The organism is Vagococcus entomophilus (assembly GCF_003987595.1).
Classification (GTDB): domain Bacteria; phylum Bacillota; class Bacilli; order Lactobacillales; family Vagococcaceae; genus Vagococcus_E; species Vagococcus_E entomophilus.
This window is the reverse complement of the sequence record NZ_NGJZ01000002.1, coordinates 57,672-115,342: the sequence shown is the minus strand read 5'-3', so window position 1 is coordinate 115,342 and position 57,671 is coordinate 57,672. Positions and strand designations below refer to the sequence as shown.

51 protein-coding genes are annotated in these 57,671 nt (G+C 36.0%); 15 read left to right on the top strand and 36 right to left on the bottom strand.

Annotated features, from left to right (window positions below):
- Positions 1–127: 127 nt before the first annotated feature.
- Together CBF30_RS06555 and CBF30_RS06550 are read left to right on the top strand one after the other, a co-directional pair.
- Positions 128–880: a hypothetical protein gene (locus tag CBF30_RS06555; protein ID WP_126824027.1), complete on the top strand. Its 753-nt coding sequence runs from the start codon at positions 128–130 to the stop codon at positions 878–880.
- A gap of 138 nt (positions 881–1,018) precedes the next feature.
- The gene (locus CBF30_RS06550) at positions 1,019–1,279 is read left to right on the top strand and encodes a SemiSWEET family transporter (protein WP_126824024.1); all 261 of its coding nucleotides are present in this window, start codon (positions 1,019–1,021) and stop codon (positions 1,277–1,279) included.
- A 125-nt stretch (positions 1,280–1,404) separates the two neighbouring features.
- On the opposite strand, the gene tuf is transcribed toward CBF30_RS06550, so the two are convergent.
- The 4 genes from tuf to rpsL all read right to left on the bottom strand — a co-directional run bounded on the left by tuf (position 1,405) and on the right by rpsL (position 5,844).
- On the bottom strand, positions 1,405–2,592 hold the full coding sequence (tuf, locus tag CBF30_RS06545) for an elongation factor Tu (RefSeq protein WP_126824020.1): 1,188 nt from the start codon (positions 2,590–2,592) through the stop codon (positions 1,405–1,407).
- A 120-nt stretch (positions 2,593–2,712) separates the two neighbouring features.
- Positions 2,713–4,797 carry an elongation factor G gene (fusA, locus tag CBF30_RS06540; protein WP_126824018.1) on the bottom strand — a complete coding sequence of 695 codons (2,085 nt, stop codon included), beginning with the start codon at positions 4,795–4,797 and terminating at the stop codon, positions 2,713–2,715.
- 120 nt (positions 4,798–4,917) lie between these two features.
- Positions 4,918–5,388, bottom strand: coding sequence for a 30S ribosomal protein S7 (rpsG, locus tag CBF30_RS06535; RefSeq protein ID WP_126824016.1), 471 nt, complete (start codon positions 5,386–5,388; stop codon positions 4,918–4,920).
- A gap of 42 nt (positions 5,389–5,430) precedes the next feature.
- Positions 5,431–5,844: a 30S ribosomal protein S12 gene (gene rpsL / locus CBF30_RS06530; RefSeq protein WP_126824014.1), complete on the bottom strand. Its 414-nt coding sequence runs from the start codon at positions 5,842–5,844 to the stop codon at positions 5,431–5,433.
- Positions 5,845–6,216: 372 nt separating this feature from the next.
- Between rpsL and add the strand changes: the two genes are divergently transcribed.
- Positions 6,217–7,239 (top strand): adenosine deaminase, encoded by a 1,023-nt coding sequence (gene add / locus CBF30_RS06525; protein WP_126824012.1) that lies wholly within the window; start codon positions 6,217–6,219, stop codon positions 7,237–7,239.
- 127 nt (positions 7,240–7,366) lie between these two features.
- On the opposite strand, the gene CBF30_RS06520 is transcribed toward add, so the two are convergent.
- Positions 7,367–8,596: a CPBP family intramembrane glutamic endopeptidase gene (locus CBF30_RS06520; RefSeq protein ID WP_170168964.1), complete on the bottom strand. Its 1,230-nt coding sequence runs from the start codon at positions 8,594–8,596 to the stop codon at positions 7,367–7,369.
- A gap of 1,088 nt (positions 8,597–9,684) precedes the next feature.
- Here CBF30_RS06520 and CBF30_RS06515 point away from each other — a divergent pair.
- The 5 genes from CBF30_RS06515 (at position 9,685) to CBF30_RS06495 (ending at position 15,438) form a co-directional block, all read left to right on the top strand.
- Positions 9,685–10,665: an ABC transporter substrate-binding protein gene (locus CBF30_RS06515; protein ID WP_126824008.1), complete on the top strand. Its 981-nt coding sequence runs from the start codon at positions 9,685–9,687 to the stop codon at positions 10,663–10,665.
- Positions 10,666–10,683: 18 nt separating this feature from the next.
- Entirely contained in the window at positions 10,684–11,607 is a 924-nt protein-coding gene (locus CBF30_RS06510; RefSeq protein WP_126824006.1) for an ABC transporter permease, read from the top strand.
- A complete protein-coding gene (locus CBF30_RS06505) occupies positions 11,607–12,410 on the top strand; it encodes an ABC transporter ATP-binding protein (RefSeq protein WP_126824004.1) in 804 nt (267 codons plus the stop codon). Before CBF30_RS06510 ends, CBF30_RS06505 begins: the two co-directional genes overlap by 1 nt.
- Positions 12,411–12,595: 185 nt before the next feature.
- The gene (locus CBF30_RS06500) at positions 12,596–13,585 is read left to right on the top strand and encodes a biotin--[acetyl-CoA-carboxylase] ligase (protein ID WP_126824002.1); all 990 of its coding nucleotides are present in this window, start codon (positions 12,596–12,598) and stop codon (positions 13,583–13,585) included.
- Between the two features lie 227 nt (positions 13,586–13,812).
- Positions 13,813–15,438, top strand: a complete 1,626-nt coding sequence (locus CBF30_RS06495; protein ID WP_126823999.1) for an ABC-F family ATP-binding cassette domain-containing protein — start codon at positions 13,813–13,815, stop codon at positions 15,436–15,438.
- Positions 15,439–15,582: 144 nt separating this feature from the next.
- Here CBF30_RS06495 and CBF30_RS06490 read toward each other — a convergent pair whose 3' ends face one another.
- From CBF30_RS06490 to CBF30_RS06425, 14 genes are all read right to left on the bottom strand, one after another.
- Positions 15,583–16,233 (bottom strand): hypothetical protein, encoded by a 651-nt coding sequence (locus tag CBF30_RS06490; protein ID WP_126823997.1) that lies wholly within the window; start codon positions 16,231–16,233, stop codon positions 15,583–15,585.
- 198 nt (positions 16,234–16,431) lie between these two features.
- The gene (locus CBF30_RS06485; RefSeq protein WP_126823995.1) at positions 16,432–17,922 is read right to left on the bottom strand and encodes a hypothetical protein; all 1,491 of its coding nucleotides are present in this window, start codon (positions 17,920–17,922) and stop codon (positions 16,432–16,434) included.
- Between the two features lie 110 nt (positions 17,923–18,032).
- Positions 18,033–19,307 carry a hypothetical protein gene (locus tag CBF30_RS06480; RefSeq protein WP_126823993.1) on the bottom strand — a complete coding sequence of 425 codons (1,275 nt, stop codon included), beginning with the start codon at positions 19,305–19,307 and terminating at the stop codon, positions 18,033–18,035.
- Between the two features lie 288 nt (positions 19,308–19,595).
- A complete protein-coding gene (locus CBF30_RS06475; RefSeq protein WP_126823991.1) occupies positions 19,596–24,137 on the bottom strand; it encodes a coiled-coil domain-containing protein in 4,542 nt (1,513 codons plus the stop codon).
- A gap of 16 nt (positions 24,138–24,153) precedes the next feature.
- Positions 24,154–26,109, bottom strand: coding sequence for a VirD4-like conjugal transfer protein, CD1115 family (locus tag CBF30_RS06470; protein WP_245975036.1), 1,956 nt, complete (start codon positions 26,107–26,109; stop codon positions 24,154–24,156).
- Positions 26,110–26,162: 53 nt separating this feature from the next.
- Positions 26,163–26,516 carry a hypothetical protein gene (locus CBF30_RS06465; protein WP_126823989.1) on the bottom strand — a complete coding sequence of 118 codons (354 nt, stop codon included), beginning with the start codon at positions 26,514–26,516 and terminating at the stop codon, positions 26,163–26,165.
- Entirely contained in the window at positions 26,506–26,742 is a 237-nt protein-coding gene (locus CBF30_RS06460) for a hypothetical protein (RefSeq protein WP_126823987.1), read from the bottom strand. Before CBF30_RS06460 ends, CBF30_RS06465 begins: the two co-directional genes overlap by 11 nt.
- A gap of 58 nt (positions 26,743–26,800) precedes the next feature.
- Entirely contained in the window at positions 26,801–27,298 is a 498-nt protein-coding gene (locus CBF30_RS06455) for a hypothetical protein (RefSeq protein WP_126823985.1), read from the bottom strand.
- A 90-nt stretch (positions 27,299–27,388) separates the two neighbouring features.
- On the bottom strand, positions 27,389–28,327 hold the full coding sequence (locus CBF30_RS06450; RefSeq protein WP_126823983.1) for a hypothetical protein: 939 nt from the start codon (positions 28,325–28,327) through the stop codon (positions 27,389–27,391).
- Positions 28,324–30,804, bottom strand: a complete 2,481-nt coding sequence (locus CBF30_RS06445) for a lysozyme family protein (protein ID WP_126823981.1) — start codon at positions 30,802–30,804, stop codon at positions 28,324–28,326. The genes CBF30_RS06450 and CBF30_RS06445 overlap by 4 nt, the downstream gene beginning before the upstream one ends.
- Positions 30,805–30,814: 10 nt before the next feature.
- On the bottom strand, positions 30,815–33,145 hold the full coding sequence (locus CBF30_RS06440) for a VirB4-like conjugal transfer ATPase, CD1110 family (RefSeq protein WP_126823979.1): 2,331 nt from the start codon (positions 33,143–33,145) through the stop codon (positions 30,815–30,817).
- Positions 33,138–33,446, bottom strand: a complete 309-nt coding sequence (locus tag CBF30_RS06435) for a PrgI family protein (protein WP_126823977.1) — start codon at positions 33,444–33,446, stop codon at positions 33,138–33,140. The genes CBF30_RS06440 and CBF30_RS06435 overlap by 8 nt, the downstream gene beginning before the upstream one ends.
- A gap of 19 nt (positions 33,447–33,465) precedes the next feature.
- The gene (locus CBF30_RS06430) at positions 33,466–34,293 is read right to left on the bottom strand and encodes a VirB6/TrbL-like conjugal transfer protein, CD1112 family (protein ID WP_126823975.1); all 828 of its coding nucleotides are present in this window, start codon (positions 34,291–34,293) and stop codon (positions 33,466–33,468) included.
- A 73-nt stretch (positions 34,294–34,366) separates the two neighbouring features.
- Complete coding sequence (locus CBF30_RS06425) at positions 34,367–34,594, bottom strand: hypothetical protein (RefSeq protein ID WP_126825517.1); 228 nt, start codon at positions 34,592–34,594, stop codon at positions 34,367–34,369.
- Between the two features lie 311 nt (positions 34,595–34,905).
- On the opposite strand from CBF30_RS06425, the gene CBF30_RS06420 reads away from it, so the two are divergent.
- On the top strand, positions 34,906–36,762 hold the full coding sequence (locus CBF30_RS06420) for a MucBP domain-containing protein (protein ID WP_126823973.1): 1,857 nt from the start codon (positions 34,906–34,908) through the stop codon (positions 36,760–36,762).
- A gap of 64 nt (positions 36,763–36,826) precedes the next feature.
- Positions 36,827–38,263 (top strand): helix-turn-helix domain-containing protein, encoded by a 1,437-nt coding sequence (locus tag CBF30_RS06415; RefSeq protein WP_126823971.1) that lies wholly within the window; start codon positions 36,827–36,829, stop codon positions 38,261–38,263.
- Positions 38,264–38,396: 133 nt separating this feature from the next.
- On the opposite strand, the gene CBF30_RS06410 is transcribed toward CBF30_RS06415, so the two are convergent.
- Positions 38,397–38,639: a hypothetical protein gene (locus tag CBF30_RS06410; RefSeq protein ID WP_126823969.1), complete on the bottom strand. Its 243-nt coding sequence runs from the start codon at positions 38,637–38,639 to the stop codon at positions 38,397–38,399.
- A 241-nt stretch (positions 38,640–38,880) separates the two neighbouring features.
- Between CBF30_RS06410 and CBF30_RS06405 the strand changes: the two genes are divergently transcribed.
- On the top strand, positions 38,881–39,789 hold the full coding sequence (locus CBF30_RS06405) for a coiled-coil domain-containing protein (RefSeq protein ID WP_126823967.1): 909 nt from the start codon (positions 38,881–38,883) through the stop codon (positions 39,787–39,789).
- 20 nt (positions 39,790–39,809) lie between these two features.
- Positions 39,810–40,637 (top strand): hypothetical protein, encoded by an 828-nt coding sequence (locus tag CBF30_RS06400; RefSeq protein WP_126823965.1) that lies wholly within the window; start codon positions 39,810–39,812, stop codon positions 40,635–40,637.
- A gap of 125 nt (positions 40,638–40,762) precedes the next feature.
- Here the strand turns inward: CBF30_RS06400 and CBF30_RS06395 are convergent, their stop codons facing one another.
- Positions 40,763–41,626 (bottom strand): DegV family protein, encoded by an 864-nt coding sequence (locus tag CBF30_RS06395; RefSeq protein ID WP_126823963.1) that lies wholly within the window; start codon positions 41,624–41,626, stop codon positions 40,763–40,765.
- A gap of 154 nt (positions 41,627–41,780) precedes the next feature.
- Between CBF30_RS06395 and CBF30_RS06390 the strand changes: the two genes are divergently transcribed.
- Together CBF30_RS06390 and CBF30_RS06385 are read left to right on the top strand one after the other, a co-directional pair.
- Positions 41,781–42,590: an AzlC family ABC transporter permease gene (locus tag CBF30_RS06390; protein WP_126823961.1), complete on the top strand. Its 810-nt coding sequence runs from the start codon at positions 41,781–41,783 to the stop codon at positions 42,588–42,590.
- Positions 42,583–42,906, top strand: a complete 324-nt coding sequence (locus CBF30_RS06385) for an AzlD domain-containing protein (protein ID WP_126823959.1) — start codon at positions 42,583–42,585, stop codon at positions 42,904–42,906. Before CBF30_RS06390 ends, CBF30_RS06385 begins: the two co-directional genes overlap by 8 nt.
- A 97-nt stretch (positions 42,907–43,003) precedes the next feature.
- Here CBF30_RS06385 and CBF30_RS06380 read toward each other — a convergent pair whose 3' ends face one another.
- The 6 genes from CBF30_RS06380 to CBF30_RS06355 all read right to left on the bottom strand — a co-directional run bounded on the left by CBF30_RS06380 (position 43,004) and on the right by CBF30_RS06355 (position 47,764).
- Entirely contained in the window at positions 43,004–43,549 is a 546-nt protein-coding gene (locus CBF30_RS06380; protein ID WP_126823957.1) for a biotin transporter BioY, read from the bottom strand.
- Positions 43,536–44,195 (bottom strand): dethiobiotin synthase, encoded by a 660-nt coding sequence (gene bioD / locus CBF30_RS06375; protein WP_126823955.1) that lies wholly within the window; start codon positions 44,193–44,195, stop codon positions 43,536–43,538. Before bioD ends, CBF30_RS06380 begins: the two co-directional genes overlap by 14 nt.
- Positions 44,188–45,153, bottom strand: coding sequence for a biotin synthase BioB (bioB, locus tag CBF30_RS06370; RefSeq protein ID WP_245975035.1), 966 nt, complete (start codon positions 45,151–45,153; stop codon positions 44,188–44,190). The genes bioD and bioB overlap by 8 nt, the downstream gene beginning before the upstream one ends.
- A 123-nt stretch (positions 45,154–45,276) precedes the next feature.
- A complete protein-coding gene (locus CBF30_RS06365) occupies positions 45,277–46,044 on the bottom strand; it encodes an ABC transporter permease (RefSeq protein WP_126823951.1) in 768 nt (255 codons plus the stop codon).
- On the bottom strand, positions 46,044–46,808 hold the full coding sequence (locus CBF30_RS06360; protein WP_126823949.1) for an ABC transporter permease: 765 nt from the start codon (positions 46,806–46,808) through the stop codon (positions 46,044–46,046). The genes CBF30_RS06365 and CBF30_RS06360 overlap by 1 nt, the downstream gene beginning before the upstream one ends.
- Positions 46,805–47,764 carry an ABC transporter ATP-binding protein gene (locus CBF30_RS06355; RefSeq protein ID WP_126823947.1) on the bottom strand — a complete coding sequence of 320 codons (960 nt, stop codon included), beginning with the start codon at positions 47,762–47,764 and terminating at the stop codon, positions 46,805–46,807. The genes CBF30_RS06360 and CBF30_RS06355 overlap by 4 nt, the downstream gene beginning before the upstream one ends.
- Before the next feature lie 396 nt (positions 47,765–48,160).
- Here CBF30_RS06355 and CBF30_RS06350 point away from each other — a divergent pair, with 396 nt between their 5' ends.
- Entirely contained in the window at positions 48,161–49,366 is a 1,206-nt protein-coding gene (locus CBF30_RS06350) for a hypothetical protein (protein ID WP_126823945.1), read from the top strand.
- Positions 49,367–49,398: 32 nt separating this feature from the next.
- Here CBF30_RS06350 and CBF30_RS06345 read toward each other — a convergent pair whose 3' ends face one another.
- The 9 genes from CBF30_RS06345 to CBF30_RS06305 form a co-directional block, all read right to left on the bottom strand.
- Positions 49,399–49,695 carry a DUF2087 domain-containing protein gene (locus CBF30_RS06345; RefSeq protein WP_245975034.1) on the bottom strand — a complete coding sequence of 99 codons (297 nt, stop codon included), beginning with the start codon at positions 49,693–49,695 and terminating at the stop codon, positions 49,399–49,401.
- A gap of 122 nt (positions 49,696–49,817) precedes the next feature.
- Positions 49,818–51,593, bottom strand: coding sequence for a sensor histidine kinase (locus tag CBF30_RS06340; RefSeq protein ID WP_126823943.1), 1,776 nt, complete (start codon positions 51,591–51,593; stop codon positions 49,818–49,820).
- The gene (locus tag CBF30_RS06335; protein ID WP_126823941.1) at positions 51,583–52,308 is read right to left on the bottom strand and encodes a response regulator transcription factor; all 726 of its coding nucleotides are present in this window, start codon (positions 52,306–52,308) and stop codon (positions 51,583–51,585) included. The genes CBF30_RS06340 and CBF30_RS06335 overlap by 11 nt, the downstream gene beginning before the upstream one ends.
- A 66-nt stretch (positions 52,309–52,374) precedes the next feature.
- Positions 52,375–53,031: a phosphate signaling complex protein PhoU gene (phoU, locus tag CBF30_RS06330; RefSeq protein WP_126823939.1), complete on the bottom strand. Its 657-nt coding sequence runs from the start codon at positions 53,029–53,031 to the stop codon at positions 52,375–52,377.
- A 19-nt stretch (positions 53,032–53,050) separates the two neighbouring features.
- Positions 53,051–53,830, bottom strand: a complete 780-nt coding sequence (gene pstB, locus CBF30_RS06325; protein ID WP_126823937.1) for a phosphate ABC transporter ATP-binding protein PstB — start codon at positions 53,828–53,830, stop codon at positions 53,051–53,053.
- A 12-nt stretch (positions 53,831–53,842) separates the two neighbouring features.
- Positions 53,843–54,646: a phosphate ABC transporter ATP-binding protein PstB gene (gene pstB, locus CBF30_RS06320; RefSeq protein WP_126823935.1), complete on the bottom strand. Its 804-nt coding sequence runs from the start codon at positions 54,644–54,646 to the stop codon at positions 53,843–53,845.
- An 18-nt stretch (positions 54,647–54,664) separates the two neighbouring features.
- Entirely contained in the window at positions 54,665–55,549 is an 885-nt protein-coding gene (gene pstA / locus CBF30_RS06315; protein WP_126823933.1) for a phosphate ABC transporter permease PstA, read from the bottom strand.
- Positions 55,549–56,475, bottom strand: a complete 927-nt coding sequence (gene pstC / locus CBF30_RS06310) for a phosphate ABC transporter permease subunit PstC (protein ID WP_126823931.1) — start codon at positions 56,473–56,475, stop codon at positions 55,549–55,551. The genes pstA and pstC overlap by 1 nt, the downstream gene beginning before the upstream one ends.
- A 92-nt stretch (positions 56,476–56,567) precedes the next feature.
- Positions 56,568–57,443: a phosphate ABC transporter substrate-binding protein PstS family protein gene (locus CBF30_RS06305; RefSeq protein ID WP_211340492.1), complete on the bottom strand. Its 876-nt coding sequence runs from the start codon at positions 57,441–57,443 to the stop codon at positions 56,568–56,570.
- Between the last annotated feature and the right edge of the window lie 228 nt (positions 57,444–57,671).

Sequence of the window (57,671 nt, the reverse complement as noted above, 5' to 3'; positions counted from 1 at the left end):
TGATTATTTGCCCCCATTTAGAAAATTAAGATAGATTTTTTGTTTGTTTACACAGAACCGCTTGACTCCGTCTTCAAAATTTACTACGATGAATTTATCAAATATACAAATAATGAGGATGAAGCAATTGGAAAACCAAAAAACAATTAATGTTTCTCTACCTTTCTTTCTACTGATGGCAGTCTTACAAACCGTTACCACCTTGATACCTGGAGTAATTTTACTAGATTCTAAAAAAGGGACAACTATTCCTATTTTTTCATTTATTGTCTATCTTTTACTCTGCGAATTGTTTCAGTACTTTGTACGCTTAGCAAATAAAAATGGGACATCAATTGCAACACCGGTATTTATAATTAAACTGATCATTTCCTGCTTCTTCATCTTTTCAATCAGCAGTAAAACAGTCGTTCCGTACGGTGTGATCCTTGCTTGTTACGAACTCTTCCAATTCCTTTGTTATTCACGAAAGTTCAACTATATGCACTCATTTTTATACCTTATTACAAATAGTTTTTTTAAAGGAATTGTTTTCAACCAACTATTTATTATCTACTATCCTTTCAACTTTACTCTGGACATGATGAAGCCTTTTATCTTTTCATTTTTAGTTATTTTACTTTATACTGCTTTACTTCAAGGCTTCTACTCTTCTTTAACCGGCTACTATCTTTTCTTAAGTACACTATTACTGCTCTCAACTTATGGTTTCTTGGTTTATAGTTTTCTTTCGAACCAAATAAACCTAATCCAGATTCTTTTAATTTTAGCTTGTAACTTATTTTTCTTTATTCAATTTGGAAAAACCAGCAATCCCAAGAAAAAAGAATTTATTCTTAGCTTGTTTATCTTAAGCATGTTGTGTATTTTTTATATTTAAGTTAATTTTAAACAGACTTTATGTTATATAAAGTCTGTTTTTCTACATAAAAAGAAAGAAAGAGTTATCATGATTCAAGTAGCTTTTCTCCAAATTTTCTATATAATAAGAGTATAGTTTAGAAAGAAGGAATGTTATTTGAAAAATATAATTAATAAAATTGTTGGCTCTATCGGTGCCTTTATCGGAATCTTTGTTTTTGTCGCCTACATTCCACAAATTATTGCTAATTTAGAGGGAACTAAAAGCCAGCCTTGGCAACCGCTGCTTGCTGCCTGCTCTTGCCTAATATGGGTCATTTACGGCGCTACCAAAGAACCAAAAAAAGACTATATTCTCATCATTCCAAATGTTTTTGGCGTCGTTCTTGGTTTTATCACCTTCGTCACATCTTTCTAGTGTCATCCTCTTATCCAATAAATGGTGTGGCGCCACTTACGCGATTCGTTTTTATACTTTCTACACAAAAAAAGCTAAAACAGAAATATCTGTTTTAGCTTTTTAAATACTATATGTTGATTAAATTAAGCAGTGATAACACTAACCACGCCTGAACCAACAGTACGTCCACCTTCACGAATAGAGAAACGAGTTCCGTCTTCGATCGCGATTGGGTGAATTAATTCAACATCAATTGTTACGTTATCTCCAGGCATAACCATTTCAGTACCTTCTGGTAACTCGATAACACCAGTTACGTCAGTTGTACGGAAATAGAATTGTGGACGATAGTTTGTGAAGAATGGAGTATGACGTCCACCTTCTTCTTTTGATAAAACATAAACTTCAGCTTTAAACTTAGTGTGTGGAGTGATTGTTCCTGGTTTAGAAAGAACTTGTCCACGTTCGATATCTTCACGAGCAACCCCACGAAGTAACGCACCAATGTTGTCTCCAGCTTCAGCGTAGTCTAACAATTTACGGAACATTTCTACTCCAGTAACTGTTGTTTTAGCTGTTGCTTCTTTAATACCAACGATTTCAATTTCATCACCAACACGAACTTGTCCACGTTCAACACGTCCTGTAGCAACTGTTCCACGTCCAGTGATTGAGAATACATCTTCGACTGGCATCATGAATGGTTTGTCAGTATCACGTTCTGGAGTTGGGATATATTCGTCAACTGCAGCCATTAATTCTAAGATTTTTTCTTCGTAAGCAGCATCGCCTTCTAAAGCTTTCAAAGCAGATCCAGCAACAACAGGAGTGTCATCACCTGGGAAATCGTATTCAGATAATAAATCACGAACTTCCATTTCTACTAATTCTAATAATTCTTCGTCATCAACCATATCAACTTTGTTTAAGAAAACAACGATGTATGGAACACCAACGTTACGAGATAATAGAATGTGTTCACGAGTTTGAGGCATAGGACCATCAGCAGCAGATACTACTAAGATAGCTCCATCCATTTGTGCAGCACCAGTGATCATGTTTTTAACATAGTCAGCATGGCCTGGGCAGTCAACGTGAGCGTAGTGACGAGTGTCAGTTTCGTACTCAACGTGAGCTGTTGAAATTGTGATTCCGCGTTCGCGTTCTTCTGGAGCACCATCAATTTGATCGTATGCCATAGCTTGTCCGCCACCGCGTTTTGATAATACAGTTGTAATTGCAGCTGTTAATGTAGTTTTACCATGGTCAACGTGTCCGATAGTACCAATGTTAACATGGGGTTTTGAACGGTCATATTTTTCTTTTGCCATTTTAAGTAAATCCTCCTAAGTTAGATAATTTTTATTTTGATGAGCGGCGCAAAAAGCGCCACTCTATCTTCTAATACATTTTACACGATAATCATCAAAAAACATAGTGAAACATTCTAATTAGCTAGCAGTTCCGCCGTTTTTCTTAATGATTTCTTCTTGTACTGATTTTGGTACATCTTCGTAATGGTCAAATACCATCATAAAGGTACCACGACCTTGTGTTGCAGAACGTAAAGTTGTTGCATATCCAAACATTTCTGCTAAAGGAATCATCGCATTTACGATTTGCGCATTACCATGTGCTTCCATTCCTTCAACGCGACCACGACGGCTGGTAACGTGTCCCATAATATCACCTAAGTAATCTTCTGGTACAGTAATAATTACTTTCATCATTGGTTCAAGAATCACTGGATTTGCTTTTTTAGAAGCAGCACGTAATGCCATAGAAGCGGCAACACGGAAGGCAGTTTCATTTGAATCGACATCATGGTAAGAACCATCATAAAGTTTTGCTTTGATATCTACTAATGGGTATCCAGCAAGAACACCATTATCCATAGCATCACGCAAACCTTTTTCAACAGCTGGAATGTATTCACGAGGAACAACCCCACCGACAATTGCGTTTTCAAATTCAAAGCCTTTTCCTTCTTCATTTGGTGTAAATTCAACCCAAACGTGTCCGTATTGACCTTTACCACCAGACTGACGTACAAACTTACCTTCTGCTTGTGTACCAGAACGGAATGTTTCACGGTAAGATACTTGAGGTGCACCAACGTTGGCATCAACCTTGAATTCACGTCTCATACGGTCAACTAAAACGTCTAAGTGAAGCTCACCCATACCAGAAATAACTGTTTCACCAGTTTCAACATTTGTTTCAACTCGGAATGAAGGATCTTCTTCCGCAAGTTTTTGCAAAGCAATTCCCATTTTATCTTGGTCAGCTTTTGATTTAGGTTCAACAGCAACTTGAATAACTGGTTCTGGGAACTCAATTGATTCAAGAATAACTGGTGAGTCTAACGCACACAAAGTATCACCTGTTGTTGTATCTTTAAGACCAACAGCCGCTGCGATATCTCCTGAATACACTTGGTCAATTTCTTTACGTGTATTTGCATGCATTTGTAGAATACGTCCGATACGTTCTTTTTTGTCTTTAGAAGCGTTCAATACATATGAACCACTTTCAAGGACACCAGAATAGACACGGAAGAAAGTTAGACGACCAACGAATGGATCTGTCATAACTTTAAATGCTAGAGAAGCAAACGGACCATTATCATCTGCAGGACGAGTTGTTTCTTCGTCTGTTTTGCTATCAATCCCTTTAATTGCTTCAATATCAAGAGGAGATGGTAAGTATGCAAGAACTGCATCTAACATCAATTGAACCCCTTTGTTTTTGAAAGCTGAACCGGCTAATACTGGGAAGAACTCAACGTTGATTGTTGCTTGACGAATGCCTGCAACTAGCTCCTCTTGAGTGATTTCTTCACCTTCAAGGTATTTCATCATTAAGTCTTCATCAGTTTCAGCAACTGCTTCAACTAATTTTTCGCGCCATTCATTTGCTTGATCTACATACTCTTCAGGAATTTCAGTTTCTTGAATATCCGTTCCTAAATCATTTGTATAGATTTCGGCTTTCATTGTTACCAAGTCAATGATCCCTGTGAAGTCATCTTCAGCACCAATTGGTAATTGAATTGGATGTGCATTTGCTTGCAAGCGGTCATGTAATGAATTTACTGAGTACAAGAAGTCTGCCCCAAGTTTATCCATCTTATTACAGAAAACAATACGTGGAACTTTGTATTCTGTTGCTTGACGCCAAACTGTTTCTGTTTGAGGCTCAACACCTGATTGCGAATCAAGAACTGTTACAGCACCATCTAGTACACGCAATGAACGTTGTACTTCAATTGTGAAGTCTACGTGTCCTGGTGTATCAATGATGTTTACACGGTACCCTTTCCATTGTGCAGTTGTTGCAGCAGATGTAATGGTAATACCACGTTCTTGCTCTTGTTCCATCCAGTCCATTTGTGAAGCACCTTCATGCGTTTCACCAATTTTATGGATTTTACCAGTATAGTACAAAATACGCTCTGTTGTTGTCGTTTTACCTGCATCAACGTGCGCCATGATACCGATATTACGAGTTTTTTCTAACGAAAATTCTCTAGCCATCTTTCTTTTTTCTCCTCTCTCATTTTAAATAAAGTTGTTTATGTTGAACTTAATTTGAAAAACTGCCTCTTAGTAGTAAGAATATGAACTATTCCTAATACCAAGAAAACAGAGAGGATTTTACCAACGATAGTGAGCGAATGCTCTGTTTGCATCAGCCATTTTATGTGTGTCTTCACGTTTTTTAACTGAAGCACCTGTATTGTTGGCTGCATCCATGATTTCTTTCGCTAAACGTTGTTCCATTGTGTGCTCTCCGCGTAAACGCGCATAGTTAACAATCCAACGAAGACCAAGAGTTGTACGACGTTCTGGACGAACTTCGACTGGTACTTGGTAGTTAGAACCACCCACACGACGGGCTTTTACTTCAAGAACAGGCATTACATTTTGCATTGCTTGTTCAAAAACTTCTAATGGATCATTTCCTGTAGATTCTTTAATGGTTTCAAACGCATTATAGATAATGCTAGCAGCAGTTCCACGCTTTCCATCAACCATAATACGGTTAATTAAACGAGTCACAATTTTTGAGTTATATATAGGATCTGGTAAAACATCACGTTTTGCAACAGGACCTTTACGAGGCATACGTAACTCCTCCTTCCGATTATATTTATTTTCTAGTTTTTATTAAGCTTTTGGTTTTTTAGTTCCGTATTTAGAGCGTCCTTGTTTACGATCAGTAACTCCTGCTGTATCAAGTGCTCCACGTACGATATGGTAACGTACCCCTGGTAAATCTTTTACACGTCCACCACGAATAAGAACAACACTATGTTCTTGTAAGTTGTGTCCGATACCTGGGATGTACGCTGTAACTTCGATTAAGTTTGACAAACGAACACGTGCGTATTTACGTAAAGCCGAGTTAGGTTTTTTAGGTGTCATTGTTCCTACACGAGTACATACACCACGTTTTTGTGGAGAGTTCAAGTTTGTTTGAGCTTTTTTGAAGCTGTTATATCCTTTATTCAATGCTGGTGAAGTTGATTTAGTCACCTTTGATTGACGAGATTTGCGTACTAATTGATTAATTGTTGGCATTCTTTTTCCTCCTCCCTTACATTGCTTTTCTAGTCCCACACATCCAGGTGGTTCTTTTTTTGCGATAAAAAAATTAGCAAGATAACTTGCAGATTCGCAATGCTTATGCTTTTTTTCGACAGACAGCACGTCTTTGAAAAGACCTGTACATAAAGCACCTTTGATATCGTACCACCTATATATTTTTTTGTCAATATTTTTTTCGATAATCCTCACAAAAAACCATTTTTTAACGACTACTGTTTCAAAAACATCGTAACCTAAATTGACAAACCTATATCCCCATGCTACATTACTATCTAAAATTAATTACTGTTTAGAAAACCTACTAGCCATTTAGACTTATATAACTATTGAAGGGATGAAAAATGTATGCAACGAAATATTGTGGAAAAACTGCCAAAAGTTGAGCTTCACTGCCACTTAGATGGATCGATACAGCCTCATACTTTGAAAAAATTGGCTGACGCTCAAGGAATTGATTTGCCTGATGATCCAAAAAAACTAAAAAAACTACTAACCGTCCCGAAAGATTGCCAAAGTTTGCTTGAATACTTAACCAAATTTGATCCGGTACTTCCATTACTTCAAACTGAGTCTGCACTAGAGATTGCTGCTTTTGACTTGATTGAGCAAGTAGCACGCGAAAATGTTCGCTACATAGAGGTTCGATTCGCTCCAAGTCTTTCCACAAGAAAAGGATTGACCCTGACACAAGTTGTCCAAGCGGTATTAAAAGGACTTAGTGAGGGGGAAAAACAATTTGGAGTAAAGAGTAATGCCTTGCTTTGTGGCATGCGCCACCATACCATTGAGAAGAACGTCGCAGTGGCTAAGACTGCTCATGATTTTGCCGAAAAAGGCGTTGCTGGCGTTGATTTAGCTGGCGACGAAGCACATTATCCACCCGAATTATTCGAGGAAATGTTAAAAAAGGCTTCAGAGTGGCATATTCCCATCACACTTCATGCTGGCGAATGTGGTTGTGCTCATAATATTCGTGAGTCTATCCGTTTAGGCGCTACAAGAATTGGACATGGGATTGCCTTAGAAAATGACCCTGAACTTCTTTCAAAGTGTGCCAAAGAGCAAATTCTTTTAGAGCTGTGCCCCACGAGTAACTTGCAAACAAAAGCTGTCAAACATCCGGAAGATTATCCTTTTTTAACCTTTTTAAAGGCCGGTGTTCCTATCTGCATTAATACAGATAATCGCACCGTTTCGGGAACAACCTTGACAGATGAGTATTTAAAATTAGGTGAGTGGTACGGACTAAACTATGCTACTTTAGAACAGCTCAATCATTATGCTGTAGATGGGGCTTTCCTCTTAGAAAGAGAAAAAGAATTGCTTCACCGAGAATTGGTAGCTGGTTATGAACCTTTTGTCAACTAATTTCAATAGCAGCCTCCCAACTAGTGTTTTTTTATTCTAAAATAACAAAGAGAGCCCCCATTATTCTGGAAGGCTCTCTTTGTTTACTATGTAGAATGTGGACGGATTTCGCTTAGCAATGTTTTAGTTAGTCCACATTGATTAATGTGTTCGCGTTATATGCTACTTGATCTTTATTACGAGAAAATAAAAAGTAGCTATAGCCTACACAAAGCAGACAAACTGTCAGTGAAATGGCAAATCCCGCAAGACCATTCACGCTCATATTCCCGTCTCCTGTCACGACGCTTTGAAGTAAATCCCAAATTGTATGGATTCCAACGATGAGCGTTAGATTTTTCGTAACCAGATATAGGACCGCAAACAAAACTCCTATCCCAAAAGCATCGATTGTAGAAGCAATAGTAGCAGATAAATCCGTTCCTGGAGAAAGTAGATTAATCAAATGCATACCCCCAAAAATGACTGCTTGAAAGACAACGGCATACTGCACACCATGTTGGTATTTTTTGAAAGCATACAGGCTGAAAGAAAAAACTAAAATACGAAAAATAAATTCTTCTCCAACACCGGAACGAACAGAGAAAAACAAATTAGTCAGATTGACTGATTTCCAAGTGTTCATGGGATGTAACCACACAGCAGAATCAATCATAAAAATGACAATAAAAAATACTGTGAGTATCGCAATGGACTTCAGCGAGAAGAAATTCCCTTTAGACAGCCAATTAGGTTTTGAAAACTTATTTTTTATCAAATTGGCATAGACTAGTGGAATGACAAAAAAGAATACGGAGATAACAGGCTCCTCACTAATCGTATCTGTTGGCACTCCCATATAAAAAATCAGCATGTCTACCATTGCCATAAAAGCAATCAAGTACATAGAGACTATACCAAGTGTTTCTAAAAATAATAAAACTACATTCTCAACTTTGGGTAAAGTTACCGTTAGATAGTAAGGTATTAGCAACAATCCTGCTACTAAGGCAGCTATGAAGTAATGAAAATAGGAAGTTCCACCAGAATTTACCGACAAGCCCAAAATGCTGGCGAACTTTTTAATCACAGGTGCTCCATAACCCAATAGGAAAACTAAATTCAGTGTTTGCAAAAACCAATTAAGGACATTCAAACTAGTCCATTTAAACTTTTTAGTTAAAATAGGAAGATATTTTCCTTGAAACGTGTCAAACTTCATTGAAAAAATTGCGATTCCTGTACACATTATACAATTCCCTAAAAATATTGCTTTGTCTGTGGTTACCCACATTGTTATCAACAAGACTACTACCTCTATAAGGTAAATCATTTGAAAGATACTTAACCATTTCGTATCTTTATTAGCTGTTTTCATTTTGGCACCTCTTACCTTCATTCTTTTTATTCATTCAAAAAATTGTCGAACTTCACTGTCTTCTTGCACATAAAATTTTCTGATACTCCAAACGTATTTGAGTTCAGCGATTAAATTCAATTGATCCCCCTTTTATAGCTCCATTTTTTGTTTCAATTCGTACAGCTGAATAAACTCTTCAAAAGACAATGTTATTCTTCAACCTGGCCTAAGAACTCATTTAAATAGGTCACTAATAAGCTTACCGTTGTTTTTTTCTTCAAATAAGCAAGGAAATACTCTAGAGTTTTTTAAGTCCACTCTAGAGTACACGCTACTCCTCACTATATTTTTTTATTCAGCTATACAATCCCAGACTCATTGTCAAAATACATAATAGACCTACTACACTCATTTGTAAATCTTTCTTGTTCATCTGTTTTTAGAAATTTGTTTGATAGTTGTTTCGTGTTCGTTGTATTTGAGACTTGTGTATAATTTGTAGCTACTTGATTTACTTTTTGGTCAGAAGACGGCGTGATATTGCGCCTTTTTTCGGGGAAGTGTTTGTGCCAACACAAGTATCGTAGCAGATGTACCGTTCGCATAATTTTTTCAGAAAAATCAGCGGTAGTTATACGAGGTGCCCCCACGATGTCAGTGCGAATCAAAAGCAATTTGAGCTTAGTTTTACAATTAAGGATTCCTGTCCTGAATAAGCTTCAGTAAACTGTGCAAATTTTTAGATTTTTCTATAAAAGGATTGACAAGAGCTTTCTGTTCAATTTATACTATGTTTAAGTTAAATTCTTGTGGAGGGTTTTATCTATGAAAACAACACGTCCAACACAACTGAATAAAGCCTACTTTAGCTATTTTAGATACTGCTTGTAAGCATGAATTTTCATGGATGCAAGCAAAACAATGCGTTGTATCTATGATGGCTGGAGAATTTTGTCATGAAAATGATAAAGCCACATGGATGAAAATCTAAGTGGCTACGATATAAAACAATACGTTTATAGACAGTAACCATTTAGAACTTAATTTCTAAATGGTTTTTTATTTACCATGAACACAAAAAAACAACAATTTTGGGGGAATGAAAGATGAAAAAAAGAAGATGGAAAACAGGATTAGCTTTATTAGCAGGGGTTGCACTATTTGGACTTAGCGCTTGTAAAAGCACATCTAATTCAAGTAGTAACAGCAAAGTAAAAACAATTGGGGTCTTACAATTAGTCGAACACGATTCTTTGGATGATGCTTATAAAGGCTTTGTTGCAGGGCTAAAGGAGAATGGCTACAAAGAAGGGGACAATCTAAAGCTCATTTTTCAAAATGCGCAAAACAATCAAGATAATCTAAAAAGTATGAGCGAAAAATTAGTCAAAGAAAAACCCGATTTACTGCTTGGAATTGCTACACCTTCTGCACAATCACTTTTAAATGAAACACAAACGACTCCAATCGTCGTGACAGCCGTAACCGACCTTAAAGCGGCAAAACTAGTTCAAAGTGATAAAAAACCAGGCGGAAATGTAACAGGGACAACCGATATGGTTCCCATTAAACAACAAATTGCACTATTAATGAGTATTGTACCCAAAGCAAAAAAAGTTGGAATTATGTATAACTCCGGTGAGGCTAATTCTAAAATCCAAGCGGCTCTGGCAAAAAAAGAACTTCAAAAAGCTGGTGTAACCGTCGTAGAAAAAACAGCTAGTACAACAAACGATGTCCAACAAGTCACGACAAGTTTGGCGAATAATACCGATGCTATTTATATTCCAACTGACAATACCTTTGCTAGCGCTGCGAGTGTTGTCGGTGAGATTGCTAAAGAAAAGAAAATCCCAGTGATTACTGGTTCTGTTGGTCAAACCAACGATGGCGGTTTAGCAACCTATGGTATTGACTACCGCTCACTTGGCAAACAAACTGCTAAAATGGCAGTAAAAATCCTAAAAGGAAAAGCTTCTCCTGCTACCATGCCGGTTGAAAGTTCTACCGATTTACAACTCGTTGTAAATAAAGAGATGGCAAAAGCTCTTGGGATTGATCCATCAAGTATCAAAGCACCAAAATAAAAACAAAGGATGTTTAACATGACAATTATTGAAAATCTCCCTTCATTATTCGTTTCTTCTGCTTCACAAGGGTTGCTTTGGTCTTTGCTTGCGATTGGTGTTTTCTTGACTTTTCGTATTTTAGATATTGCTGACTTAACCGCCGAGGGAACCTTTCCACTTGGAGGAGCCGTTGCTGCCACTGCCATTGTCAACGGTCTCTCCCCCATCTTGGCAACGCTTTTAGGCTTTATTAGTGGGATGATTGCTGGATTTATCTCAGGTATTCTACATACAAAATTAAAAATACCAGCTCTACTCGCCGGAATTATTACTATGACTGGCTTGTATTCGATTAATTCAAGAATTATGGGGGCTCCAAATATTCCCTTACTCGGACAAAAAAATATTTTTTCTTGGGTAAATGACTTTTTTGTTGTTGAAAAAGTCTGGGCAGTCGTCATTACTGGATGTATCGTGTTACTGCTTGTCATCTTATTACTCATTTTCTTTTTCAAGACAGAGATTGGTCTGGCTATTCGTGCTACAGGCGACAATCCAGACATGAGTGAAGCAAATGGGATTAATACAGATACGATGAAAATTATCGGCTACATGATTTCAAATGGCTGTATCGCACTTGCTGGCTCGTTGTTAGCCCAGAATAATGGTTTTGCTGACTTGAACTCCGGTGTGGGGACAATTGTTATTGGTCTTGCTTCCATTATTATTGCAGAGGTACTTTTCGCCAACAAATCTTTTGGCATTCGTCTTTTAACCATCGTGTTAGGGGCTATTATTTACCGTTTTATTATTGCCATTATCCTAGAGTTTCCAATTGATCAAAATGATTTAAAACTCTATTCTGCTATCATTTTAGTCCTTTGCTTGACATCTCCACTCCTAAAAAACAAACTCGGACGCAAACGAAAAAAAGCACACACTACTGGAGGTGCTAAATAATGAAAACCATTCTAACGATTCAGGACTTACATCAACACTTTGAGCGTGGAACTGCGAATGAAAACCATGTACTAAAAGGGATTAACCTTGAGATGAAAGAAAAAGAATTCATTACCATTATTGGTGGTAACGGAGCTGGAAAATCTACTCTTCTTAATAGTATCGCAGGCGCTCTTCCTATAGAAGAAGGAAAAATCATCTTAGATCATCAAGATATAACCAAACAAAAAGTGTCGCAACGTGCCCAGCATATCAGTCGTGTCTTCCAAGATCCTAAGATGGGGACTGCTGTACGTTTGACTGTAGAAGAAAATCTCGCTCTCGCTATGAAACGCGGAAAAAAACGGAGCCTAAGTAGCGGAGTTAAAGAGAAAGACCGAGCATTTTTCAGGGAACAGCTTGCCATGCTTGATTTAGGGTTAGAAGATCGATTGCAAGCAGAAATTGGTTTATTATCAGGTGGACAACGTCAAGCTATTACCCTACTCATGGCGACGCTCATCAAACCAAAACTACTGCTCCTAGATGAACATACGGCCGCACTGGATCCTAAAACCTCCGTAGTTGTTATGGAATTAACAAAAAAACTAATTGATAACTTAGAATTAACAGCCTTTATGGTCACACACAATATGGAAGATGCCATTCGTTATGGCAATCGTCTTATCATGCTCCATCAAGGAACAATTGCCGTCGATATTTCTGGAAAAGAAAAAGAAAACTTGACCGTACCAGACTTGTTAGCCCTTTTCCAAAAAAATAGTGGAGAATCTATTAAAGACGACGCGCTACTTCTAAGCTAACCAAAAAAACGATAAAAACCAAAAAAAGGTTTTTATCGTTTTTTGTTTTTTCTGTCACTCGTTTTGACAAATCAGTCTCTTTCCTAACAAGTTTACCTAGCAATTTCTGAACAGAGTATGACACTAAATAGTCTTAACGTTGACAAAGATTTTCTTTGGTTTACAATAAACTCGGAGGTGTCGCCATGTCAACTAAAAATAAAGTGCTAGACATTTTAATCCAGTCTTCCCCATCTTTCGTCTCAGGCGAGGAAATTGCACAACAGCTATCTCTTTCCAGAACTGCGATTTGGAAAGCCATGAACGAACTAAAAAAAGAAGGACATCAAATCAACAGCACCACGCACAAGGGATATCAATACATCCCCAACCACACACTATCTCAAGCAGGAATTCGTAGATGTTTAGTACAAAACCTGCTCCCATCTGATTTAACTATTTATACCGTAGAGACTACTGATTCGACAAATAAAGAGTTAAAAAAAAGAGCAATAGACGGAGATCTTACTCCCACATTACTAGCCGCTAGTACTCAAACAGAAACAAAAGGTCGTTTCGGGCGGCCGTATTTTTCTGCTGCAGACGGTCAAGGGATTTATTTTAGTTTTTCAATGCATCCTAGACGCGAACTGGAAGAAATCGCACAATACACGATTATCTCTGCCGTTGCTACTAGTCGAGCAATAGAGCGTTTGACCAATAAAAAGATCCAAATTAAATGGGTAAACGACTTGTATATGGATGGAAAAAAAGTTTGTGGTATTTTGTCAGAAGCTTTAACGGATATCGAAACACATACAATTTCTTCTATTATTATTGGAATTGGAATCAATCTTTCCATTCCCCAAGAATCCTTTCCGCTTGAGTTACAGGAAAAAGCAACTTCTCTTTTTCCAAATGGGAAAGCACTTGTTACACGTAATGAGTTAATCGCAGAAATCACGAATGAGTTCTTTTATATTTTAAATACAATTGAAACGAATCCCTATATGGAAGAATATCAAAAACGGTCTTTCGTACTTGGGAAAGCGGTCTCCTTTACTAGAGGAAATACCCACTACCAAGGAGTTGCGCAAAGTATTAACGAAAAAGGAGAGCTCGTCGTATTACTTTTAAGTGGTGAAGAAATGACGCTTTCCTCAGGTGAGATTAGCCTAGAGAAAATCGGTTACTAATTCCAAATGTCCACTCGCTTGTATCGTTCCCTTGAATAAACTTTTTCTTGGCCTTTGAGACTTGCAAATGCCCAACATTCTCTAGTTCCATTCTCTTTTGTTTTTTTTATAATCTTTTTTCACACATATCTGTACTGCATGAAGCCCTTGAAAATAAAGGAATTTTTCTTTATAATGCAGAGAGATTGACAAAACACTACTATAAAATGAAAGAATTGAGGAATCAAATGATCACTGTTACAAATATTAGCTTACAATTTTCTGATCGTAAGTTATTTGAAGATGTAAATATCAAGTTTACTCCTGGAAATTGTTATGGTCTAATTGGCGCAAACGGTGCTGGGAAATCAACTTTTTTAAAAGTATTAGAAGGTAGTGTACAGCCTACCACGGGATCTGTTACATTGGGTCCGAATGAACGTATGGCAACATTAAAACAGAATCACTTTGACTACGAAGATAACACCGTACTTGAAACGGTTATTATGGGTCATAAACGCTTATTTGAAATTATGCAAGAAAAAGATGCCATCTACATGAAAGCCGATTTTTCTGATGAAGACGGGGTTCGCGCTGCTGAGTTAGAAGGCGAATTTGCAGAATTAGATGGTTGGGAAGCCGAACCAGAAGCTGCAACGCTTTTGCAGGGGCTAAATGTTCCTGAGAGCTTACACGATACAAAGATGGGCGAGCTGACTGCTGGACAAAAAGTGAAAGTGCTGCTGGCACAAGCTCTATTCGGCAAACCCGATGTGCTGTTATTGGACGAACCAACAAATGGTTTAGACAGCCGCTCAATTGCTTGGTTAGAAGAATTTTTAATTAATTTTGAAAATACCGTGATTGTTGTTTCACATGACCGTCACTTCTTAAACAAAGTTTGTACGCATATGGCTGATTTAGATTTCAGCAAGATTCAATTGTATGTTGGAAACTATGATTTTTGGCTAGAATCAAGCCAGTTAGCTACCAAATTACAATCCGATCAAAATACCAAAAAAGAAGAAAAAATTAAAGAACTTCAAGACTTTATTGCTCGGTTTAGCGCCAATGCATCTAAGTCAAAACAAGCAACATCCCGTAAGAAAATGTTAGATAAAATTACATTGGATGATATTCAACCCTCTTCACGTCGCTATCCATTCGTTGGATTCCAGCCAGAACGTGAAATTGGAAATGACGTGTTACGCCTAGAAAATATCTCTAAAACAATTGATGGCAAAAAAATATTAGACAACATTTCTTTCTCACTAAATAAAGAAGATAAAGTAGCCTTTATTGCAAATAATGATATTACAACCACCACTTTATTCAAAATTATTATGGGAGAAATGGAACCAGATACCGGAACCGTTTCTTGGGGTATCACTACTTCTCAAGCATACTTGCCCAAAGATAGCTCGAGTGAATTTAGCCAAGATATGCCTATTCTTGATTGGTTACGTCAGTTTGCTTCAAAAGAAGAAGATGATAACACCTTCCTTCGTAGCTTCCTTGGACGCATGTTGTTTTCTGGTGAAGAAGTAATGAAACCTGTCAGTGTCCTTTCCGGAGGAGAAAAGGTCCGTTGTATGCTTTCCAAAATGATGCTTTCAAAAGCAAATGTACTCGTGCTAGATGATCCAACTAACCATTTGGATTTAGAGTCGATTACTTCTTTAAATAATGGATTGATGTCCTTTAAAGGGGCTATGCTATTCGCCTCACATGACCATCAGTTTATTCAGACACTAGCGAATCGAATTATTGCAGTGTCAAATAAAGGCTGCGTAGATCGCTCAGAAATTACCTATGATGATTTCTTGGAAAATAAAGACATTCAAAAACAATTAGACGGACTATTCTCTGAGTAAACATTCCATGAGCTTTTCAGCTATCAAAAAAATCTTAGTCGTGAGACACACCTAAGCTTTACGTGTGTCTCACGACTTTTTATAACAAGTATCCCCCATGACAAAATAAAAAAAGAGTGACGAATCACTCTCTAAAAATTTTGCCTATCTAGCTATTCCACTTTCTTTTTGTTTCTTTCTTGACTCATTGAGTTTGTCTGCAAGGTTGGAATCCATATGGTATATTTTCGGCGCTTTTTGATTTAATATTTCTTGAGATTCTTGAATATTTCGCTTTTTATATATTGGCGCTAACAATTTGCTTAACTCCATATGAGCTGGAGTTAAGTTTTTATCTTTTATAAAACTTTTTTTGCTCCAAATTTCCATTTTGTTAATTGCTACAAAAGAATGTGTGTACTCTTGTTTTACTTTATTTTCCACTTTTTCTGTTACATCAGTTAACACAATTTTTTGACTTTTTAATTGTTTGTTAAACACTTTGCTTTGAAATAATATACCACTTTCTTTAATACTCCTATCCAAAAAAACACCTGTTAATTTTTTTAAATACACATTCATATCTGCTACTGTGTTCTTATTTAGCTCAGTATTTTTATATTTCAAAAAAAAAGTTTGCTTCAAATAGTTATCTGCATACTTCATTGATTTGTCTCTTTGTCCAGTCGTAAAGCGGCACTCTATCTCTTTGTAATCAATCTTTTCTTTATTCCAGAATAAAAAATTCTTTTTTCTACTCTGTTGCTTTTTATTTTCTACATCTGTCACAAAATTAGTAAGAATTGCCTTTTTCATACATGTTTTTAGTACAGTTGCATACAAGTTTCGAATATTTTCTTCTAATAATCCTCTCAATGCAGCTTGCTCAGCATTTGTATACTCCCCGCGGCTTTGTTCTTTCCTATGATTGCTAAATTGTTGTCGGGTTTGAAACCTACGCATATATTACCCACCTTTTATTCTTGTACTATTTTCTAGCTTTGTTAGTCTGTGTTATCTCTCTATCTTATGATTTTTTTGAGTTTCACTTTTATCAGTCAAACGCTGTTCAAAAGTCGCTGATTCTCTATGTTTGTGTAAAGACTTCACTTGATTTATTCGAGTTGAGGTTTCTTTTAATTGCTCTATCTCTTTTTTTTGGTCTGGAACAATTGAATCGTCTTTTTGATAAATTTTACTGGAATTAGAAGTTTTCTTTAAACCTTTCCGCCAGTCAATTTCTTTTGCTTTGCCATTATTTACTGTTTTTGCATCAGCGACAACTGTTTTTAGTTTCACTTGACCAGTTTTTAATTGACTAATTAGTGCATCCATCGGACTCAACTGTTCAACGCTTTTCGTCTCTATAGCTGTTTGTTTTAAATTTGATTGCATGTTCTTCAATTGATCAGCTAACATCATTCCTAACTGACCGTTTGCTTGTACTCTAGTTGCTTTTAATGGTTTTAAAGATTCCCCTCTATCTGGAAGAGCCTCTATGGCGGGCATCATTGGTGGAGGTGGGGGAATTTTTCCTTCTTGTGCCACTCCTTGGACTGGTAGTCGAGGCGCGGGGGGGATTTTCCCTTCCTGCGCTACTCCTTGGACTGGTAACGAAGGCGCGGGGGGGATTTCCCCTTCCTGCGCTACTTCTTGGACTGGTAACGGAGGCGCGGGGGGGATCTTCCCTTCCTGCACTACTTCTTGGACTGGTAACGGAGGTACTTTACTATCAGCGAGAACTTTCTCTTCTATTATGGAGGGGGCTTGAGTGATTAATACCTTCTCATCACTCTGAGCTTTTAGTTGTCCCAATTCAATGCTTGAGTTTGATTCTAGTATCTCCTTTGAAAGCCCCTTATTTCTTTTTTTATACCCAAGACCCAACAAACTACTTAACGGCTTATTTTCTTGAAAACTTCTTCCATCAAAAATCCGCATATTTTGAATCGCATCAAAAGAATGTGTAAACTCCTGTGTCACCTTATTTTCCGCTTCTTTTATTAATTTTTTCAAGACAACTTGTTTTTTTTCAAGCCTTCTTCTAAAAATTTTACTTTTAAATATCTCAACATAAGACTTCGTTTGCTTTTTGATAAACTCATCCTTTGTTTTTTCAAAATACTTAGTAATTCCACTCATTTTTTGGGCATCTATTAACGTATTTTTATACTTTTCCCAAAAAAATTCTTTCACATATTGATCTGCGTACTCCCACGATTTATTTATTTGTTCATTCGTTAAACGACTTTTTATTTCCTGATAATTCGTTTCTTCTTTAGATGAAAATAAAAATTGTCTTTTACTATTCTGCTTTTTTTGACTCTTGATATCTTTCACAAAATTAGCATAAATAAACTTTTTCATTGTTCCTTTTAATACCATTAAATACAAATCTTTAATATTTTTTTCTAGTTCTTTTTGTAAATCTCCTTGATTCATACTTCGATTGTTTGTTGTGTCTTGCTTTTCTCTTTGTTCTAATTTTATTTTATTTTCTTTCATTTTGTATCCACCTTTTACTTTAAATGTTTACTGAAAAGATTTAAAAAATAAGCTCAACAAACCGATATAGCCTAGGATTTACATGAAAGGATTAAATTTTACAAAAAATTTTATTTATTATAGCTATCCATAATCCGTTGTTCATAGTCAAAGGGGGACTTCCTCGGTTTTAAAAAGTTCTGTTTTTTAATGGCCATAGCTTTGTCTTCCAATTCGCTGAATATTTTTTTCTGATGCTCTTTAATCCCTATGTCTCCCACATTGTGATTCGTTGGTTTTGCTAGCTGTCCATAACTAAAACCGGTGTTTTGACTTTTATTATCCATGCTTATCAATTGGCTGAATGTTTTTTTCTGAGCTTCTTGAAGCCCAATATCCCCAACATTTTGATTCATTGGTTTTGCTAGCTGTCCATAACTAAAACCGGTGTTTTGACCTTTGTTCTCCTTGCCTTTCAATTGGCTGAATATTTTTTTCTGAGCTTCTTGAAACCCAGTATCCCCAACATTTTGATTCGTTGGTATACGTTTCTTTAAAGTCGCTTTCCAATCATATTCTTGATTGCTATTTTTTTCTACAGATTTCCGTTCTACCTGTACTTTTCTTAAAATCTTCCGTATATCCATTGCTTCTTTTGCTAAGTTTTGTTGGATCTCTTTATCGCTTAGTTTCTGCTGCTGTTTTTCATTTTTTGATACTTTTTCTTTTTTACTATTATTTTGAGAGAACAATATTGGGGGCAGCATTGGGGCTGGGGGGACCAAACCATTCTCAATGAGCTCTTTTGCTTCCTTATTTACAAACAACTTCTCTTTTTTTACTTCTGCTTCTTTTTCCTTAACCCTGACCTTGCCGTATCCCTCTGATACATCATAAGTTCTTTCAACTGCTTTCCTTCTTAAATGAATTGCAGAAGTAAGTTGGTTATCCAGTTTTTGTTTCAACATACTTGCATCAACATGATTGAGTCCCGTCCCATCAGTAAGATTTCCTTTGTCTCTTACCTTTAATCGAACCTTATCATTAGACTCACTTAACCCAAATGACAGTGGTAATGGGGGCGGGGGCGGAGCTATACTATTTGCTTCCATTGCTCTACTTGGACTTTGTTCTTCTATTACGATAGAACCCCTTTCCTCAAACAGTGCTTTGCTCTCTAATACATCTAGCGGAGGTGCTGTTGTTGGTAATGGGGGAAGTATTTCTACGTCCTTATCTGATATCGGTTCATCTATACTTTGTTCTTCCAGTTCCCTTTTGATTCCATAATCCTCAATTATATTACTACCTAATAATTCAAATGGTGGCAATGTTTTGGGTAATGACGGACGCTGAATCTCCTCCGTCTGATTATCTGTGGATAGTTTCATTTCTTTCCTGGTCATATTGTTGCCAACTCCTTCTTTACTAGACTAATATTACCAGAGATACCCTCTTTCCTTTTGTCTTTTTTTTTTTGAAATAAAAATAAAAGATTGGTCCTAAGACTATCTGATTTCTATTATTCGAAGTTAACATTATTGATAGAAAAATTGACATGAATGTGTCTTTCTAGTTTTCATATCTGCCTTGGCAATTTACTAAAAAACATCTAAGACAAAAATTCATTCTGTCTTAGATGTCCTTTTAAATGACTATTTTTCCTTGATAAATATTTGTTTACACACCGGTTTTTATATACTGGTTCGTCTTTCCTGCTCTTTTTGTCCATGTTCCGGTCTTCGCAACTCACATACACTAGCAGATTTTGTTAAGGATTGACTACGTAAAGCTTCAAAGGGCGTGCTTCTATCTTTGGCCTGTTGGATTTGTTGTGTCATTTGAGCATCTTTTGTTTGCAAATTCATCTGTCTTTGCTCTTTTAAAGCAGGGGTGTTTTGAATTTGCTTTTCTGCCAGATAGTATAAATCTTGAAAGTTTCCTTGCTGTTTTTCAAAATGATTAATTCCCCGCTTTAAAAGTGTCTTATCTACAATACCAACACCGATGCCCGCTCCCGCACCAATTGCTACACTCGTTCCCATGTAAAATATTGGCCAAAGAGTTCCCGCAGTAATTTGAATTGCTGCTAAAGAATGAAATACTAGGAAAGGAGCAGCAAAGCTGCCTAAAGCCCCAATCACACAGGCACCAATTAGAAATGCAGCTAAGGCTTTCCAGTGCTTGCGTAAAAAGTTTCTTTTAGGTCCAGTTTTTTCTAATTTTGCCGCTTGATTTTTTTCCCATTCATCACGGGTTAATCCTTTGACTATTTGCTCTTTTAATCGATTAATTTTTTTATTTTTCTGGTATTTCCCAACAGAAAATTGAATCACTTTCGGGATGAAATATGCTAAAGCTGCGGCAGCACAAGTTCCCCAAATCATGGGTCCTAGCAAAGTTCCTGCTAAAACAGTTGGCATTAATCCGCCCAACAAAACTGGGAAATATGGGAGCACAGCCATCGGTGCTAACAGTAGCGGATAGCGCAACCAACGTAGCCAACGTATGCCTGGCTTTTTTACTTTTTCTTGACTTTTCAGCTGCTCTAACTCAGACGTCTTACGAGCAATCGTTTGATTTAATTTGGAAATCCCCTCATTCAAATTTTCTAGAGAACTTCCTCCATTACTTTTGGTTAAAGCTTTTTTCTTGTTTATTTGTTTCTCTTCTGGTGTTAAAGCTATTTGTAACTCACGTTTTTCGTTGATAATTGCTTTGCTTAGAGCTTGATCTTTTTTTAGAAGTGCTTGAAGCTGAGCTCCTAAAATCTCGCTCTCAAATTGATCAGCTTTTTTTAGTAGCTGAGCGTTTTGTTCCACTTGGCGCGCCATTATTTTTAAATCCTCGGCCACATTCATAGTCTTATCACTTACTACACGAGAAGCCACTTGGCCTGTAGCATTAGGAATCGTCCGATTTTTTAAATTTTCCAACTCTATTAAGTCTTGCTCAGAAAAATCAACGTTTTTTGCTTTTTTACTGTTTTCTTTAACCTTATCCGCTGAGAACGATTTTTCTTTCGCATGACTGACTTGCTGAATTAAGCTTTCTTGAAGTTCCACCTGCTTGTCATCAAGAGATTGACTCATTTTTCCGTAGTTATTTTTTAAAGTAACTAGTTCTTGCTGCCCTGCTTCAAGCTTTCCTTGGATATCTTTGATTTTTGAAAAATAGCTCTCTGGATTTCGTTGAACTTCTTCGATTTGATTGTTTACTTGTTGCTCAATCTGATTAGAGGTTGGCTGTATTCTTAACAAATCACCACATTTATCAACAGCTATACGCAACTCTTCTAGCATTTTTTTAAGAGACTGATCCTCATCTGGACTCTGCAGTTCCTTTAGATTCAGTTCTAACTGTGCATTTTGAAATTTTTGATTTGCTAATTCTTGGTTTTGTTTATATAAGTTTTTTAATTGATCAGCCAACCCTGAAAGATTGACATGAGAAGCTCTTAACGCTCCTTTAGCTCTGCTGTCTAACTCATCTAACTGATAATCCATCGGTATGATAGCTTTTTCTACACTGGCTAAGTATTCATCTACTAACTTAGGTTCATGTTGAAGCTTGGCGGTTGCTGTTTTTAACCTGTTTTCAAATTGTTGTAAGGGTTCCTTTGAGCTTAGTATTTTCTCTGCCTGTTTCAAAGAATCCTGCAACTCAAGCAGTTTTCCATTAGGTGTTTGGTTTTCACCTAGTATATTGTCATAAGTGGCTCTCGCACTCTTGACTCTTGCATCAGCAGAGACCAGTTGTTCGCTATATAAAGCATTCGTTTTATTGGCATATGAATCAGTTTGTTGGATAAAAACCTGTTGGTTCTTTTTCAGTTCACTTTTTACCTCAAGCATTTTGGCAATGATTGTTTCAGTAGGTTGTTGTGAAATTTGTTGTTCCAGTTGTTCCAATCGCTGTTGTTCAATTGCTAGTTGTTTTAACTGTTGCTTCTTATTGTCAGCAAACTGATGTGGACTAAGTGCTTGCTCTACTTTCAGCATCCCTATACTTAAAGTTTGCTGTTTTTTTAGAAGGTTCACGTATTCCTGACTGGCAGTTTTTTTATGTATGGCAATTTCTGCTTGAACACTTGCCAATTCTTGTTGCACAGTATCGGTTTGTTTTTCCAGCTCTTTTAGCTTACTTGTGCCATTATTTGTTCTGCCATTGGTTTCTTTTGAGAAATTATTTTCGGAAAAACGTGTTATTTTATAAGCTTTTTTCTGTTCTGGTTTATAAAATTGGGGCTCACTCAGACCATCAAGCATATCTACTAACTGTTCTCGTTCATTGTTAGCTTTTTCCAAATGAGACTTCAACTCTTCCAACACTTGCGCTTTACTCTGAACACGAAACTGCACGTGATTCTCTTGTTCGCTAATAAGTTGTTCTAACGCAGGTCTCTCATGGTTTAACTGCTCACTCAGCAATTGCAATTTTTGCGACTCATCATACTTATCTATAGTGATGATATTAGTAGGATACTGAACAAAAACATCCAGCAAACCAGCTTTTTGCATCTGAGCTAAATTAGGCAACTCATAGGGAGAACGATTTAAGTAGTCAGTTACCTTATTTAGTGTATTTTTCAAAGAATTTAAAAGATCTGGTAAGTCTATTTCTACTTTACTTTTGGATAGTTCCTGCGGATAGTTTAATTGATGAATCGTTGTTTTCATTCGCAAAGGAGCATTTTTCTGGATTTCTTCCAAAAATTGTCCTCTGGATTTTTGAATACCCGCAAGTAACTTCGCCTTAGCAGTTTGAGCTTCTTTTAATTTCTTTTGTTCCTGCTCAAAAATGGCAAATTTTAGCTGAACAAGCTGCTTTGCCTCTTGGGGAACGGGCGTGAACTGTCTTTCGTGATTTGGTGGTATGGACGGTTGAACAAATTGTTTTATTTCTAAGCGTCGAATTTCTGCTTGTACAAAGTCTTTCTTAGGCTCAACTACTCGTCTCAGTCTATCTGCTTTTTGCTCCGTCTTTTGAATCAGCTGTTTTAAATGATCTTGCTCACTAATCAGATCCAAAGCGTCGAACTGCGGAGTATTTGGATTTTCTACCAATCCATCTAAGATACCTTTTGGTTCTAACATCTTGTCTAAGGACGGAATTTTTTCAGGAGAACCCTCGATATAGACGTCTATTTGAGCCAATTGAGTAATTTCCGGCCTTATACTAGCATCAAAATCAACTTTTTTCGAATCTGTACTAGGCTGATAATTGAGCGCGTAGTCGTAGCCTTTATTTCGCAGCTGTAACTCTGCAATTTCTCTATTTCCTAAGAGTAATTTCTCACGGAGCTTTTGATTTTCAACAGACAAATCTTCTCGATCCATCCGCTCCGTTTGTGTTTCAATATCCTGTACCTTTTTTTTAAGAGTCATTGCTTTTTGCTCATATTCTTGACTGATTGGCTCGCTTTTATTCTTAAAAAGTGTTTGTATCTCTTGATCTTGTTGTATGAATGCTAATGCTAGCTTAGGATCACTATCGAGTTCCTTTTTTATCTGAGGTTCTGTTTTTAGATACTGTTGCAATTTATCGAGTCTTAACTTTAGTTCTGCAATATAACGCTGAATATCAGCTTCATTTAACTTAATGACCCCAATTATTTCAGTACTCCTTTTTAGCAGTGGCGTGGCCTTAGAAGGCTCTTTCAATTCTAAATAATGGTCAACTTGCGTATACAATGAATCTAATTCTTTTTTTAGTTCTTCATTATGTCGTTCTTTTGCTTGAATTTTTTCTTTAGTTTCTGCAATTTTTTTACTGCGATACCGTTTTATAATATCCCCAAACTCCGTATCAATTCCTAAGAGTTTATTATTTAGCCGTTCTCGTTCTTTGGCACATTTATTAACGAAACGATACAAATTAGGATAGATTTGAGTCCATTTCTCATTACGATCGCCACCTATGACCTCGGTATTACGTAAACTCTTGATTTCCTGTTGCGAAACTTTGAGTTGTTCCTCCAGGTTGCTTAATGCTTGTTTTTGATCGGTTGTTCCTTCCACTTTGACAAGAAAATTTTGATTTTTCTGCTGTGCTTCCAAAATTTTTAATTTTAAGGTTTCGAGTTCGATTAAATTGTTAATCGCATCCTGAAACTTTACTTCATACTGTTCTAGTGTCACATCAGAAATGTTAAATGGACTGTTTAGGTTAGACTTTGAAGCTATATCTGCAATGTTAAGAAACAAACATACTTTTTGTTCGAATAACTCGTTCATTTTTTTCACCTCAGCTTTAATCGTTTATTGTATCTTGTGATTTCACTTCGAGTTCTTCAATCGTTTCTCCTAACTCTTCTTCGGTAAACGATTCTGTTTCCTCTTCACTTTCCGCTTCTGTGGATTGATCTTCTTTTTGAACTAAAGTTTCCTCTTCGAGTTCTGCAATCATTTTCTCTAACTCTTCTTCGGTAAACGACTCCGTTTCCTCTCCACTTTCCACTTCAGAAAATAAAACTTCTTCTGGCACCAAGTTTTCTTCAAGTTCACGTTGGTACCAATAACTTGGCGTAACATCTCCCAATTTTTTGTATTGAGAATGTCTTTCAATATTGTATTTTTTAGACAAAAATGGGGCGACTCCACGAATCTTCAAGATACATTCTTGACCTTTGAGGCTCGCTACCTCATCTGGATCTAAAAGGTTACGGCCTAATTTTTGATAATTTTGACTATACGAACCATTAGAGCCACGATTCACACTATAGTTTTGTTGTTCAATTGTTTGTTTTCCTAATAATTTTGAAATATATTCGTGGGTACTTTGCTCCATACCACCTAAATATAAGAAAGTATCACTTGTTCCAAGAATCGTCTCCCAAGTATCTTTGTAGAGCGTTTTCAACTGACTAATATTTTGTAAAATAACATTTGTTGAAATTTCACGACTTCGGATAACTGAAATAATTTTTTCAAAATCTGGAATTTGTCCAATATTCGCAAACTCATCCAAAACGCACCGTACATGAACAGGTAAACGACCTTTAAAATGATTATCTGCTCGGTGTACAAGCATATCAAACAACTGTTGATACATCATACTTGCTAAAAAGTTAAAACTTGTATCTGTATCCGGTAATAAAATATACAGAATCGTTTTTTGATCTCCAACTTTTTCTAATTCCAGTGTGTCATTGGATACCAAATGCTGAATACTTGGAATATCAAACGGAGCCAATCTAACTCCTAAACTGACCAAAATACTTGTTGTCGTTCTTCCACCAGCCAACTTAAATATTTTATATTGTGCTACTGCAAAATTTTGTGGATCTTTTTCTTCTAATTCTTGAAAGAGAATATCTAAAGGACTGACATAGCCCTCAACATCTTCTTCGACATTTGCTAAACGAACAAGCTCAACAACATTGGCCAACGTTTGATCTTCTTCGACTACTTCTTGTAGTAAATAACTAAAAATAGCCATCAAAAGCGCAGTTTCTGCTTTTTCAAAGAATGGGTCCCCACCCGTTTTTTTAGGGTCGGAAGTATTTTTAATCAAATTGTTAACAATTTTCAAGATATCATCTTCATTTTTTAAATAACGAAAAGGATTGTATTGATCGCTGCCTCTGCGATTAATCAAATCAAAAATTTTGATCTTATATCCATTTTCTTCAAACATCTTCCCTGTTTCAGCCAACAATAATCCCTTTGAATCACTGACAACATATGAGGAATGCATTTGCATTAAATTTGGTTTTACATAGAAACGGGTCTTCCCACTACCTGCTCCACCTACGACGACAATATTTTTGTTTCGATTAAAATTGTCCTCTTTCGTAATCTTCATTCTTCCGGACAAAGACAACGACTCTGTATCCGTCAATAAAATATTGTCTTTTTTTTCTTTATCAATAAAAGGTTGGATATCTTTTCGAATGCCCCAATGAGCACTTCCGTATTCTTCATTCACTCTTGTCTTTGTTTTTCCAACTGTATTATATAGGATAATTCCTATATAAATTGCTACAATTCCTCCACCAAATAAAAGACTCGTGGATGTCCTTTCCAAAATAAAGCTAAACTGTTTCAACTCTTCTGTAAAAACATCCATTGTCTTTATAATCGTTTCAATCGGGTTCTTTGTTTGTAAATATAGCTGATTGAAAATCATTGCGAGTCGATTTCCAATGTAAAATAAACAGAGACCACACAATAGGTGAATGATCCATACTTTTTTTATTTTATTCATCGTTTGCTCCTATTGGTTACAATAAAGAGCTTATTGCAAAATAAGCACCTGTATCAGTATTTTTTTCCGATTATAATTTCTCCGATTCCTACATCGCGAGTTTTTCTTAATCGATGTTGGCTATTTCTAGCGTATTGTCTATTATTTGCCACTACGTTTTTTACATGTTGTCGATCTTGACTAAATGTTAAGTTCGTATCCCGATTAATTGCAGGTTGTCTTTCTTTGTTATAAGAAGATCTTTTTACATATTCTCGCTCATTAGAAACGTGCTTTCTTGGACAAACCAGACAAGCCAAAGCCTTCCATACCAGTTTTAAGCCTAAAAAAATCCCCATGATAGCTACTTTGCAGACACAAAAACAAGCCATAAGTAACACCAACAAGATATTCGATTCATCGTTCATGATTTTTCTCACTTCTTCCTATTTTGCTACTTACGTGTTTATTTTTAGACTGAGTTTTGGCATTTTTTGTTTTTTCAAACAATGTTTCTTTTGAATCTCCTTTGCTGTGTTTATTTTGTACATTATTTTGTACATTTTTTTGTCCAATAGATTTGATTTGATTCAAATTGCCAGCTTTGTCTTTTTTATGAAGTTCCCTTATTTTTTTCTTATCCTCTGGATTCATACTTGACACTCCTTTCACACAGAAAACATGCTAACCTTCTTTTAAAAATTTTCTATTTTTAGATTCCAATTCCTTTACTTGGAGCTTGTTTCTTATCTTTTTGTTGTGTATTATTGACTTTACTAGCGACAGTTTTGGCAATATCAACTGCTGTATCTAATGTTTTTTTGGCTACTTTTAGCTCTGGTTGCGTATTAGCCAACTGATCTAAGGATTCATTTACTTTTCCTTTTATTTGTCCCATTGTTTTTTTTGCTCCCTGGGCTTTTTGCGGCTCTCCTACAGCTATTCCCATCGCTTTTTTACCAGCTACACTTTTTTCTACTGAGGAAGCTTTGCTCAAATTTGGCTTTTTCTGTTCCATCTCTTTACCTTTTGAATTTTTAGTAATTAAGCCCTTAATTAAATTAGCCCCTGATTTATAAAGAAATTGAACAGGTTGCAACATAAACTTTGCGAGAGTCGTCTTATTTTTCCACAAAAGACTAATCCCACTACGTCCCATAGCTACAGACTTATTTTCTATTGAATTCATTTGTTCTTGAACTGGATCCATATTAGATTACCTCACTTTTTTTCTTTTATCATATCAAAATAAACATCAAACTCTATTTCTTTTTTTTCTTTTTTCTAAAAAAAATTCCGTTTAATTAATTGATTCTTCTTTTACAACTACTTGATTCCCGTTTTCATCTACCGTTGTTTGTGTTATTTTTTTTGCTTCTTCTTTTTCTACACCTGTCTGTGTAAGAGCCACTTTACTAACCTCTTTTTGATAGCTCGAAAGCCATAAAAAAGTTCCTGAAACTGCATTTAATTGATAAACATTTGTTTTTTCTGTTAGTGTGCACTCTATTTTTTCTTGACTTCCATCTGTATCCGTACGAACTAGTGTAATGTTACAGCTTAGTTGATCGTCTGATTCCTCTTGATTAAGGATACGATACTGATAGACTTTCTTTTCCAATTTTTCTTTGGAAACATATGTTTGAGTGTATGCATCTGAGTTAAAAGCTAATTCATAATGATCCCCATTTTTTTCACTTTCCCAGTTGCCTTTTTGCAGTACATCTAGCCATTTTTGAGATTTAACTTGCTCAGTAGCTGCTTTGTTTTCTGTGGCCTGATTTAATATAATTTTTTTTGTTTCCTCATCGGGAAAGAGTAAAATATTTTCTTTTTTACTTTTATAACGTAAAAAAGTTCGACCGTTTTGGGTTTCAAATGAAAAACTAACCTTACCTTTATTTTTATCTTTAAAGGTCATATCTTTTCCATCAGTTGTAACATACCCTGTTGTTAGCCATCTTGTTGCCTCATAGCTTCCATTGCTTTTAATTTCGACTTGCATCTTATCTGCACGGTTTGATATCCAAATCCCTTGATAAACTGTGCCATTTTTAATAGCTGACTCTTCCAACTGCTTCGCATACTTTTCTTTTTCTGTAGGTGATTGCGTTGTTTTTTTATGCGTAAGAGGCATCTTAATAAATAGCAGCCCCAACACAATTATGGAACAAAGAAGGGCTAGCCCGATCAGACCAAGCCTTCGTCCTTCTTTGGTTTCTAAAATATTTTTAATCATCCTTCTCCTCCGCTCATATTGCCATAGCCAGAAATGTTGATATCGTTAATATTGTAGGTATTCCGTTTGACCATGTCAGATGAATTCCCCTCAATGGTTTGAACAGTCTTACCATCTGAGTATTCCACAATTCCGACGTGATCTTTTCCTGTCCTTGTCCCCGACCAATCAAAGAAAATCAAATCTCCTGATTTAGGAATATATCCTGATACTGCCTCTTTATAGCGAGCGTTCTTTTTTAAGTAGTCTACTTCTGTAATACAAGAAGCAGTCTTTAGAATCAAGCCATCCGCATCATAGCCAGCTTGATTTGCTACCCAACTCACGAAAATTTGGCACCACTCAATACGTCCATTATATCCAAACCACTCCCAGTATTTACTCCCATTCGACATTCCGACTTCTTTCTTCGCAATATTTACTAACTCTCCAGTCTCTTGTGTGATATGTTGCGTTACCAATTTTACATAGAACATGTTTCCATAAGCATACCGCCAAGAATACCCCATTTTTTCTGCGATTGGATTTGCATAAGCGATGGTTTTACTTTTTGCTTTTTCTGCTGCGTAATTTTTTCCCGTTTCAAAACTGTACTTGAAATTTTTCTCCTTAAGCCAATCAAGAAATCCAGATCCATAATTATAAGCTTGTAAAACGGCTATATCTAGCACTTGGTCATCTTTCCCTTGTTTGATTAAACTGGCTAGTAACTTGGTACCTGCTTGAATGGATTCTTCTGGGTTTGTAATTTTATGCCCTGCTGACTCACTTGATTGCATAATATCTGGGTTTTTTTGGCTGTCTCCACCTGACTCTTCCCAAATTATTGCCAAAACTAAGTTCACATACTTCGAAATATTGTTTTGATCACAATATTTTTGCGCTAAATCTCGCCATTTAGATACACTTGCCGGTGGGTCAATTAAATCTCCCGTCAATCCACCTCCTGGAAGCAGTGTTCCATCATTCCCAGGAAATTGGTAAGATAAACGATCCATGTATGCTGATGGATAAAGATTAGGATCTTTATGCAGCGTTCTATTTTCTTTAATCGACATATCAATCCCGTTGATAGCTGTATATCCGATTAGGTCTCCTTCATTTAAGTTTTGCCCTTCTCGCACTTTGATATTCGTCAAATTCTTATAGATAACTTTTAATTTTTGTGGTCCGAAGTTTTCAACTGTACCGCCACTGATTTCATCCACTTCTTCTTTTGCAGTTGCATATACCGGATCTCCTTTAGTTGCCCGAATTCTAACATAATTGTCCCATGAATCCGTATTCCGGCCACGATACCCATACTTTTCAGTTACGGTAGCATATTTATTTTTTCCTAAGGGATTTCCAAGGGCAATCTTATTAACAAACTGAGGCAAATCTTGAATTGGGAAAAACTTATCTCTTTGATCAACAGTCATAATTGAGGGATGCTCATCCACAACTTGTGTCAGCGAAGTGATAGAGACATTTATCGTCGCAACTTTTTTCTCTACAATTTGTTCTTTTGTTTCTTCTTTTCCTGTATCTGGATCATATACTGTTGTAGTTTCTTTGACTTTTTCTGTTTTAATGCCATCATCTGTATAGTGAAACCCTTCTTTATGCAAGGCTTGCATCTCTTGGCGGACCGTGGTTACATTGAAATAATTATTTTTATCCACTTTGTTATCAATATCATAATCTTCGTATTTCGCATTAAGATAGTATAAAAATTTATCTCCGTCCGTAGAGTATAAAAAGTCCTCTGCATTTGCGGCAAAGCCATTGACAGTAAATTTCACTTGATCAACATTTTGATCTAAGGAATATTTTTGATACAGATTATGAATGTTTTGATTCGTTTCTGCATCCATATAAGTAACCAAACGATACGCTTCTTCTAGCGCCATATTTTCAGTTTTAATCGTAAATAGTCCCACTAAAAAGCTCCATATAGCTAAAAATATCGCAATGATTGCTGCTAATATGACAATGATCGGCAGTAAAGGGGCCGTTGCCAGCACGATTGAAAAAATAATTACAATCGAAAGAATTAAGCCAATAAGATTCAAAGAACCATTTGCGTCACGACCAATTGTATTGATTACCATTTCTAACATTTTTTTAGCGTACACTGCTTTTTTTGTTTTTGGGTTAAGACTTGCTACCTTTTCAGCTGCCTTGTTGTCAACCACTCGTTTTAACGATTCCACTTTATTCGATAAATCTTGTTTTTGGCCTGATTTTTTTGCTCCCCCAATCAATTGGGCAGGATTTTTCTCTTGAACAATGCTCAAAGGTTTCTTTTTTAGTAAACTCTTTGGTTTCCCACTGTAACCTTTATACCCTATACTTGGCTTCTTATTTAACCGTTGATGCTTGTTCATGAAAACTTTTTTAGTCATTTTCACAGAGGAGCCTAGTACATTCTCACCAGATTTTTTTGCCGCTTCTATTTCTTTAGGATTCTCTTGTCTGTGTTTTTCATTTTCCATGACTCACGCTCTACTCCTCTGGTTTTGTCGTCATCATTTGGTATAATTTCGTTTCTTTGGGGAAACGGTCTACAAATGGGAATACATTCTCTCCAAATATTAACAACCCACATCCCTCAGGCGAGTTTACAAGATATTTTTCTTGATCTTCTGAGATATCAAATAAACGTACAACTTGACTTCGATCTGACTTTGCTTGATTTAACAACATCACAAACTCACTATTAGACAACATTCTTCGAGCTAAGTCTGATAGTAATAATGTTTCTACATTCTGAGTAATGCCAGTTGGAATTGCTCCCCATTTGCGGGCCCTACTCCATAGTTCGAAGAAATAATTAGAAGCATATTCGTTCGTAAAAAGTAACTGCATTTCATCAATGTAAACCCACGTTCGAATCCCTTTTTCTCGGTTTAGACAAATTTTATTCCAGACTTGGTCCAACACCACCAGCATTCCTAGCGTTTTCATTTGACGGCCTAGATCCTTAATATCATAGACAACAAGTCGATTATCCGTATTAACATTGGTTTTGTGAGAAAATAAAGATAAGCTCCCTTCCATATAAAGCTCTAGCTCTAATACCAAACGATGCGCTTCTTCCTCTGTTTCCTCTTTTAAAACCTCATAAAAATCATATAATGTTGGCATTTCATTTTTTGTTCGGAAAAGCTCATAGGTTTTGCGCACATTTCGATCAATGATTGATTTCTGAACAGACGATAGCCCCATGACTCCTCCAACAATCAAATCACACAAAGAGATGATAAATTCAGCTTTAAATAAAATTTGACCCATATCAAATTCATTATTTTCATCAGCAATTAAATCTAACGGATTGATATAGGTTTTCGCATCGTTGGAGATAATAACCTGCTCGCCCGTAAAATTTTCACACAGTTGCTGATATTCTCGTTCTGGATCAATAATAATGACTTCATCTTTAGGATTTTTCAACAAAACATTCACTACTTCACGTTTGACTGCAAAACTTTTCCCAGAACCAGGAGTTCCTAGTACAAAACCATTTGGTGCTTTCAAAAACTTTCGATTCATAGATATGATATTCTTACTAATATCGTTGATTCCGTAATATAGCCCATTTTTTTGCATCATGTCTAACGCTGGAAACGGTAGGAAAATCGCTGTACTGGCAGTGGTTAAAGACCGCTCATATGGCAGTTTGCTGTTCCCAATAGGGAGAGTAGCATTTAAACCAGCTTCTTGTAAGTAGAAAAGAGGGGTCAACTGCAAGCCATACCTTCTCGCTGTATTGATAAACAAATTTCCAACTTCGTTCATCTTCTCTTTTGTCTCTGAAAGATAGTAGACAGACCCCGTCACATTAAATAATTTCTGACTCTTATTTTGTAACTCATTTAACAGATCTTTCGCTTCATCCAAAGAATAAGACAAGTCATATGGTAGCATTTCATAATCATAGCCACTCTTTAAGGCTTTTTTCTGTTCGTCAACTTTATGCTGCTCCATAAAAGCTAGTTTTGTTTTGACAAGATCAAACGCATCGTCCTGATTCATAGGTTGAATAAATAAATTCACATTAAACTCTTTTGGTAAATCCAGAAATTCACTCAGTACTTCGTCTGTCAACTCTGCAGGGTATTTCGCAAAATAATAAGACTTAGCATACAATTCATCCAGACGTAAATATTCCTTCGATTCTTTCATCCGAACTTCGTTTGGTAAAATATCTTTTTTTGTTTGATAAGACTCTGAACTTCTGTCAGTCTCACAATTATTTGTTAATATATTCCGACAAACAGCTAAACGCTCACTTCGATTTAATCGATTCGTGCGACCACCAATCCGGCGAACAAACTGCGAGAGCCGTTCTTCCAACGTTTTAAATCCACGTTGTGCTTCTTCTTCATTTTCAAAGTATTGGACAAAAGTCAAATAACTTTTGACCTCATATCCATTGTTGGGATCTGAGGCTTTCTCATTTACCAAATTGTTCATTTCTTCTCGGTAACAATTCCAATCATCTTCATAATGAGGGTAGTTTAAAATATTTTGAACTTCCGATAATGTCCGTTTCTTTTTTTGTAACGTTATTTGCAACTGTATTTTATTATCAAAAGAATTCAAAAACTCACAATAGCGATAAAAGATCTCGATTTTACCATCCTCAGATAATAAGCGGTAGTTGACTCCTTCAATATAAAAAGTCATAGAATAGTATTTTTTTTCTAACTGACATATCCCTTTTTCATCAAACTCTTTAAACCATAAGATATCCTCTATTTGTTTTCCTTTATTTTTTGTTTCTTTTTTCTTAGGGGGTTCTTGTTTTTTTTCTACCTTTTTTTTCTTAAACATCGTCTTGTTTCTCCAATCTGTTGGGATCCGAATGATACTTTAATAAAATTTGTAAAAATGCGAAAAAAGATAGCTCATTCCGTCTCACCCATCCGAAAGAGAGAATTGGTAACGAAACTAAAATCATTACCCAACTTATAGAGTTCATCTCAAGTCCATAAACGGTAATAAATAAAAAGGCCAGTGCTATATTAACGCCAATCGCAATTAATAACGTAATTAATTGTTTAATTGTCATACCAAACATGATTTTTTCTTTATATTCTTTTATATCTTTAGGAACTTTTACTTCAATTGCCATAATTTCTCCTTTCATTTCCTTATTGTGCTTGGAAAACCATCTTAGCCCATGTACCCGTTTTTTGAATGGCGAAAATCAATGCCAACATATAAATCAACATTCCCAGAATAATTGTCCAAATCGTCGATCCCATAGAATCTATCAGGCCCTCAAATATTGTTGGATAAATAACTAATACTAAAGCAATTACGGTGGCCTGGAGCGCACTTGATGCGAAATTTTTCAAGAAATTCTTTGTCATGGATGAAAATTCTTGGCTTGGCGCAGCTCCAATAGGAATAGGTGCTAATGCGCAGTAAAGATAGAGTTCCATCAAACGCAGATAAACAACTAAGCGAATATACGTTTGAATTACCAGTGCCACTAAAAATAACATTGCAAAAACAAGTAATACAATTAAACATGTCCACCAACTCAAGTCTGAAGCTGCACTTGCTACTTTTGCTCGCATGTTAGCAAGATCTCCATTTTCTACTGGGTAGCTTAAGACTTTCGCGGTCATTGTATTGGTCAAGCTAATGATTGCATTTAGTACCAACTGAATATTAGAAAGCAAAATATAGGACAAGACAAACTTCACCATTGCCTTCATAATCATTTCAAACCCTAACATCGGTGCCCCCCCTGCACCCTCGACTTTCAATGAAATTTTTTGAAATTCCAACAAAATAAATACAGACAATAGTGAAAAACCAATAGGACCAATAACATGCTGTTGAAGTTCGACCACCATATTATACGCAGCTTTAATAAAATCCGGGAGACTCTGAGTCAATAACTGAGTAACAGAATCTCCTCTCAGATACTTCATAATTTCATCGTATAAGTCTAAGACTGCATCATTCATTTTTTGTTTCCTCCGATACAAAAAAGAGCCCACCACATACCTGCTTTAGGCCCTATTTTTCATCTTTTATTTTTTAATTCTTAAGAGCTTCCTGAAATAATGCTGCTGCAGCTATGATCAATGCGCCACCAACAATTTGCCAAATTCCTTGCTGCAACTGTGGTCCATTTTTATCTTTGAGCGCACCCGCCAAAATAACTGCTCCCCATACCAACCATAGTGTTCCACCTACTAAAGTAAAGCGAGTAATTAATTTAAACACATCGTCTACAACTCCTGGTGTATCCGCTGCAAAAAACATTTTTGTTGCTACAATATTCAATAAATTCATTTTTATCAAAAAGCTCCTTTTATATTTTTTTTACTTCTGAAACACAGTTTACTTTATTTTTATTAAAAAGAAAGTTTCTTTGTTTTTTTAATATACATTTAATATAATGCGTTTTTTGTATACTCCTTATTTCCACCTCTTTTTGCTAGCTTTTTTTCTTTTTTTTTTATTTTTTAAAAATTTTTTTTCATTCCTTTTTTGTTTTAATGTATACTAAATGGAGGATTATTTATATTTTTGTAAATATGATGGTTTTTTAGTAAAAAGGAGGAAAAATAATTTTGAAGAAGAAAGTTTTTACGCTTAGCGCACTTACCTTATTAATGCTACAATCGACTGTTTACCCACTACATGTAGCAGCACAAACAATACAAGTACGCGAGGTAACGAACCAAGTTCGAGAAAATATTAGAAAAAACGGGATAAATGCTTATGTTACAAATACAGTTAGTAAAGCAATCACACAAACAGATTTGTCAGAACTTTGTCTAGGAGAAAAAGTAGGATCTTTTCTTACTTTTACAGTAAAATTCCCTACATTTACAGTTCTAACCGGTAACGGAAATGATTATATTGCTGAAATACCCGCAGATAATGGATTTCCTTATATCCCATCATATCAAGAGTTATATTTGGGAAAAGCTAGCAGTCATAGTAGCGATTTCTCATTTTTAGGCGATCTTAAAGTCACTTCAGAGGATGCTTCAATTCGGGCTACTTCAAGTAAACCCACGATTTCTGGGACTACTGCTAGTGTTACTGTTACCATTACTAGAATGAGTGAACCAACAACAACCAACATCCCTCTAAAATTTAGTATCTCTGGCTTTCACATGGGGGCCACTGCAGTCTCATCTAAAGATACTTCTTTACCTGACTATCCCGTATCAGGTGGGGTTGATATAAAGAACGCAGACTCTTCTGATTTTTCCATGGCTACTCTAATCTTAGGTGGTGAGAAACCCTCTCCCACAATCACAGTAACTGCACATTATCAGACCACTAGCAAGGAAAAACTAGCAGACGATGAAATAAAAACAGGAAAAGAAGGGGAAAATTATACGTTTTTACCAAAGGATATCCCCGACTATACTTTGGTAAAAACCGAAGGGAAAGCCGACAGTCAATTTGGTGGAACTGATTCAGCTGTTACTTTTATCTATGACAAAAACGCTGGGAAGCCTGTCACAGTCCATTACCAAGATACCCAAGGAAACACTCTGGCTGATGACCAATCCTTGAACGGAAAAATCGGAGAAGCATTTCATGCGAAACAGATTGATATCAAGGATTACTCCTTTTCTAAAGTCTCCGGCGAACCTGATGGAACCTTTTCTAATTCGCCTCAAGAAGTGACGTTTATCTATGACAAAAACGCTGGGAAACCTGTCACAGTCCATTACCAAGATACTCAAGGAAACACTCTGGCTGATGACCAATCCTTGAACGGAAAAATCGGAGAAGCATTTCATGCGAAACAGATTGATATCAAGGATTACTCCTTTTCTAAAGTCTCCGGCGAACCTGATGGAACCTTTTCTAATTCGCCTCAAGAAGTGACGTTTATCTATGACAAAAACGCTGGGAAACCTGTCACAGTCCATTACCAAGATACTCAAGGAAACACTCTGGCTGATGACCAATTCTTGAACGGGAAAATCGGAGAAGCATTTCATGCGAAACAGATTGATATCAAGGATTACTCCTTTTCTAAAGTCTCTGGCGAACCTGATGGAACCTTTTCTAATTCACCTCAGGAAGTGACGTTTATCTATGACAAGCAGGCTCAAGAAAAAGATACACTTACTGTTTCATATGTAGATGAAACGGGTAAAACTCTCGCGAAGCCAACCGTTCTCACCTTGTCTCCTGGACAAGACTACGAAGTTTCTGAAAAGAAAATTTCGGGTTATCAACTGGTGAAAGTAGTTGGAAAATTAAAAGGAGCGTTCGATCCTCAAAATAAACAAGCCAAAATAATTTATCAAAAAATAAAAGCTTCTGACACTTCCACTAACAATGTACTACCTAAAACTGGAGAATCTCCTCATCACTACCTAACTATTGTTGGCATTATTTTGTTTTCTTCTTTACTAGTATTCAAAAAAATGCTTCCTAAATTAAAAAAACCTCAATAACAAAGAAAGCAAAAGATAGTAACCTAATCTATCTTTTGCTTTTAAGAATTAAAAAGGAGAATCTATGGAACTACTACTAGAAAAACAATTAAACCGTCAGCTAACATTGTTGCAGCTCATTCATATCAAAGAGTACAAACCAAAAACAATTGCCCATATGTTGAATATATCCGAAAAAACTGTTTTATCAGATATTGCTGATTTCAATGAGTCCTACTCCGCTTCTTCTATCCATATGAACAATGATAAAAACCTTAGCTTACACATCCATGACAACCATACAGTTGAATCTGCAGTAGAAGAAATACTCCAATCTTCCTTCTCTCTTTACTTATTAAAATTAGTTTTAACCAAAGAGCCCACATTAAAACAAACGTGCCAATTGACGTTTTTTAGTGAACCCACTGTCAGAAGAACCATTCTCAAAATTAATAAATGGTTTGTCTACAAAAAATATCAGATGAAAATTACTATAGAAGATCGATTGAAAGTCGTTGGTGATGAAAATCTCATTCAGGAATTTCTTTGTATTCTACTAACCGAATTGTACGGAAAAGAAGATTTTAAGAATTTTTCTCTCATTTATTCTACCTGTTTCGATCTGTATTGCTATTACAAAAAACAAACACATATTGACCTACAGGAAATCGATTTTATCGAATTTTCCCTTCGCTTTGTTTCACTTGTGATTCGAATTGGACTTAAGAAAAAACTTGAACTTACAAAGGAATTTTCTCAACTGACTTCTGAAAAAAAACTATTATTTAATCAGCTTTCTGATTTTCTTTACTCAAAAAATATTTTTCGTATTTTTTTAGAAAAAGAATTTAATTTTCAGTTCAAACCTGAAAATATTTTCTCTTTGTTTATAGAGATTGATCGATTTTATTTTCCAAAAAAAAATCAAGAGACTAGTTCAAATCAACTACTAATTGAAGATATTATACAGGTAACTAGTCAAGCCATACCTCTAAAAGAAGAAGAAATTACGCTCATTCGAACAAATCTTAATGAAACTCTATTAGTAGAAAAGAAAATTTCTTATATTTGTGTTGATTTCACACATATTTATTACAAACATCTTACAAATTTATACCCACAACTACCTAAATTATTAGAGTTTTTACTTCCTTGTTTACCTAAAAATTTGAATAAAAAACAACACTGGCATTATCAAATCTCTATTACTTTAATTAACTACTCCCAGGTATTACAAGAAAAATTATTGCCTCGTTTTCCTAACAAAAAAATCTTGATACTCTGTGAAAAAAACCAATTCAATTTTCTAACTGCACAAATTAAATACAATATCCCTGAAATCAACGAGGTGATCATTTGCACACATCATAAATTAAAATTAGAGTATCAGTTTATTAACCAATTTAATCTGATTTTATTAGATATACCATTACAGGATTCCAATATAACCGCACCAACATTACTACTCAGTAATTTTACCTCTGAAAATTTTTGGCGTTCAATAAAAGAAAATCTCGGCTAATTTGATTTTCCTATTCTCAAATTTATTCTAGTTTAACAGTCTATTTAATTAGTTAAACCCTTGATTAGCCTCTTAAAACTTAAAAGCTTAGGACCTCTTTTATTCATCGTTGTCCTAAGCTTTTTTTACTATATTAGCGTCCTAAAAAATGATTGTTTTTGACATGAATCATTGATGCCTTTTCCTTTTGAGCAAGTTGTTCAAATTTTTCAAGATTTTTTTTGTATCGTTCTGCAGCATTTTGTTTCTTATCAACAAAACTTGCACGTTCATTCTCCACCTTCTTAGGTCCTTCATTGGTAGGTTGATAATTTCTTTTTTCATAATCCAAAAAAGCTTCTATTGAAATATTACTGCTTTGATTTTTTTTCCCCATATTCTTATCTCCTTTTTGTCGGTAATAAATTTATCTTACTTTTTTATGTTAACTCGAATTCCCCTCAACTGCTTTTCAAACATTTAAAAAAAGAGAAATTCTTGGAATCCGCTCTGTTTCAAAGAACAGAAGTGCTAAAATCATCTTTTTCTCAAATTAAAATTTAATAAACATGCGTTCACATTTTTTTATAGTAGGATAAATTTATCAAATCAACGTATTGAAAAGGAGCGCATACACTATGTCGAAAAAGACCCAACAACTAGAACGACAAATAAACGAATTATCCAAAAAAATTGGTGCATTAAAATATTCTAAAGATTATGATACATATGAGAACTTGGTTAGTCAGAAAAATAAATTCCAGAAAGAACTTTCAAAACAGATAGAATTAGAGCAAAATTTTTCTGCTGAAGCAATCTTGGAGATCAATACTATCCAGAAAAAAATAACCAAATTAGATGTGGAGTTAGCACAAAGAATAAATTTGAAAGATCCAGATAGATTTTATCCTATGCAAGAAAAACGAGCTGCTTTACAAACACAACTAGACCGACTTATGGGAAATACAACAAAGCAGAAAATTCCTTTATTAGAGCAGCTTCGCAGAAAGCATATAGCGTTAGATGCTATGATTGCGAGAGATACTAACGATTTAAATCACTTAATCACGCAGAAACAGACCTCCACAACCGCACTTGAAAAAACAAAAAGTTTGTTGGAAGACCTAACAGTAAAACATCAGAATACTTTACAAACACTAACTACTAAAGAAGTAGAACTAAACGATCAAAAAAATAAGCGGACTAAAATCCTAGCGAAAACAAATATAGTTAGTCGCTTCTTTAGCAAACGCTTTGGAAAGCTACGTGTTGTCACGAATCAAGTAAAAAGAATTGAGAAACAAAAGGCAGCGTTGATAACAGATATTTCCAACCTGAAAAAAAATAATAGTGAGCTACAAAGAACAAAAACCTCTCTGAATGAAAAAATAACCTCACTATCAGACAAAATCACACAAACTAAATGGGATATCGCTAACGCTTATTCGAAAAAAAATAAGTTAGAGCAGAAAACAGCATCTCCTAGCAAAACAGTGTCACGCAAAATAGAACACACCAATCGCAACGAAGGAGTATCACTGTCCTAACCTATTAAGGAGGAAAAATTATGATAAAAGAACAAGACTCAGAAGAAGAATTAGAAAAACGCTTATTCGAAAAACCAATGACTAAAACTGACCTCCCCCAAAAAAGCATCAACCAAAACTTACTTTGGGGCATTTTCGGAACAATCCTAGCACTAGCTTCTCTAAGTGCCTTTACATTACTTCCTTTTTTTCCTTTTGCTGCACCGATCATACTAGGTGTAGGTTTCGGTGGACTCCTAGTTGGTGCTACTATTTCTCATCTATCCGATAAAAATAAACAGCTTACACAAGAACAGAACTTGAAAAAAGAGCAAGATTTGAAAAAAGAACAAGATTTGGTCTATAGTTGCTACAAAGAACGGATTCATGAGCAATATTCACTGCTGAATCATCCTGAACAAGTATTCCTACGAATCCCTGATCTACAAATTATGAGTAGCACACAACAAGTAGCTTATTTTAAGGAACATGGCTTCACACTCTTAGACTATCTAGATATTACACTACGACTCGCTAATGATAAACTAGATAGTCTATCCAAAGAAACGCCTAAAGAACAGAAAGAGGTACTAATCAAAATAAGAGGAAGTATTGAAGACAAAATAGACTTTCTCGCAGACAGACTTGATAAAAACTATCGCTTAAATGATGCCAGTATTGAAGAGATGGTTAGTCGCTTGTCTAACCCAAAACTTACCCAGTATACAAATTATTTCAAAAATAAACTTCCAAATCAATCAAGGCTAGAACTAGACGACAAAAAAATTGCTCTTAAGCAAAACGTAAGGAACCTCACCCGTAGCCCTCTACCTCATAACAAAACTCAAGAAAGATTTCCTCTTTTATAAATGCTTATCAATTCAAAAGGATCATTTATTCTCTTCACTCCCCTCTTGAAATTGCTGTATTTAAGAAGCAATCACAAAAAAGCACAGGGTATAAAACCTTTTATACCCTGTGCTACTTTCTTTATTCACTTTTCAAACGAAAAAACAGCTAATGCACCATATCCAGTATGGCTAGCAATCGTTGGACCCATAGGGAAAATTTTTATTTCATTCATTTTAATCGTTTTTCTAAGTAATTTCCCCACTTCAAGAGCGGCAGCCTCATCTCCAGCATATGCTACAAAAATAGGCTGTTTTGCTTGATCTTGAAGCGAGTTTTCAGTTTCGAAAGCAAGTAGTTTAATCGCTTTCTTCCTGCCTCTTACTTTTCCTGCTTTGGCTAGTTTCCCTTCTTTGGTCACAATAATAATCGGTTTAATGTTCAATAAACTTCCCACTGTCGCCGAAGTTTTGGAGATTCTACCTCCTTTTTCCAAATAAGACAAATCATCAACGGTTACCCATGAAGCTATACGGGACCGATTCTTTTCTATCCATGTTCTGGCTACTTCAAAATCAGCCCCTTGATTTCTAAGCTTAACCAGCTCATATACTAACAACCCTTGTCCCAGACTTGCTGCTTTTGTATCAATAATCTTGATTGGACTTTTTTCACCAAGCTCTTCTTCTAAAAGATTGAGAGCAGTACAAGCATTGTTATATGAGCCACTGAGTCCGGAAGAAAAACAAAGATATATAACAGGCAGTTCATGTTTTGCATATTTTTTAAACATTTCTAAATATTGCCCTACATTAATTTGTGAGGTAGATGCTCGGCTTCCTTGTTTCATTTGTTCCATCAGCCAATCACTTTTAAACGTTTTCCCTAAATCATCGCTATACTCTTTTTCGTCAATCGTAACAAACATACTAATATATTCAACACGTTCTTGTTCCAAAAAATCATATGGTAAATCGCAACACGAGTCTGTGATAATATCAAATTTCATCCGTTTTCCTCCCACTATCCGTAATTTATTATATCATACGATCAATTCTTTAATTAGAAAAAAAAATTATTTTCTCAAAAGTAACAACTCACTTTCCTTATATGTTAAAATATACACGAAATTCACTTAATTTTATATTGAAGGAGCCCCTTACATGTATCAAAAAGAAAGGGCCGATTGGCATGAAGTGATGCAAGCTTCACTTCCTCTCTGCTTAAGTTATATTCCTGTAGGACTAGCTTGTGGCGTATTATTGCAAAAGGTTGGGTTCAATCCCTTTCTTACCGCCCTTATCTCAGTATTAGTGTTTTCAGGTGGCGCACAATTTCTGGCCGCATCTATGCTAAGTCTACAAGCACCCATGTTATCGACAGTTCTGATGACATTTTTCCTTGAGTTACGTTATATCCTACTCAGTTCGAGTATGTCTATCTATATGAAAAAAGAAAGCAAATATTTTATCGCACTTTTCACCCAGTCACTGAACGATGAAAACTACGCCGTCAACTATCTGAAATATTCTACCGATCCTAGTTGGAATAAAAAGAAAGCTCTTCTTGTCAACTGGTTTTCAATGTTCTCGTGGCTATGTAGCAATTTACTTGGAACCATTTTGGGTTCAGTCATTCACCTGAATGCAGATCTGGTCCATTTTGCCCTAACAGCTATGTTCATTTTTATGTTTGTGATGCAAATGAAAAATTACCTACTGCTCTTAACTGGTATAGCCTCTGGGATTTTATCTGTTTGGCTGATGCTTATTTTTCAAAATACTTTCGGTCTTATTCTGGCTACAATTCTTGCTTCCTTTGCTGGATACGGTCTAGAGAAAGCTTTAAAAAAACAACCAGTAGGTCGAAAGCTAGCTCAATTATTTAAGCATTCTACCCTGACAAAAGATAAGAAAAATTTACGTGCTCCATTATCCCCAATGATTGAAAAGGAGACACAACAAAATGACTAGTTTCTCTTTATTTTTTCTGATTATCAGTTTGTTTCTAGTATCCTATGTCTCAAGGCTACTTCCTATGCTTTATTTTTCTAAAAAAGAAATTCCCAAATGGTTTAGTGGCTGGATGAAGTACGTACCCGTTTCACTTTTTTCCTCCCTTGCTTTTAAAGATGTTTTTATTACGCACGATCATCTTGATCTACTTTGGAATGTCAAAATTTTAGCCATGCTTTTAGTCATATTCATCGCGTACAAAACAAAATCGATGGCACTATCTGTGCTCAGTGGTTTATTCGCCATTTTTTTATTGACATTTCTTTTTACCTAGTAAACAAAAATTTAGGCCACAAATCCTTTTTGATTCGAATAGAGACTGTGAAACAAACCTTAACATCATGGTTTGTTTCACAGCCTCTCATTTTTTGTCACTGCCTGATTGCTCGAAGTTTTAAGGCTAAAATTCCTGCTATAGACACTAATAAAACATCCGTAGAAAGATCAAGCACTGTGGAAACAGAAAGTATTCCCCAAATTACTGCTCCATTCATGCTTAATGCTGATACTATCCAAACCTTATACCCGATTCCTATCACATGGATAAAAAGCAAGCCTAAATAGTTTACAAGCATAATGGAGTCTTTCCTATGACACTTGAACAAACGTGTGGCTTCGCACTGAACTATCGGTAGCAGCGTATAAGCAATTAAAAAACCAAATGTTGGTTTCAATGCATATGCAAAGCCACCCCCAGAAGCAAAAATTGGCAAGCCCATTAGTCCCAAAATAAGATAAGTGAGAAAAACTACTAGTGCTTCCCTCTCCCCTAAAAGTGGATAAAGCAAGAAAACAACTATAATCTGAAGAGAAATATAGTCATATAATGGCAAGGGAATCACTAATTTTGCACTGACAATTAAAAGAGCAAACATGCACCCCATTTGTGCTACCTTTTTCGTTTTATTCCGGGTCATGCAAGACGAACCTCCTCACGATTTCTTCCTTTTTTTTATTTGAGGTGAGGGCTGTTTCTATTAGCTCAGGAATCTCTCCGATAATCGGGCAATCAGCATGGTTTGCCACATATTCTAAAATTACTTGTCCATTTTTTCGATTATTATAAAGGATACCTGAAAGAGGAACCTGATACTGTTTTAGCTCCTCAATTGTTAATAAGGCATGATTAATTGCACCCAGATAGTTCTGCACAACAAGGATCACAGGAAGTTTCAATTGAACAACAAAATCCAGCATACTCTTTTGGTCTGTAATAGGCGACATCAGACCCCCGGCCAGCTCAAAAATTGCGGATTTTCCCGCAGTATTTAGCAGTGTTTTCGACTGAGCAACCAACCAATCAAAATCAAGTTCTTTTGATTCTGCTGCACTCGCACTATGAATTGAGCTCTCTTTTTCTAGTGTATAAAAATTGATAATATCCGTTTCCTTAACCCCACATGATTGATAAACCTCTGTATCTCCCCTCTTTCCCGTCTGGACAGGTTTCACGACAAAAGGCGCAATCCCTTCTTTGATTTTTATGTATTCATACATAAGGATGCTCGCTACTGTTTTCCCACAATCTGTATCAATCCCACAAATAATATAGCTTTTAGTCATTTTTATCCCCCACAATTTCAAGCCCTAATTCTTTTAATAACGCTTGATCCTCTGAAATCTCAGCCCCTTTTTCAGTGAGATAATTTCCTAAGAAAATAGAATCTACAATCAGTAATACCAATGGTTGTAACGAACCTAAATGAAACTCTCTTCCCGCACTTACCCGAAGTTCCGTATCTGGAAAGACTAAGCGTAACATGCTTACTATTTTCAAACATTTCAATGGTGTGAGCTCATTCGTATTTTCCAATTTCGTTCCCTCAATTGCGAGTAAGAAATTAACTGGAACAGAATACGGCTGCTGCTCTTTTAGTTCAAAGGCAAGATCTACTAATTGTTCGCTTGTTTCCCCCATGCCACAAATAAATCCTGAGCAAATATTTACTTGATACTCTTGCAATTGTTTTAATGTATCCATTCGATCTTCGTAAGTATGTGTCGTCGTAATATTCGGATAGTTTTCCTTAGGTGTATTCAAATTATGATTAATTCGGTCAATCCCAACTTCTTTTAGATACTTCACTTGTTCTTCCCTCAATAACCCACAAGAAAGACAGATCTCAATCTCCATTATTTTTTTAATTTCTTTAACTGCTTCTCCTAATTCTAAAAGTTCTTTACTTGACGGTCTAGTTGCACTAATCGCAATGCAAAACACGCTTGCTTTATTTTTTTTGGCAATAAGAGCCTTGTGCACGATTTCTGCTTTAGGAAGAAGTGCATATTGGTTGATGGGCGCACTGCTCGTTTTTGATTGTGCACAATACCCACAATCTTCTGCGCACAAACCACTTTTTGCATTCATTAGTGTATTTAAGCGCATTTGATTGCCGGTCTTTTGCTTTTTCGTTAAAACTGCCCGTGCGTAATATTCCCACCAATCATTTGAGCTTTGCAAAATTTCTAGACATTCTTTTTTTGAAATCGTTTTGCTTGTCCAATCCTTTATCCTACTCAACATATTCTCCTCCTAATTGTAAACTAAAAATATTATACAAGTTAACAATAGAAAAAGATAGAGATTTTTATAAAAAATTAGTTGCTTCTCTTCTGAAAAATAAAAGGGTTAAAAAAGTACCAATCAATTACTTGATTGGTACTTTCTTAACCCTTTACGCCATAAATATGTGGCAAATTTATGTAAAAGAAACACAAATACTAAGAAATAGAGTAGCTGCTTCCAATAGCCAGTTTGCTTCAAAAGTAATACTGGCATATTAAATGCTAGAAAAAAAGGACAGATCCATGTAAATAAAAAGATAAACATTTTAGGATAAATCGAATATGGTTTACTTGCAATATCCGCAAGATATTCAGGAATTGCTAAAAATTTCCCTCCTTTTTCTATCCAAAATGAGAACGTCACAATGATTTGATTGATTAGAAAAAGAAACCAGACAGAAAGAAGTATGGACAAGATAAAAAATACAAGTGTCAGAACATGCACCCTATTTTGAAGAGAAATAATCAAGACAACAGCCAATACAGTATTCACTAGACTAGGTAAATCAATTCGATTAAATGCATAGAAATAAAAAGAATTAACTGGTTTTAAAAAAATATAATCTAATTCCCCTTCGATAATACTTTCTGCTAGATTTTCATGAGAAACAATAAAGAAAAATTGATACAGACTATTGATCAGAGCCGAAACCCCGACTAGCATAAAATATTGCTGCTTCGACCAACCTGCTAACAAACTTGTCTGGTCAAACAAGACGACCCCCACTACAATCTCTGTAACAAAAAAAATCACACTAAATATCGCTACAATAACCGAGGTACTCCTATAGGCAATACTTTCTTGTATACTTTGAGCAAGTAACTGCTTATACAATTTCACATTCACTAAGCACCCATCCCTTCATATTTTTTTAATCCTTTTTTTAGCCCCCATACGTAGAGTACATAAAAAAGCGTCGCCCATATGAGACTAATCAATGTTAAAAAGAGAACTTTTTCAGTAGAATAATGATTTTGAAAAATATTTGCCGTATGATAGCCAATTAAAGCAAATGGATTGTACATAACAATTTGATAGATAGACTGCGGCAACAGATTTAATGGGAAAAAGAGTCCCCCTAACAGCGCATATAGACCAGATAACACTGGACGCAACGGCCACATTTGGATCAACCAAAAACCAATTGTCCCAATAGCCGACAACACTAAAAAAAATAAAACAAACACGACTAAAAAATAAAGAAAAACCAAAAGAAAGGACGTGCTTCCTAAAAAACAAAGAGAGAGTAACAAGAAGAAAATATAGAGAATTTTCGTTCCTAAAAAGTTAAAAAAAGACTCCCCCAACAAACTTATAGGTCTTAACAACAAGGTACTCAACTTGCCACTTCTAATTAGCCCTCCGAGTCTTACAACGTAATCAAAAGAAAACACGATACTCAAAAAATTGACCAAAATAATGTACTTTAGCATTTGTGCTTGCGTATAACCTCCAATCACTCCTTTGCCACTACTCATATAAACCGATTGCCATATATAAAAGGAAATAATGATAGTCAAAAAATTAGAAAAAAGGGACGTGATTAAATGAAATTTATACTCCAGCATCGTTTGAAATTGGGTCATAAAAATATAGCCATATTTTTTCATGCTTTTCCCCCCGAACTTGAGAATATCTGATAAATAATCTCTTCAAATGAAGGCGTACTGTTCAAAATAGTTTTTATATTTTTAAAGTCTTCTATTTTTTGTAGAGCAGCACCCATCTCCTCTAAGGGAACTGTCACGATCTTATCCTTGACTTTATACTGTTCAAATGAAGAAGGGACTTCCTCTTTAAAGGTAATCTCAAAAGATTCATCCACCGTATATTGGCGTTTTAAATCTGGTATTGTCGTATTTTGAAGCATTTCTCCATCCACCATAATAAAAATTTTTTCGGTCAATGCTTCAATATCTTTCATATAATGACTTGTGATAATAATGGTTGTTTCTTCTTCTTGATTCATTTTCAAGAGAAATTCCCTAATATGATATTGACTCGTGATATCTAGACCAATCGTTGGCTCATCCAAGAAAAGAACTTTGGGTGAGTGAATGAGTGAACAAATAATTTCAAACTTTATTCTTTCTCCTAATGATAGCTTTCTAACTGGCGTATTGACTTTTTCTTTTAGATTGAGCAAATCAACCATCACCTCTACTCGATGCTTAAAGTCTTCTTCATCAATATCATATATCACTTGCAGCATACGTAGCGTCTCAGTTGCTGGCAAATCCCAGACCAACTGGCTTTTTTGCCCAATAACCACCCCAATCTCTTTCAAAAAATTTTTTTCTTTATTAAACGGATGGAAGCCGTCAATGGTAATCTGTCCCTCCGTTGGCTCTAATATTCCTGTCATCAATTTTATTAAGGTGGTTTTTCCCGCTCCATTTTGGCCTAACAATCCAATTATGTCCCCTTTATGGATGGTAAAGTTAATATTTTTTACCGCATCTTGTACGATAGCCTCTCGTTGTTTAAAATCCCTTAAACTCCCGATAAATCCTTCTCTTCTAACATAGGATTTATAACTATATTTTATATTGGTTAATTCAATCATCCTGTACGCTCCTATTTTTATATGAGTCAGCTATCAAAACTGATTGCTATACTATCCTATTAGGAAGCTTTCCCCATCACTTTTACATATTTTCTTCACTTCATTTAATAATCAATCATATAAAAAAGTTTTTATATTTACTGATTATAATTAATGTTTTTTTATTTCTATCCATTCATTTTATAATATTATATAAAATATAAAGTGTCAAAATTTTAATCAATAAATTTTAATTTCAAAAAAAAAAGAAAGATTCATTCACACACAATAGATTTTCCATCTAATTAGCTACTCTTGTATCTTACTTTTCTCGTTTCAGAAAAAATAAAAAAGTATTGCTTCCATTACATGCTAAACTGACGGTACTAACATAACCATGAACGGAGCATGAATACAATGAAACAACAGGTAGAGCAACTAAACGAGTTCCATCAAAACTTACAAAAACAAGCAGATGCTATCTGGCTTTTAGAGGCACAAAAAAAACTCATTCCGTATTTTTCCTACAAACAAGAAAAAAATATACTGGATACAATTGAAAAAAAATGGAGTCAAGAACTAACGAACAAAAACGCACAATATACTAAAAGTGCTAAAGAATTAAATAATCAGATTCATCATATTAGAAAGAATAATTTTTACTACACTGGAGAACAAGTAGAAATCTGTCTAGAAAAACTAAGAGAAATTTCAGATTTTGAAGTAAGTATTGCGGTTAAACGATCTAGTCCTCAATTGTATACACAGCTAAATCAGCATTTCAACGAACAAATCCCTTCAAAATTTGCTTCTTTAAAAACTCAACTAGAGGGGATGATGAAGAATACGCTGGATGTTGACTCTCCTTCTAACTATTATCTAGTGAAACAATTAAATCACTGGTTAGATTCTAAGCATGCGCTTGAAAGTAGTCCCACTCTTAAAAGTCAGGTGAATGAAAAGACGAATATATTTTCCCCTTTTTTGGAGCTTGATAGCCTAACAGAAAGCCATCTAAAAAATGAATTACAACTATACTCTGGCACAAGATTAAATTTATACAGGGAAATTCTTGGTGAGAAATTAATTGATATACAAAAATTGGAAGAAAAAATCGCTACACTCAAACACAGTGCTAATCAGATTTTTAATCCTTCTCCCACTTCACGCATCATCGCTACAAGAAACTGGCAAACAATTGGAGACTTACAACTCTTAGGCGATCAGAACGTTACCGCCCTCATCAAAGCTCACTTATTCCAGCTGGCAGAAAAAAGTAAGCAATTATCGCTTTCTCCTAAACTCGAGCCACGCGTTGATAAGGCTTTGATTTTCTATGGATCAGACAACCAGACTAAAACAACAAGTGACCTTTCCTCTATCAGAAAAGAATATTTCATCAAACAATACGAACCATTAACAACAGAGCTTAAACATAAACTATCTAAAAAATTAGCCTTAGAGCAATCTCAAGACTTAAAATATGGATCCGCAAAAAAAAGTACACCTAAAAAAAAGGTGGAAGAGCTTAAAAAAAGAAGTATGGCTGGTATTTCTATTAACAAGGTGAATCCTCCATCAAAAACGAAAAAAAAGGTGCTTCATCTAGCACCTTGGCGTTAATACTAAAAAAGATAGACTTGACTGAGCATCTATTACTCAGCTAGGTCTATCTTTTTGCGATACTCTTTACCATACTGGTCACGAAGTAGATAGCCATGATCCACTAAGTAACGGCGTACTATCGCAAAATCATCATAAAAATTTTTTAGTTTCTCGTTGATTTCTTTTTCCGTATAGATTTTCGCATCATCAAATTGTTCCGCAAAAAAACGAAATAACTCTTGTTTATCTTTATTTTTTTTTCGGAATTTGTCGCAATTTTCCATCTTGAAAGTATTTTTTGAAAAGTTCTTCATTTCCCATGATTCTACCAACTCTTTTCTGACCACAAAAACATGATTACTCCTGGTCGAATTAACCTATATCGATTAGTCCAGGGGGCTGTTCACTACCCCCACTACAACACTATTATACATAATGACTTGAAAAAAACAATGACTGACGCTATCGGCTATTGCACTGGAATTCTTACCTTGATAGTTGTACCTAAGCCTAGACGACTTTCAATCTCAATTTGACCCTTTAACAAATCGACATAATGCTTCACGATTGCCAATCCCAGACCAGAGCCACCAGCATTTCGATTGCGTGATCTGCTCACCCTATAAAATCGTTCAAAAATTCGTTCTTGGTCTTTCTCAGAAATTCCAACACCATTATCTTGAACAGAGAAACAAAAATTTTCAGCCGTTTGAGTCAGTTTGATCTTGATTTTCCCTTGATTTTCGGTATAATAAATCGCATTTTCTAAAAGATTTTTGATAATTGGTTGCACGTATCTAGCAGGTAATAACCGATCTTTGACTAGCTTATTGTCACATTCGATTACTAATGATTTTTCTTCAATCTTTTGTTGATAAAAGTCAAGTTCTGTTTTCAAAATATCCGCTATTGATAGGACCTCCTCTTCTATGTCTTCGAAGGTGTCTCCATTTCGTGATAGCAGCAGAATTTTTTGAATCATTTCCTGTAAGCGTCCCGCTTCTTTTTGAATAATGGTTAAAAACTCTTGGCGGATTTCTGGTTCGGCTTGTGCCCCGTCAAGTAGTGTTTCAGTAAAGCCTAATATAGATGTGACTGGTGTTTTCAATTCGTGAGATACATTCGCCACAAAGTCTTGTTGCATTCTCTCCAACTGACGAATCTGTGACAAATCATAAAAAATTCCGATAATCAAACTCTGACCTTGATCGTTTGGTTTTAAATAACGGAAAAGTACATCTAAATCTTTACTCTGCGGTCGAATAATCCGAACTTCTTCATGCTGATCCTGTTTTTGATTACGTGATTGGTGTAAGAGTTGCAAAATTTGCGGATTTTTAATGATTTCTTGATAATGAAAGGGCGGCTTTATTGCTTCTTCTTGAAGCAGCTCAAAACATTTAGGATTGATGGTTGTAACTTGGGCTTCCTCATTAATCATAACCACCCCAATTGCCAAGTTTTCTAAGAAAAAGCGTAGTTTCATTTCACTAGCACTTTGCAAGCTTGATAAAGTATGCGTTTCTTTCATTAGTTGGTTAGCTGAATCATACAACGGCAACCAATCCGTCGCGTCTTCTACAATCAGTTGACGTTTCGTCGGATCCTTACTCAACTCATCAAATAAAGGGATCAACTTACGCATCGGTTCATTTCGTTGATAGATTAGCAACGAAAGAAACAAAAATAAAAGAAGTAATAAACTACCTACAAAGAGCAAGAGAGTGGTCTCTAGCTTCTTAGCTCCCTCTGAAAACCCGCTATATTTCTCAGAAATTCGTACGATCCCGATGATTTTACCATTTATTTTGATAGGTTTTGCTACATAGAGTAACTTCTCTCCAATTGTAGTACTGTTCCTAAGCGCATAGCCCAACGATTTTCCAGAAGTAACGGCAGCTACTTCTGGACGTTGCTTGCGACTTCCAGATGCAACAATTTTTTTAGTATTTTCTGTGTCCACAACTACTTGCATTGTTTGACTTATTACGGTTAGTCTTTCCTTAGCACCTAATGCTTTTTTCAACGTTTGACTTTCAGTTAGATTGCTTACTTGATCATTTGCTATTATTTCTTTAAAATCGATATTTTTTTCTAACAATTCAAGTTCACGATCCAGCTTCGTAACTTGCTGCTTAATCATTTCTTGATGCAAGGAATGATTCAACCACTGGGCCCCAAGAATGCAAACTAGCGTAAAGCAAAGAAACAACCCCATGATTTTAACAGTAGCTCTATTTTTCATTTTCTGGCTCCTGGAATTTATAACCAAACCCGCGAATGGTGAGTAAATACTTGGGCTCTTTAGGATTGTCTTCAATCTTTTCTCGTAAGTGACTGACTTGAATGTCGACAATCCGTGATTGTCCCACGTAACTATCATTCCAAAGTGCCACAAGCATTCTTTCACGATCAATAATTCGGTTTTTTCGTTTCATAAAATAGGTTAACAATTCAAATTCTTTCCTAGTCAATGTTAGTGGTTTGCCATTTTTTTCTGCAATAAATTCATCCGGGTAGAGCGTAAGTGCGCCGACTTGTAAAATATTGTCTTTTCCTACTTCAAGCGTTTGACTAATTTCTTGATGCTCTTGTTTGATGTACCTTCTATAAGTTGCCTTCATACGTGCAATCAATTCTCGTGGACTAAAAGGTTTTGTTAAATAGTCATCTGCCCCCATTTCAAGTGCCACCACTTTATCAAAGACTTCATCTTTTGCTGTCAGTATAATGATTGGCGTCGTAATCTTTTGACTTCGCAATTCTTTGGTCACTTCTGTTCCATCTAAATAGGGCAACATCAAATCTAGAACAATAAAGTCATAAGCCTTCGTTGTTGCTTTTTGTAACGCTTCTCGTCCATCATTTGCTGTGTCTACTTGATAACGCTCTTTTTCTAAGTTGTATTTTAAAAGCGTTAAGATTGAGGGTTCATCATCCACAATTAAAATTTGCTTCATTGGTCTGTCAGCCACCTTCTACTCAGTTCTTTTTTACTATTTTAGTATAGCACAGACTACCTGATCTTAGCCTAACTCACTAATTTTCCCAGTTTCTAGATAGACAATCCACTCACACACATTGGTAACATAATCCCCAATCCGTTCTAAGTATCCAGCAACTTGTAAGTAATCAGCGCCACCAATAATGGTCTCTTTATTTTCACGCATTTCTTTGAGCGTATTTTGATAGATTTTTTTAAAATATGCATTAATCTGATCATCTTCTTTAGCAATTTCTTTTGCTTTTTTGGTATTCGTTTTGATGTAAGCATGCAGCACTGCATCCACCATTCTTAATGTAGCTTTTGACATCTCACTGATGTCTTGTTCAATATAGGGTACACGTTGTTTACCTTTGACCCGAATTGTTGCCTTGGCAATCGAAACTGCATGATCTCCAATTCTTTCTAGGTCACTACTGGCCTTTAAGATTGTCACTAATATGCGTAAATTTTTTGTCACTGGTTGTTGTAAAGCTAGCAATTCATAACTTTTCTTTTCTAAGTTAACCTCACATTGATTGATGCGTGCATCCTCTAAAATCACCGTATTTGCAAGTTCTTTGTCATGGTTAACAAATGCTTCCGTTGCTTTGGCCACTGCTTCGCCTGCTCTTAAACCCATTTCATAAAATTCTTCATGCAAACTTTCTAGTTCTTCTTCAAATTGCTTTCTTAGCATATGATTCCCTCCTCACTTTCTATCCAAACCTGCCTGAAATATAATCATCCGTTGCTGCTTGAGCTGGATTTGAAAAAATTTTTCTTGTTTGATCATACTCAATAAGCTCACCATTTAGAAAAAATGCTGTTTTATCAGAAATTCGTGAAGCTTGTTGCATGTTATGTGTCACAATAATCAAGGTATATTTCTCTTTTAGCTCAAGTAACATTTCTTCGATTTTGCCACTTGATACGGGATCAAGGGCGCTCGTTGGTTCATCCAACAAAATCACTTGTGGATTAACAGCAAGCACCCGTGCAATACAAACTCTTTGCTGTTGACCACCTGATAAAGACAAAGCACTCTTGTTTAGCTTATCTTTAACGTCCTCCCACACAAAAGCTGCTCGCAGGCTTCTTTCTACAATATCGTCTAGTTGTTGTTTGGGTATGTTTTGTGTGAGCCTTAGTCCATAGGCCACATTTTCATAGATAGAAAAAGGAAACGGATTAGGCTGTTGAAAAACCATGCCGATATCTTTCCTCAGCTCAACAATATCCATTTTGGGCCTATAAATATTCTTTTCCTTAAATGAGACGTTGCCCGTAATCGTCATCCCCGGAATTAAATCATTCATCCGATTCAACGTTCTTAAATAGGTAGATTTTCCACAGCCAGAAGGCCCAATCAACGCTGCGATTTCTCCCTGCTTAAATCCCATAGTAATCCCTTTCAGCGCCTCTTTTTTTCCATAATAAACATGTAAATCCGACGACCTTAAAATTGAATGTTCTTCAACAGTCTGTAACTCCACCATGTTTTTCTCTCCTTATCCAAAATGACCTGATACATAATCTTCTGTTGCTTTAATTTTTGGTCTTGTAAAAATTTTTCTTGTATCGTCATATTCAAGTACTTTTCCAGTATAGAAAAAAGCGGTATAATCACTGATTCTAGAGGCTTGTTGCATATTATGTGTCACAATAATAATGCTGTAGTTTTTCTTCAAATCGAGCAATGTTTCTTCTATCTTACTCGTTGATATAGGATCAAGCGCGCTGGCCGGTTCATCTAAAAGCAAGACATCCGGTTGCATTGCGACCGCTCGTGCAATACATAGGCGTTGTTGTTGACCACCAGACAGGGCTAGTGCACTTTTGTCTAAACTATCTTTGACATCTTCCCAAAGCGCTGCTTGTCTCAAGACCTTCTCTACACGTTCATCCAACAGCTTTTTCTCTTTTAATCCGTGTTGTTTGAGGGCAAATGTAACGTTCTCACGGATTGATTTGCTAAATGGATTAGGCCGTTGAAAAACCATACCTATGCGCTTACGCATTTCATAAACATCGATATTTTTATAATTAACGTCGACACCTTGATAGTAGATTTCTCCGGTTACTTTTGCAGAAGGGATTTCATCATTCATTCGATTGAGTGCGCGTAAATAAGTGGACTTCCCACAACCGGATGGTCCAATCAAGGACGTGATTTTATTTTGTTCAAAAGATAAAGATACATTATGAATCGCTTCTTTTTCACCGTACCAGACACAGAGATCTTTCGTGTACAGCACGAGCTCTTCTTGTGAAAATCCTTTGATGAATGTTTGAGATAAATCATAAGTTTGCATAGATACTCCTTCTTTGCTTTAAGATGCAGTCATTTTTTTATGAATTCGATTTCCAATGATACGTGCGAATAAGTTGAAGAACAAAACACCTAAAATCAACACAGCTGAAGCGCCACTAGAGATTGCGGCAGCATCTGGTGTAGTACTTTCACTATTGACTTTCCAAATATGAACTGCTAAGGTTTCAGCCTTTCGAAAAATATTCAAAGGGCTAGTTTCATCGAAAGGATTCCAGTTTGTAAAATCAAGTGTGGGTGCACTTTGACCAGATGTATAAATGAGTGCTGCTGCTTCCCCAAAGACCCGACCACTTGCTAAGATAATTCCGGTTAATATACTAGGCAAAGCCTCCGGTACAATAATTTTCGTAACTGTTTCCCATCTAGAAATTCCCAGTGCTAATCCTGCCTCACGCTGCGTATAAGGGACAGCCTGTAGAGAAGATTCCACATTTCTCGTCAGTAAAGGTAGGTTGAAGAAGGTCAACGCAAGTGCCCCTGACAGAATGGAGAAACCAAACTGAAATTGAAGGACAAAGACTAAAAAACCAAACAACCCTACGACTACACTTGGTAGAGAGCTCAAAATTTCGATAGCAGTTCGAATACAATCTGTAAGCCAATTCTTTTTGGCATACTCTGACAGATAAATTCCCGCACCTAATGAAATCGGAATTCCCAAAATCATGGTCAATACTAATAAATAGAGAGAATTAAAAATCTGAAGACCAATCCCGCCACCAGACTGAAAAGATTTTGCTGGAGCTGTCAAAAAATGCCAAGAAATATGTGGCACTCCTTGCACAAGAATGTAACCTAAAAAACTAGCTAATAATAAGACAAGCACACACGATACTCCAAACAAGACTCCCGTAGCCATTTTGTCGATTTTTTTGGCATTCATTAGTTCATCGCTCCTTTCTTTGCGATCATTCTCATGATTAAATTAAAGAATAATGACATAAAGAGTAAGACCAGTGCTAGCGACCACAAAACATTATTTTGGAGTGTACCACTAATTGTATTGCCAATCCCCATAGTAAGGACACTTGTCAGTGTAGCCGCTGGTGTCAGCAAGCCTGTGGGCATCACAGCTGAGTTTCCAATTACCATTTGGATTGCAAGTGCTTCCCCGAACGCACGACTCATACCAAATATAACAGCGGTTAGTATCCCTGGTGTGGCAACTCGAAGCACCACTTTATAGGTCGTTTGCCATCTTGTTGCTCCAAGAGCAAGTGATGCTTCCCGGTAATGCCTTGGTACACTCTTGAGCGCATCCACAGTCATACTTGTCACCGTTGGCAGTATCATGATAAATAAAATAATAGCCCCTGCTAGAATCCCAAATCCTGTCCCACCAAAAATTCCTCTGATCCACGGAACAATCACAGACAGACCAATAAAACCATACACAACAGAAGGAATTCCAACTAATAATTCAATAACAGGCTGCAATAAATTAGCGCCCCGTTTTGGTGAAACCTCTACCATAAAAATCGCGGTTCCAACTGCAAAAGGCGTTGCTACAATAGCGGATAACACCGTCACAATAAACGATCCCGCAATCATCGGGAGCGCTCCTACCAAAGGTTTTCCTGACTGATCAACCGAGCTTGGTTGCCAATCTTTACCAAAAATAAAATCAATAACATTGACTTTATTTTGAAAAAAAGTTGCTAGTCCTTTGCTTGAGACAAAATAAAAAATGGCTACAACGACTGCAATAATGATTAAAATACAGATAAAGCTGACTAACTTGCCAAAACGTTCAATTTTAGCTTTTTTCGATCTGGTCGTTAAATTTTTTTTAATCGATTCCGTCTTCATTCATTTGCTCCCTACTTTTAAACTGGCATCTCAACTTTTTAAAGAAAAAGCCTGTGCCTGCTGATGGCAGACCAGGCTATACTTTTCTTGTTTTATTTCACTTTTCCGTTTGAATCACGTTCTACTTTCATATCTGTTACAGGTAGATACCCCATTTTTTCAACTAAGCCACCTTGAACCTCTTTAGACAAAACATAATCCAAGAATTTTTTAACTTTTGTAGTTGGGTTTCCTTTTGTATACATATGTTCATAAGACCAGATTACCCACTTGTTGGTTGCAACGTTTTGATTGGTTGGTTTCACCCCATCTACTGATAGCATTTTTAAGGTATCATCTGTTTGTGAGAAAGCCAAATAACTGATTGCCCCAGGCGTTTGCGCCACAATTTTTTTCACTGTACCAGAAGAATCTTGTTCTTGGGATTTAATTGGAGTAGCCCCGTCTAGTCCCCATTTTTCAAACGTTGCACGTGTTCCACTCCCAGTTGCACGGTTTACAACCACGATGGTTTGATCCTTCCCACCGATTTCTTTCCAGTTTGTCACTTTTCCTGTAAACACTTTAATCAAATTTTCTTTTGTTATATTCGTCACACCAACTTCTTTATTGACAACCGGTGCCATACCAACAACGGCTACTTTATGATCCACAAGTTTACTTGAATCAATCCCAGATTTCTCCTCTGCAAAAACATCAGAGTTTCCAATATCTACAGCGCCAGTTTGTACTTGGCTAAGACCAGTACCACTCCCGCCCCCTTGAACATCAATTTGATAATTGCTATTTTCATTACTAAATGCTTCAGCTGCACTTTCGACTAGAGGTTGGAGTGCTGTTGAACCCACCGCTGTAATACTTTGCTTTTTAGTACTTGCTTGATTCGTACTATCGCTTGAACTACTTGAGGATTTACCACATCCAGCCATAAGACCTACAAGTGCCAATCCAGCAACAACAAATTTCAAATGTCTCGTCATTTTCATTTTTCTTCCTCTTTCTTTTTGCATGATTAACTGCACCTAAAGAGTATCAAAATAATGTAAATCTCTTTGACGAATTTAAGTAAATTTTTTGTAAACTTCCAAATTATAAGTAAAAAACTCTCTCCAGCCTTTGTTTTCATTAAATTCTTTGTAAATCCTTAAAACTAACGGAACCCATAAAAAAAGCATTTGGCGTTTTCGCCAAATGCT

Bases quoted from the DNA above. Each gene is read 5' to 3' on its own strand.
- CBF30_RS06405 (WP_126823967.1), top strand. From the start codon at position 38,881: ATGTCGAAAAAGACCCAACAACTAGAACGACAAATAAACGAATTATCC.
- pstB (WP_126823935.1), bottom strand. From the start codon at position 54,646: ATGCAAACTTATGATTTATCTCAAACATTCATCAAAGGATTTTCACAA.
- CBF30_RS06455 (WP_126823985.1), bottom strand. From the start codon at position 27,298: ATGGATCCAGTTCAAGAACAAATGAATTCAATAGAAAATAAGTCTGTA.
- CBF30_RS06390 (WP_126823961.1), top strand. From the start codon at position 41,781: ATGTATCAAAAAGAAAGGGCCGATTGGCATGAAGTGATGCAAGCTTCA.
- pstA (WP_126823933.1), bottom strand. From the start codon at position 55,549: ATGAATGCCAAAAAAATCGACAAAATGGCTACGGGAGTCTTGTTTGGA.
- bioD (WP_126823955.1), bottom strand. From the start codon at position 44,195: ATGACTAAAAGCTATATTATTTGTGGGATTGATACAGATTGTGGGAAA.
- CBF30_RS06385 (WP_126823959.1), top strand. From the start codon at position 42,583: ATGACTAGTTTCTCTTTATTTTTTCTGATTATCAGTTTGTTTCTAGTA.
- CBF30_RS06465 (WP_126823989.1), bottom strand. From the start codon at position 26,516: ATGAACGATGAATCGAATATCTTGTTGGTGTTACTTATGGCTTGTTTT.
- rpsG (WP_126824016.1), bottom strand. From the start codon at position 5,388: ATGCCTCGTAAAGGTCCTGTTGCAAAACGTGATGTTTTACCAGATCCT.
- CBF30_RS06445 (WP_126823981.1), bottom strand. From the start codon at position 30,804: ATGGAAAATGAAAAACACAGACAAGAGAATCCTAAAGAAATAGAAGCG.
- CBF30_RS06425 (WP_126825517.1), bottom strand. From the start codon at position 34,594: ATGTTTTTTGCAGCGGATACACCAGGAGTTGTAGACGATGTGTTTAAA.
- add (WP_126824012.1), top strand. From the start codon at position 6,217: ATGCAACGAAATATTGTGGAAAAACTGCCAAAAGTTGAGCTTCACTGC.
- CBF30_RS06490 (WP_126823997.1), bottom strand. From the start codon at position 16,233: ATGAAAAAGGCAATTCTTACTAATTTTGTGACAGATGTAGAAAATAAA.
- CBF30_RS06495 (WP_126823999.1), top strand. From the start codon at position 13,813: ATGATCACTGTTACAAATATTAGCTTACAATTTTCTGATCGTAAGTTA.
- CBF30_RS06505 (WP_126824004.1), top strand. From the start codon at position 11,607: ATGAAAACCATTCTAACGATTCAGGACTTACATCAACACTTTGAGCGT.
- phoU (WP_126823939.1), bottom strand. From the start codon at position 53,031: ATGCTAAGAAAGCAATTTGAAGAAGAACTAGAAAGTTTGCATGAAGAA.
- CBF30_RS06500 (WP_126824002.1), top strand. From the start codon at position 12,596: ATGTCAACTAAAAATAAAGTGCTAGACATTTTAATCCAGTCTTCCCCA.
- CBF30_RS06460 (WP_126823987.1), bottom strand. From the start codon at position 26,742: ATGAATCCAGAGGATAAGAAAAAAATAAGGGAACTTCATAAAAAAGAC.
- pstC (WP_126823931.1), bottom strand. From the start codon at position 56,475: ATGAAGACGGAATCGATTAAAAAAAATTTAACGACCAGATCGAAAAAA.
- CBF30_RS06510 (WP_126824006.1), top strand. From the start codon at position 10,684: ATGACAATTATTGAAAATCTCCCTTCATTATTCGTTTCTTCTGCTTCA.
- CBF30_RS06400 (WP_126823965.1), top strand. From the start codon at position 39,810: ATGATAAAAGAACAAGACTCAGAAGAAGAATTAGAAAAACGCTTATTC.
- CBF30_RS06440 (WP_126823979.1), bottom strand. From the start codon at position 33,145: ATGTTTAAGAAAAAAAAGGTAGAAAAAAAACAAGAACCCCCTAAGAAA.
- CBF30_RS06395 (WP_126823963.1), bottom strand. From the start codon at position 41,626: ATGAAATTTGATATTATCACAGACTCGTGTTGCGATTTACCATATGAT.
- CBF30_RS06380 (WP_126823957.1), bottom strand. From the start codon at position 43,549: ATGACCCGGAATAAAACGAAAAAGGTAGCACAAATGGGGTGCATGTTT.
- CBF30_RS06475 (WP_126823991.1), bottom strand. From the start codon at position 24,137: ATGAACGAGTTATTCGAACAAAAAGTATGTTTGTTTCTTAACATTGCA.
- CBF30_RS06335 (WP_126823941.1), bottom strand. From the start codon at position 52,308: ATGAAGCAAATTTTAATTGTGGATGATGAACCCTCAATCTTAACGCTT.
- rpsL (WP_126824014.1), bottom strand. From the start codon at position 5,844: ATGCCAACAATTAATCAATTAGTACGCAAATCTCGTCAATCAAAGGTG.
- CBF30_RS06450 (WP_126823983.1), bottom strand. From the start codon at position 28,327: ATGATTAAAAATATTTTAGAAACCAAAGAAGGACGAAGGCTTGGTCTG.
- CBF30_RS06430 (WP_126823975.1), bottom strand. From the start codon at position 34,293: ATGAATGATGCAGTCTTAGACTTATACGATGAAATTATGAAGTATCTG.
- CBF30_RS06520 (WP_170168964.1), bottom strand. From the start codon at position 8,596: ATGAAAACAGCTAATAAAGATACGAAATGGTTAAGTATCTTTCAAATG.
- CBF30_RS06485 (WP_126823995.1), bottom strand. From the start codon at position 17,922: ATGAAAGAAAATAAAATAAAATTAGAACAAAGAGAAAAGCAAGACACA.
- CBF30_RS06350 (WP_126823945.1), top strand. From the start codon at position 48,161: ATGAAACAACAGGTAGAGCAACTAAACGAGTTCCATCAAAACTTACAA.
- fusA (WP_126824018.1), bottom strand. From the start codon at position 4,797: ATGGCTAGAGAATTTTCGTTAGAAAAAACTCGTAATATCGGTATCATG.
- CBF30_RS06415 (WP_126823971.1), top strand. From the start codon at position 36,827: ATGGAACTACTACTAGAAAAACAATTAAACCGTCAGCTAACATTGTTG.
- tuf (WP_126824020.1), bottom strand. From the start codon at position 2,592: ATGGCAAAAGAAAAATATGACCGTTCAAAACCCCATGTTAACATTGGT.
- CBF30_RS06470 (WP_245975036.1), bottom strand. From the start codon at position 26,109: ATGAATAAAATAAAAAAAGTATGGATCATTCACCTATTGTGTGGTCTC.
- pstB (WP_126823937.1), bottom strand. From the start codon at position 53,830: ATGGTGGAGTTACAGACTGTTGAAGAACATTCAATTTTAAGGTCGTCG.
- CBF30_RS06480 (WP_126823993.1), bottom strand. From the start codon at position 19,307: ATGACCAGGAAAGAAATGAAACTATCCACAGATAATCAGACGGAGGAG.
- CBF30_RS06340 (WP_126823943.1), bottom strand. From the start codon at position 51,593: ATGAAAAATAGAGCTACTGTTAAAATCATGGGGTTGTTTCTTTGCTTT.
- CBF30_RS06410 (WP_126823969.1), bottom strand. From the start codon at position 38,639: ATGGGGAAAAAAAATCAAAGCAGTAATATTTCAATAGAAGCTTTTTTG.
- CBF30_RS06360 (WP_126823949.1), bottom strand. From the start codon at position 46,808: ATGAAAAAATATGGCTATATTTTTATGACCCAATTTCAAACGATGCTG.
- CBF30_RS06355 (WP_126823947.1), bottom strand. From the start codon at position 47,764: ATGATTGAATTAACCAATATAAAATATAGTTATAAATCCTATGTTAGA.
- CBF30_RS06435 (WP_126823977.1), bottom strand. From the start codon at position 33,446: ATGGCAATTGAAGTAAAAGTTCCTAAAGATATAAAAGAATATAAAGAA.
- CBF30_RS06515 (WP_126824008.1), top strand. From the start codon at position 9,685: ATGAAAAAAAGAAGATGGAAAACAGGATTAGCTTTATTAGCAGGGGTT.